Origin of the sequence: Mycolicibacterium sediminis (assembly GCF_010731735.1) — a bacterium.
In the GTDB taxonomy this organism is placed as follows: Bacteria; Actinomycetota; Actinomycetes; order Mycobacteriales; family Mycobacteriaceae; genus Mycobacterium; species Mycobacterium sediminis.
The window spans coordinates 4,904,332-4,962,002 of sequence record NZ_AP022588.1 but is presented as its reverse complement, the minus strand read 5'-3'; the positions used below and the strand labels follow the sequence as shown (position 1 = coordinate 4,962,002).

Here is a 57,671-nt window from a genome sequence, read left to right as displayed (position 1 = left end):
TCACCGTCTCCGTGATCAACGTGTTGTTCACGCCGATGAACAGCCCGGCGACCACCACGCAGACGGCCAGCAGGGCCTTCGAGTCGGTGCCCAGCGCCATCACGACCAGCGTGGCGCTGAAGAACAGCAGGTTGACGATGAGTACGCGGATGGTGCCGAACCGGTGCTGCAGGCGCGGCGCGACCACCACGGAGGTGAACGCCAACGCGACACCCCACCCGAAGAAGATGAGCCCGATCTGATGGGCGTTCATGTCGAGCGGGAACGGCGTGAAGGCCAGGAGGGTGAAGAAGCCGAAGTTGTACAGCAGCGCGGTCAGTCCAACGCCGAACAGGCCGCGGTGCCGCAGCGCGCGGAACGGGTCGGCCAGCGTGGTGGCGCGTTGCGGCCGGGGAGTCGACGGCAGGAGGAACGCGGTGATGACGAGCGCGACGGCCATCAGGACGGAGACGCCGAAGAACGGGCCGCGCCAGGAGATCGACCCGAGTACGCCGCCGACCAGTGGTCCGACGGCGATGCCCAGCCCCAGCGCCGCCTCGTACAGGATGATCGCCTGCGCGACCGACCCCTTGGCCGAGTTGACGATCGTGGCCAGCGCGGTGGCGATGAACAGCGCGTTGCCGAGACCCCACAGGGCCCGCCAGCCGACGATGTCCATGACCGATCCACTCATCCCGGCAAGTCCGGCGCCGGCGATGATGACGACCAACCCGACCAGCAGGGTGCGCTTCGGTCCGATCCTGCTGGAGACGACGCCGGTGACGAGCATGGCGACGCCCATGACGGCCATGTAGCTGGTGAACAGCAGCGACACCTGCGACGGCGACGCGTCGAGGTTGTCGGCGATCGGCTTCAGGATCGGGTCGACGAGTCCGATGCCCATGAAGGCCACGACGGACGCGAAGGCGACGGCCCAGACGGCCTTGGGTTGACGCCACATCGGGCGGGTCCTCCTCGGTGTTCGGAATCAGATGATGTCGATTGTATAGGGTAACTATGTATAGCGTCAGCGGGGTGCTCGGGAGCATCTCCGCGAGAGGTCAGTGCAGCTGCGCGTCGTCGAGCAGCCTGCGCATGACCCGAACGGCGTCCACGAGCGTCTGCCGGTCGGCGTCGTCGAGGCGCGCCAGATAGGGGTCGATCACCGCGCCGCGATCGGCGCGCACCTTCGCCAAAGCCTCGACGCCGTCGGGGGTGATGCTGATCAGCACCGCACGGGCATCGGCCGGATCGGTGGCCCGTGACACCAGGCCGGCGTCCTCCAGGCGGCGGACCTGCGTCGTCATGGTGGGCTGCGAGCAGTGGTCGAGCGCGGCGAGGTCGGAGATCCGTGCGGCGCCCTGATCCTCGATCGCTGCGAGCAGCCGCGCCTGAGCGAACGGAAGTGCCAGCCGAACGCGCTGGTTCGCCAGCCGATTGATCCGCGCGACCGCGGAGAGCAGGTCGGACGACAGCGTGGCGCCGGCCGAGACGGATGAGGTCATGGCGCCATCTTACATAGGTTGACTATGCGAATGGTCTGCTTCGGGTGTCCATGGTCACACACCGCAGGCGAAGTTCTCCGTGGGCGGCTGGCAGTATTGAGAAATGGCTGTGACCGGGGCACGCGACGTTCGTCGTCCCGGTGCGATCCAACCGGCCGAACTCGCGCACGCGGCGGTCATGGCGGCGCTGTGCGCCGCAACGGCGATCATCGCGGTCGTCGTGCCCTTCGCCGCCGGGCTGTCGATGCTGGGCACCGTCCCGATGGGCCTGCTCGCCTACCGCTATCGCCTCCGAGTGCTGCTGACCGCGACCGTCGCGGGTGCCGTCATTGCCTTCCTCATCGCGGGCATGGGCGGATTCATGACCGTGGTCAACTGCGCCTACATCGGTGGGCTCACCGGCGTCGTGAAGCGGCGCGGCCGCGGCACGCCGACGGTGTTCGTCGCCGCGCTGATCGCAGGTGCGGCCTTCGGTGCTGCGGCGGTCGTCGCGCTCGCGGTGCTCTCGCGCCTGCGCAACCTGATCTTCGACAGCGTCACCGCCAACGTGACGGGTACGGCACACGTGCTCGAACGGATCCCCGGCTTCGAGCCCCTCGCGCAGCAGATGCGCGACGGCCTGGACACCCTTCTCGCGTACTGGCCGCTGCTGATCCTGGCGTCGGGGATCTGGAGCATCCTCTTCGTCACGATGGTCGGCTGGTGGGCGCTGTCCCGCGTCCTGGGCCGCCTGTTCGGCGTCCCGGACGTGCACAAGCTCGACAGCCCGCCGACCGACGCCGCCGCCGGGCCCGTGCCGGTTCGCCTGCGCGACGTCACCTTCCGCTACCCGGACACCGACCACGATGCGCTGGGGCCGGTGTCGCTCGAGGTGGAGTCCGGCGAGCACGTGGCCATCACCGGCGCGAACGGATCGGGCAAGACCACCCTGATGCTGGTGCTCGCGGGCCGCGAACCGAGGACCGGCACGGTCGACCGGCCCGGGGGTATCGGGCTCGGCCGCGTCGGTGGAACCGCCGTGGTCATGCAGCACCCCGAGAGCCAGGTGCTGGGGACGCGGGTGTCCGACGACGTCGTCTGGGGTCTGCCCGTGGGCGCGCGCGTCGACGTCGACCGGCTGCTGTCCGAGGTCGGGCTCGACGGGCTGGCCGAACGCGACACCGGTGGACTCTCCGGCGGTGAGCTGCAACGGCTCTCGGTGGCCGCGGCGCTGGCACGCGAACCGAGACTGCTGATCGCCGACGAGGTCACCAGCATGGTCGACCAACGTGGCCGTGACGCGCTGATCGGCGTCCTCGCCGGACTGACCGAACGCCACCGGATGGCGCTGGTGCACATCACGCACTACAACGCCGAGGCAGAATCCGCCGACCGGACGATCAACCTCACCGGCAGTTCCGCGGACAACCTCGAGATGGTCCCCACCGCACCGGTTCCCGATGCCATCGCCGCCGCCCATCCGTCGGGCACCCCGCTGCTGGAGCTGCGCGGCGTCGGGCACGAGTACGGCAGTGGCACGCCGTGGGCGTCGACGGCGCTGCGCGACATCGACTTCGTGGTCAACGAGGGCGACGGCCTGCTCATCCACGGCCTCAACGGGTCCGGCAAGTCCACGCTTGCGTGGATTCTGGCCGGACTTCAGGTCCCCACGACCGGCGAGTGCCTGCTCGACGGCACGCCGGTGTCGGATCAGGTGGGTGCGGTCGCCATCTCGTTCCAGGCCGCGCGGCTACAGCTCATGCGGGGTCGCGTCGACCTCGAGATCGCTGCCAGCGCCGGATTCGACTATCACGACCACCGCAAGGTCGAACGGGCGCTGGCGATGGTCGGCCTCGACCGCTCGTTGGGGTTGCGCCGCATCGACCAGCTCAGCGGCGGCCAGATGCGTCGCGTCGTCCTCGCCGGGCTGCTCGCCCGCTCGCCGCGCGCGATCATCCTCGACGAGCCGCTCGCCGGGCTCGACGCCGAGAGCCAACGGGGTCTGCTGTCGGTCCTCGAGGACCTGCGTCGCAACAACGGGCTCACCGTCGTGGTCATCTCGCACGACTTCTCCGGCCTCGAGGGGCTGTGCCCGCGCACGCTGCACCTGGCCGACGGCGCACTGGCGCAGGCACCGACGACGACGGGAACCGTGACGTGAGCCCGCGCACCAACCGCCAACGCCGGCCCGTCGTGCTGCTGCGACCGGTTCCCGGCACGTCGGTGATCCACGACATGTGGGCCGGCACGAAGCTGCTCGTCGTGGCGGGCGTGGGCGTCCTACTCACCTTCTACCCGGGGTGGATCCCGATCGGTCTGGTGGCCCTGCTGGTCCTCGGCACAGCCTGGCTGGCGCACATCCCGCGCGGCGCACTGCCGTCGATCCCGACCTTCCTGTGGTTCCTCATCGTGCTCGGCGGGGTGACCGCGACCTTCGCGGGCGGCTCGCCCGAGGTGACGGTCGGCTCGGTCACCGTGGGCCTGGGCGGATTACTGAACTTCCTCCGCCTGACGGTGCTGTCGATCGTCCTGCTCGGGCTGGGTGCGCTGGTGTCGTGGACGACGAACGTGGCCGAGATCGCGCCGGCCGTCGCCAAGCTGGGCCGGCCGCTCAAGGCACTGCGCGTCCCGATCGACGACTGGGCAGTGGCCATCGCCCTTGCGCTGCGCGCCTTTCCGATGCTGATCGACGAGTTCCGCGTCCTGTTCGCCGCGCGCAAGCTACGGCCCCGGGAGCAGATCGAGGGTGGCCGGGCGCACCGGTGGGGCGCCGAGGTCGTCGACCTGCTGGCCGCGGCGATCACCGTCGCGCTGCGCCGCGCCGACGAGATGGGCGACGCGATCACCGCGCGCGGCGGTACCGGTCAGATCTCCGCGTTGCCCGCGGGCCCCAAGCTCCGCGACACCGTCGCGATGGCCGTCGTCCTCGTGCTCTGCCTGCTGTCCGTGTACGTCGAGGTCCTGACGCCTCTGGCGACGAGCAAGACCTAGCGCTCACTCGCCTCGTTCGCCGCCGCCTGCGCCTCGGCCAGGGTCGTGGCCACGGGACGTCGGCCCAGGAACATCTCGTCGAAGTACGGCGTGAGCGCCTGGAATCCCGCGGCGAAGCCCGCACCGCCGGGCGCCGCGATCCGCGGTCCGTCGAGGACGCGGAAGAACGCGCTGGTGTCGACGCCACGATCCGCCCAGTACCGGAAGTACACCGGCTGCGCGGCGAGCGCCGCCGGAACCGCCGCACCACCCGCCCCGAGAAACCCGTTGCCCTCGGCACCGCCCAGCCACGTGAGCACCTCGCGGACCGCCTCGGGGTGCCGGGTCGCGGAATTGGCGGCGACGGCGATGCCGTTGGTGACGCTGACCCGTCCGGCCGGACCGCTCGGCAGCATCGCGACGCCCCAGCGGAAGCGCGCCCCATCGGCGATGGCGGCCAGGTTGTAGGTGCCGGACTGGAACAGCGCCATCCGGCCGGCCAGGAACTGGTTGCGCGAGAAGTCGCCGTTGCCGTTGGTGTCGGAGGCGGGCGGGGAGACGTGCTCGCGGTTGATCAGGTCGACGACGTAGGTGAACGCCCGCTCTGCGGCGGGATCGTCGAAGGCGAACCGGTCGCCCTCGGAGAAGACGCCGCCCGCGGAGCCGACGAAGTTCAGGTAGATGCCCTGCAGGTCGTTGGCCGCGTCATAGCCCCACTGGCGCACGCGATCGGGGTCGAATCCGGGAGTCCCGGCGCGGTCGCCCTCGGCGTCGACGGTGAGCCGCCGCAGCAGGGGAAGCAGGGTGTCGCCCGCGTCTGCGCCGGGCCGCCATTCGAGGTCCGCCAGTTCGCCCGGGTCGACGCCGGCCTCGCCGAGCAGATCGGCGTTGTAGTACACCGCGATTCCGCCGTCGGTCAGTTGCGGTACGCCCCAGAGCGTCCCGCCGCGGGTGAACTGTGCGACCACCGACGGATCCCAGGCCTCCGCGGAGTCCGGACCCAGGACCTTCGTGACGTCGAGCAGCCTGCCGGTGTCGGCGTAGCCGGCGAAGTACGCGTTGGACAACCAGAACAGGTCGTCGGCGCCGCCACCGGCGACGTCGGTCCGCAGCGTGTCGAAGTACGACGAGTAGGCGACCACGTTGGTGCGCACCTCGACGTCGGGATGCCGGCGTTCGAACTCCGTGAACGAGGCCCGGTAGGCCTGCGCCACCTGCTCGTCCCACAGTCGGATGGTCACGACGGTCCGGCCGCCGGAACCGGTGCGGTCGGCCAGCAGCAGCGAGGTGCACATCAGGGCGGCGAGGAGCAGCGCGATGCCCGCCGCGATCAGGGTCGACGTCCTGGGCCGCAGGCGCGTTCGGGGACCGGTCACTTCAGTCCCGTGACGACGATCGACCGGGTGACGAGCCGCCCCAGCGCAACGAACAACACGATCAACGGGACGATCGCCACGGTCGTCGCCGCCATCACCAGGGTCCACTGCGCGTCGTAGCGCGACTGCAGGCCGGCGGTCGCCACCGTCAGCACGCGCCAGGTGTCGCCGCTGGTGATCACCAGCGGCCACATGAAGTTGTTCCACTGGGACACCACGGTGATGAGGGCCAGCGTGACCAGGATGGGCTTGCTGGCGGGCACGACGACGTGCACCAGGACGTCCAGGGTGTTCGCACCGTCCATCCGGGCGGCCCGGATGAGGTCGCCGGGGATGGCGCGCATGTACTCCCGCAGCAGGAAGATCGCGTACGGCGAGCCGAACATGAACGGCAGCACCAGCGCCCAGAAGGTGTTCCGCAGACCGGCCTCGGCCATCATCAGGTAGAGCGGCACCACGGTGACCGTCGCAGGCACCATCAGCGTGGCCACGTACACCCAGAACAGCGCGTCGCGGCCCGGGAACTCGAGGCGGGCGAACGCGTACGCGGCCAGTACCGAGAACGTCAACTGGCCGACCAGGATGACGGCCGTGGTCAGTGCCGTCACGACGATCGCGCGGCCGAAGCCGTTGTCGCCGAGTGCCGCGTAGTTGGCGACGGTCGGGGGACTGGGCAGGCTCAGCGGCGAACCGGTGGCGAACTGCTCGGCCGGGGTGATCGAGGTGAGCAGTCCGAGGGCGAAGGGTGCGAGCACGAGGATCGCCCCGAGCAGCAGTGCCGGGTAGATGGCCGCGCGGGATGCGACCCTGCGCAGTCGCGCCCTAGACGAGGTCATGGGTGATCCTGCGACGGAAGTAGCGCTGTTGGACGACGATGACGCCGACGAGCAGGCCGAACAGCACCATCGCCATCACCGACGCCCGTCCGATGGAGGCTGCCTCGAAGGCCTCGGCGTAGATGCGGTGGGCGAGCAGGTCGGTACGATTCCCGGGCCCACCGCCGGTCAGTGCGTACACCGTGTCGAAGACCTGTGCGGCGCTGACCAATCCGGTCACCAGCACGAAGAACAGCGTCGGGCGAAGCAGGGGCCACGTGATCCACCGGAACCGCTGCCACGACGTCGCCCCGTCCACCCGGGCCGCGTTCTGGACGTCGCCCGGGATGTTGAGGATGCCGGCGAGGAAGAACAGCGTGACGTAGCCGACGTTCGTCCACACCGTCACCGCCGCCACCACCGGGAGGGCGAGGACGGGGTCGGTCAACCACTCGATGCGCGTGCCCAGCGCCGTGCTGACGGCGCCGTCGGTGGGCGCGAGGATCCATCGCCACAGCACCGCGATGGCCAAGGGCGAGCAGATCCACGGCAGCACGTACAACGTCCGCAGGAATCCGGTGCCGGGCAGACCGCGGGCGAGCATCGACGCGGCGAACAATCCGAGTGCGGTCTGCACCGGGATCACCATGGCGACGAACGCCGCCGTGGCGAGCAGTGAGACGCCGAACGTCGGGTCGGTGAGCACCGATCGCCAATTGCCCAGTCCGACAAAGGTGATGGGCCCGAGCAGATCCCAGCGGTGCAGGCTCAGCCACGCCACCACCAGCATCGGCAGGAGCAGGAACGTCACCACCCCGAACAGGCTCGGGGCCAGCAGGGCGTAGGCCCGCACCGTCGCCGCCACCCGCCCGCGTCTCACCGGGTCATTAAAGCCTCCCCGGCCGGCGTGCCACTACGGTGGAGGCGTGACAGCGGACCGCCGTGTCGATGCCGACTTCCTCGCACTGCCCCGTACGCAGCTGGCCGACGCCGCGCTCACCGCGGCCCTGGCCGCCGGCGCGAGCTACGCGGACCTGCGCATCCACCGCATCACCACCGAGATCGTGCAGCTCCGCGACGGAGAGCTGGAGACCTCGGTCCTGACTCGCGAGATCGGGCTCGCCGTCCGCGTCATCGTCGACGGGACCTGGGGGTTCGCCTCCCATGCGGAACTGGCCGTCGACGTCGCCTCCGACACCGCACGACGGGCCGTCCAGGTCGCCAGGACGCTCGCGCCGCTGAACGCCGAGCCCATCGAGTTGGCCGTGGAACCCGTCTACGACGACGCGAGCTGGGTGTCCGACTACCGGATCGACCCGTTCGAGGTCCCCGCAGCCGAGAAGATCGGGGTGCTCGACGAGTACTCCGGGCGCCTGCTCGCCGCGGACGGCGTCGACCACGTGTCGGCGAGTCTGTACGCCGCCAAGGAGCAGGTCTTCTACGCGGACACGTTCGGATCCTCGATCACCCAGCAGCGGGTCCGGGTACAGCCGACCGTCGAGGCGGTGTCGGTGGACTCGGCGGCGGGCAGCTTCGAGTCAATGCGGTCGCTGGCACCGCCCACGGCGCGGGGCTGGGAGGCCGTCGCAGGCGACGACGTGTGGGACTGGACGGGCGAGCTGGCCGAACTGCCATCGTTGCTCGCCGAGAAGATCAAGGCGCCCAGCGTGGTCGCCGGGCCGACGGACCTCGTGATCGACCCGTCGAACCTGTGGCTCACCATTCACGAATCCATCGGCCACGCCACCGAATACGACCGGGCGATCGGGTACGAGGCGGCCTACGCGGGCACGTCGTTCGCCACCCCGGACAAGCTGGGCACGATGCGCTACGGGTCGTCGGTGATGAACGTGACCGCCGACCGCACCGTCGACCACGGCTTGGCGAGCATCGGATACGACGACGAGGGCGTGCGTGCGCAGCAGTGGGACCTGGTGCGCGACGGCGTCTTCGTCGGGTATCAACTCGACCGGGTGTTCGCGCCGCGGCTCGGCGAGGCCCGGTCCAACGGCTGCTCGTACGCCGATTCGCCGCACCACGTGCCGATCCAGCGGATGGCCAACGTCTCGTTGCAGCCCGCCGCCGAGGACGTGACGACCGCGGATCTGATCGCCCGGGTGGCCGACGGAATCTACGTCGTCGGCGACAAGTCGTGGTCGATCGACATGCAGCGCTACAACTTCCAGTTCACCGGGCAGCGGTTCTTCCGCATCCGCGACGGCCGGCTCGACGGCCAGCTCCGCGACGTCGCCTACCAGGCGGTGACGACCGACTTCTGGGGTGCGATGGAGGCGGTCGGCGGTCCGTCGACGTGGCGCCTCGGCGGCGCCTTCAACTGCGGCAAGGCCCAACCGGGTCAGGTCGCCGCGGTCAGCCACGGCTGCCCGTCGGCGCTGTTTCGGGGGATCAACGTGTTGAACACGCGCGAGGAGTCGGGCAGATGATGAGCGCTTGCGCGAAGAACGAGTCGGCATGATCAGCGCACCCGAGGTCGTCGAACTCGTCCTGGCGGAGGCCGCGCGGCTGGGCGGGGCGGACGAGACCATCGTGCTGGTCACCGAACGGTCCACCACCGCCCTGCGGTGGGCGGGCAATTCGATGACCACCAACGGCGACTCCTTCGGCCGGGACACCACGGTCGTGTCGATCCGCCGCAGCGGCGACGAGGCATTCGTCGGTTCGGTCCAGTCGAGCGAGGTGGACCCGACGGCCATCACCGCTCTCGTCGCCGCCTCGCAGCGGGCCGCGGCGTCGGCGCCCGCCGCACGCGACGCCGCGCCGCCCCTGGCGGCGACCACCGTCCCCCCGGACTGGGACGGCCCGATACCGACCACGGGTGCCGACGTGTTCGGAAGCGTCGCAACCAGTCTCGCGCGGGGGTTCTCCGGCACCGACACGCTGTACGGCTTCGCCCGGCACGAACTGGACACCACGTTCGTCGCGACGTCGAACGGCCTTCGGCGGCGCTACACCCAGCCGACCGGCACCGTGGAGATCAACGCCAAGCGCGACGGGGCGAGCGCGTGGGCGGGGGTCAGCAGCCCCGACTTCGTCGACGTGCCCACCGATTCGATGCTCGCGGATCTGTCGACGAGGCTCGACTGGGCTCGGCGTCCGATCGAGCTGCCGGCGGGTCGCTACGAGACGTTGATGCCGCCGTCGACGGTGGCCGACATCATGATCTATCTGACCTGGAGCATGGACGGGCGCGGAGCGCAGGAGGGCCGCACGGCCCTGTCGGCGCCGGGCGGCACACGGGTGGGCGAACGCCTGACCGATCTGGGCCTCAACCTGTACTCCGATCCCGGCGCCTCCGGGCTGGAGTGTGCGCCGTTCGTGACGGCGACGAGTTCCTCGGAACGGTCGTCGGTGTTCGACAACGGCATGGACGTCGGACGCGTGGACTGGATCCGCGACGGTGCGGTGAACGCGCTCGCCTATCCGCGTGCCGCGGCCGCGGAGTTCGACGTGCCGGTGACCGTGGCGGCCGACAACCTGCTGATGACCGGCGGCGACGCCAGCCTGGCGGACATGGTGGCGGCGACCGAACGCGGACTGCTGCTGACCACGCTCTGGTACATCCGCGAGGTCGACCCGACCGTCCTGCTGCTGACGGGGCTGACGCGCGACGGCGTCTACCTGATCGAGGACGGTGAGGTGACCGGCGAGGTCAACAACTTCCGGTTCAACGAGAGTCCGCTGGATCTGCTCCGGCGCGCCTCGCAGGCCGGCGTCAGCGAGGTGACGCTGCCGCGCGAGTGGGGCGACTGGGCGACCCGGGCGGCGATGCCGTCGCTCCGGATTCCGGACTTCCACATGTCGTCGGTGAGCCAGGCCCGATAATCGCGGCATGGACGCGCCCTACGAGCTGCTGACCCGTCTGACCGCGCTCTCGCCGCACGGCCTCGGCGAAGTCAACGCGCTGGTGCGCGCGACGTGCGCCGCATCGACCGGGCTGACACCGCTGGCCGCCGAGGGGGCGGCCGCGGACGACCCGGCGGTGCGCGACTTCGCCGAGCAGTTCGCGACCGACGTCGCCTCCGTCAGCGCGGCCCAGCGCGAGGCGTTCCTGGCGAGTGCGGGCAAGGACGCGTTCGCGATCACGGTGCTGACGTTCGTGGCCGACTTCGTGCCGCGCGTCCAGGCCGGCCTGGACGTGCTGGGGCTGCCGCCGATCCCAGACGCCGACGGCTGGGACCACGACACCGATCCGATCGACCTCGTGCTCAACCAGTTCGCGCCGACGGTCGGGGCGATGCGGGCCCTGGACCCGGTGACGACCGAGGTGGTGCGCCTGCGCGGCGCGGTGCAGCACGACTGCCGGCTGTGCCGCTCGCTGCGGGAGGGCACCGCCCTGGACGCCGGAGGCACCGAGTCGATGTACGACGACATCGAGCGCTACGAGACCTCGACGCAACTCGACGACGGGCACAGGGCGGCGCTGCGCTACGTCGACGCCCTGATCTGGACCCCGGCCGACATCGACGCGAGCCTGGCCGCTGGGCTCAGGTCCCACTTCACCGAACCGGAGGCGTTCGAGCTGACCCTCGACGTGATGCGCAACGCCGCCAACAAGATCGCCGTGTCACTGGGTGCGGACGCGCCGCGAGTCACCGAGGGCACCGAGCGCTACCTGCTGGGCGTCGACGGGCAACCGGTCTACGGCTGATCCTCGGCCCCCGCAGGCGTATGCGAACATTGTGGCCGCGCGTCGCGCGCTGGGGGCGGTAGCTCAGTTGGTTAGAGCCGGGGACTCATAATCCCTTGGTCGCGGGTTCGAGCCCCGCCCGCCCCACTCAGGAGTGTGTCGGTGATCGGCCGGCGAGCAACGCGTCGATCTCCGACGACGTCGGTGCCGTCGCGGGCCCGCGCTTCGTCACGGCCAGTGCTGCCGCGGCGTTGGCGCGCACGACGGCATCGGCGAGCGCCACGCCGCGGGCCAGCGCCGCAGCGAGGACGCCGCCGTGCGCGTCGCCCGCACCGTTCGTGTCGACGGCATCGACGGGGAAGCCGTCGATCAGAACAGGAGCGTCCGCGGTGCTCGCGGCGGTCAGCCAGCATCCTCGGGCGCCGTCGCGGACGAGGACGGCCCCGTTGTTTCTGATTCGGGGCGCGAGGTGGATCGCTGCCGCGGCGAGATCATCGGCACCGGTGGCGATCCTGGCTTCTCGGGCGTTGGCGCTCAGCACGTCGGTCCGTTCTAGCACCCGTGCGAGGACGGTCTCGTCGAGATCGGCGATCAGCGGAGACGGATCGGTGATGACGACGACGTTCGACGGTAGGTCCTCGAGCCATCCCACCAGGGCGACCGCGTTCCTCGGGTGGGCAAGACCGTAGCCGGAGACGTACACGATGTCGTCGTCGGACACCGCGATTCGATCCAGGTCGGCCCGGTCGAGCCGACTCTCGGCGCCGACCGACGTCACGAACGTCCGCTCCGCGGACGCATCCACCAGAGCCACGCAGTAGCCGCTGTCGACGGTGTCGATTCCGGTCTGTGCCAGGTCGAAGCCGCTCGACTCCAGCGCGGCTCGAACGACGTCGCCGAACGGCCCGGTTCCGTACTGGCCCGCGTAGAGGACGTGCAGTCCGTCACGCTGGGCCGCCACCATCACGTTGTACCCACCGCCCGCGGTGATCTGAGAGTGCGAGGCAATCACGTCGCCGCCCGCTTCGGGCACGGCGTCGACGGACATCACGATGTCGACGATGACGTTCCCGGTGTAGATGAGGCGTGGGCCGGTCACGTGTCAGCCCCTGTCGAGCGTGGCAGCCGGCCGGCTCGGTTCGGTCAGCACGCCCCGCGCGCCCCCGAGCACCGCGTAGCCGACTGCCGCGACGATGAACGTCACGATCCAGCCGAGACCACTCAAACCCGTTGCCAGGAACGTATATCCGACTGCGATGGCGACGGCCCAGCTGGCCAGTGCACGCCATTCGACTCCACCCCGGTACCAGTACGCGCCGCCCGCGGTCATGTCGAGGAGGGCGACGGGGTCGTAGTAGGTCCGCTTGATCATGTCGACCAGGAAGACACCGAGCCACGCGGTGATCGGTATGGCCAGCAGCGAGATGAACGCGATGAACGGACCGTAGAAGCTGTCCGCGATCAGCATGAAGTAGATCGACCCGATGAAGGTCACGGTCACGTCGACGGCGACGGCGTAGACGCGCTTGATGCGGATGCCGAGCGTCAACGTGGTCAATCCTGCCGAGTACACCGAGAGGTGGTTCGAGAGGAGGAGCCCGCCGAACGCTGCGATCAGATACGGGATCGCCATCCACGGTGGCAGGAGTTCGCGAATGGCGCCCACCGGATCACTCGCGGACGCAAGGGAATCGTCGCCGGCGGTCAGCAGGGCACCGAGCCCGATCAGGAGCACCAGGGGGATTCCGGCCCCGGCGGCACTGGCTGCGATGAGGCGGCCGGCCCTGACGGCCGGCTGCTGGTAGCGGGCCATGTCGGCTCCCGCGTTCGCCCAGCCGATGCCGGTGCCACCTGCGATCACGCCGATGCCGACCAGAACGGCACTGAAGGGGCCCGCCGGCATCGCCGCGACCGCCGACCAGTCGACGGTCGCCACGAGGAACGCGCCGACGAAGACGTTGAGCGCCCCGAAGATCCACGTGGCCCACTTCTGGATGACGAGGATCGCGGCGTGCCCCAGCCCGGAGACGAGCAGGGTGCACAGTTCGAAGATCGAGATCGCCACCAGCGTGAGTACGGGGACCATCTTCGCGTCGCTGGCGGTACCGAAGACGATCGTGAAGAGCGAGATCAGCACGAAGGCACCGGTGGTGGTGTTCACGGTCTCCCAGCCGAGGCGCGACAGCAGCGACACGCACGTCGGGCCGAAGTTGCCCCTGCTGCCGAACGTGGCGCGCGACAACGTCATGCTGGGCGCCGCGCCGCGGCGACCGGCGACCGACACCACCCCGACGATGGCGAATGACCCCGCGGCGCCGACGACCGCGACCAGGAGCGACTGCCACACGTTGAGGAACTGCAGGGCAACCAGCGTTGCTCCCAGCGGCAGTCCGAGGATCGAGATGTTGGCCGCGAACCATACCCAGAAGAGCTGGAGCGGGTTTCCGTTGCGTTCGGAGTCCGGGACGGGCTCGATGCCACGCTGTTCGACGGCGGTGATGGATCCCGTTGTGCGCGCGTGCATGTGGTGCCTCCAGCATCGTTGATGGATCGGGTGGTCGGCGTTCGGGGAAGGGTCAGGCTCGGAGGGCGAGGAGATCGTGCGCCAGGGAGCTGAAGTGGAGATCGTTGATGGTCTCGAGGGCGTGCACCTCTGCCGGCGGCCATGCCGCGGACCCCGTCGTCGCCCCCAGGACGGCGCCGGCGATGGCGGCGACGGTGTCGGTGTCGCCCCCGAGGCTCGCGGCCTGGCAGATCCCCCGCCACGGATCGTCGGAGACCGCAGCGAGTGCGAGCGCCGCGACGACGGATTCCTGTGCGGCGACCGAGGTTCCGATCACCTCGGCCAGTGCGCGATCGCGGTCGTCCGCCGGCACGTCGGCCAGGTAGGGGATCGCCCATCGCAGTCGGCCGGCGATGGTCCCGCCGGCAACCCAGTGCCCGCGTCCCTCGCCGTCGACTGCTGCCGAGATCGCTACGTCGATGGCCGCCGGCATCGACGCGCCTCCCACGCCGGCACTGACGGCGGCACCGACCGCGGCGGCACTCGCGATGCCGAGCGAGGTGTTGTGGGTGACCTCGCTCGCCGCGACGACCGCGTCGACGAAGGTTCGGACGTCCGACACGTCGTTCGCGATGCCGATCGGGGTGACGCGCATGGCCGCGCCATTGGTCGCGCCCCGGCTGCCCGCCTCCCCGGCGGGGACGCCGTCGTTGAGCTGTTCCAGCGCGAACTTCGTGGAGGGGCCGAGGAGATCGAGCGAGCCCTTGGCCTTCATCTTCCGCTCCCACGCCAGCAACCTGGTGGCGAACGTCGAGGTGTCGACGGTGCCTGCTCCCTCGATGAGGAGTTCGGCCAGGAGGACCGCCTGTTCGGTGTCGTCGGTGATCGAGGCCGCGGGCATTCCCGCCGCGATCCGCTGGCGGGGACCGGCATCGACGAAACCCGTGATGGGTCCGTAGTCCTCGAGGATCGTTTCACGGGAGAGTGATTGGGTGGGCATGCCGAGTGCGTCGCCGAGGGCGAGCCCGCGAAGTGCGGCCAGTGCACGGTCGTGGAGGGTCATGCCGATCAGCCCCCGAATCGCACGTGCAGACGGAACCGTTCGGGATCGAGCCAGCTGACCACCTTCTCGACGAATCCTCCGTCGGCGTCTCTCGCCAGTCGGACCGCCGTCAGGAACACGGTTCCGCGTTCCCGGCCGAGCAGACGAGCGTCCTCGGCGTTGAGGGGTGCGACCGCGATCCACTGATCGCCCGAGGCGGCCACCACTCCCGCGGCGTTCATCGTGGCCGTCAGCGAGTCGTCGACGAGTCCATCCTCGGGAACGCGCGCGAGCACCCCGGTGGCGGGAACTCTGCTGCGCTCCAGGGAGATCGCGCGTCCATCGCTTAGTCGTCGGATCCGATCGAGCGCGAGGAACTCGAGGGACGCCGACGTGACCTCGGCGGCGAGTTCGGGGTCGACGACGGTCTCCGCCCGAATGATCTCGACGTCGGCGTCTACGCCGCCCATCGCGAGGGCGAGGCCCCAGCCGGGCACCTGATCGAGGCTGGCTCCGTCGAACGTCACGAAGGAACCGATCCCCGTTCGGGTGGCTATCAGGTTGTCCGCCGCAAGGCCCTCGAGTGCACCGCGGATGGTGCTGCGGCTGACCGAGAACTTCTCGGCGAGCACGTTCTCGCCGGGAAGGAGGGTTCCGTCGGCGTAGGCACCGGTCATGATCGCTTCGCGGATCTCGGCGGCGACGTACTGGTGCTTCAACCGCGGACCCCGGCGGTTGCCGGTGGTGTGACCTACCATACAAGTACCGTACAGGTATGAAATAGGTCGCGTCTAGGTGTGCCGCGAACGAACCGGTTCCCCGAACCGCGGGGGCACGACCTTCCCGCCGCGTAGGGTCACTTCCCGTGAAGGCTCTCGACGAGTCCGTCGACGTCCTGGTCGTCGGTTCCGGCGGTGGCGTCGCAGGGGCGTACACCGCTGCGCGGGAAGGTCTTTCGGTCGCGCTGATCGAGGCGACCGACCGGTTCGGCGGGACCACCGCCTACTCCGGCGGGGGCGGCATGTGGTTCCCGTGCAACCCGGTGCTGGTGCGGGCCGGGTCCGACGACACCATCGAGGCGGCCCTGGCCTACTTCCGCGCCGTCGTCGGCGACCGGACCCCGGCCGCGCTGCAGGAGACCTACGTCCGGGGCGGTGCGGCCCTCATCGAGTACCTTGAGGCCGACGAGCGCTTCGCCTTCAAGATCCTGCCCTGGCCGGACTACTACGGGACGGTGGACGGCGCGCGGGCCGACGGCATGCGGCACATCGTCTCCCGCGCGATCCCGGACGATCGACTCGGCCGATTTCAGGGCCTGGTGCGCGGTCCGCTGGACCACGAGCGCCTCGGTGCGCCGACCCCCGATCTGCTCACCGGCGGACGCGCACTCGTCGGCCGCTTCCTCGCCGCGATGGCCGGCGAGTCGAACGTCGCCGCACACCTGAGCACGCGACTGGTCGAACTCCTCGTCGACGACGGGCGGGTGATCGGCGCCGTCGTGGAACACCAGGGTGAGCGTCAGGTGATCCGGGCGCGCAGGGGAGTCCTGCTCGCGGCGGGCGGCTTCGAGCAGAACGCCGCGATGCGCGCCGAATACGGCGTCCCCGGGGCCACGTCCGACACGATGGGTTCGCCGGCGAACGTCGGGTTGGCGCACCGTGCCGCGATCGCCGTCGGTGCCGCGACCGACCTGATGGACCAGGCGTGGTGGTCGCCGGGTCTCATCCACCCGGACGGCCGGGCCGCGTTCGCGCTCGGCATCACCGGCGGCATGTTCGTCGACCGCGCCGGCCGCCGCTTCGTCAACGAGTCCGCCGCCTACGACCGTTCGGGCCGCGAGATCCTGCGCGCCATGGCCGAGGGACGCGTCGGGACGCCCTTCTGGCTCGTCTACGACAGTCGCGCGGGCGAGCAGCCACCCGTCCTCGCGACCAACGTGTCGTACGCGCCCACCGACGAGTACCGATCCGCCGGGCTTTGGCGGGAGGCGGCCACCCTCGTCGAACTCGCCGAGGTGATCGAGGTGCCCGAGGACGGCCTCGCCAAGACGGTGCGTCGGTTCAACGACCTCGTCGCTCGCGGCGTCGACGAGGACTTCGGACGCGGCGGCGAGCCGTTCGACCTCGCGTTCACCGGCGGTGCGGCCCCGATGACCGCCATCGACACGCCCCCGTACCGGGCGGCGGCCTTCGGGGTGTCCGACCTCGGAACCAAGGGCGGCCTGCGCACCGACGCGCACGCCCGGGTGCTCGACGTCTCCGGTGACCCGATCCCCGGGCTGTACGCCGCGGGCAACACCATGGCCGCGGTGTCGGGGGAGGCCTACCCGGGTGGTGGCAACCCGATCGGGGCCTCCCTGCTGTTCAGCCACCTCGCGGCGCTGCACATGGCGGGCGGCTAGCCCCCGCGAACGTCGACTTGTCGTCGGACAAATCCTGAATTCACGACGGAAAGTCGACGTTGGGCGCACCGGGGTCGGGCGTCCGCGAGGTCGTCGACCGTCCCCGCCACGCCCGCCACCCGCGGTGGGCGGCGAACGCGCCGATCACGGCGGTCAGGCACCACACCGCGATGGCGGTGTACGCCAGCGGTGCCGACAGGTCGCCGATCGACGCGCCGAGCGCGGTGTAGACGAACGCCCGCGGCGCCGACCCGATGAAGGCGCCGACCGCCATCTGCCACAACGGAACTCCGAAGGCGCCGAACGCGTAGGACGCCAGCGCGTCCGACACGCCGGGCACGAACCGCTGCCCGACGACCGCCCACAGGCCACGCCGCTGGATCTGGGCGTCGAGGCGGTCGGCACGGTCGGACCCGAGCAGACCCCGCGCGCTCTCCCGGCCGGCGCGGCGGCCGACCAGGCTGGTGATGGTCGCGGTGCCCACCGTGGAACCCAGCGTCACGAACGTCCCGAGCAGCGGACCGAACAGCACGCCGCTGCCCGCCGCGAGGATCGGCCCCGGGACGAAGATCGCACCGAGGCACGCCGACAGCACGACGTAGGTCAGCGGCGCGGCGGGGCCGGTCGCGGCGACGGCGCCTCGGACGTCGTCGACGTCGACGACGCGGGTGACCGCGACGACCCAGAACAGTCCGAGCAGGAAGGCCGCGAACAACGCCAGCCGCACCACGTGGGACCTGCGGGAGCGAGTCGGCGGACCATCGGTGTCGGTCATTCTGGGAAGGATTGTGCCGCAACCGGCGGTACGGTGGCCGACGCGAGGGGGTGATGCACGTGACGGCGCCGCAACGCGACATCGTGGTGACCGACGAGTTCGTCGAGGCGCTGACGCTGCTGAGCGGTGGCAGCCACGTGTTCCTCACCGGCAAGGCCGGCACCGGCAAGTCCACGTTGATCCGACACTTCATGGCCGACACCGATCGCAACGTCGTGGTCGTCGCGCCGACGGGGATCGCCGCGCTCAACGTGGACGGCTACACGATCCACCGGCTGTTCAGCTTCTCGCCCACCACCACGGTCGACGAGGTACGCACCGGCCGGTACTACCCGGGCCGCTTCGCGAAGACGCTTGCCACGCTCGACACGCTGATCGTCGACGAGGCCTCGATGGTGCGCGCCGACCTCTTCGACCAGGTGGCCGCGGCACTCGAGCGGTTCGGGCCGGTGCCGGGCACCCCGTTCGGCGGCGTGCAGATCGTGCTGGTCGGTGACCTCTACCAGTTGCCGCCGGTGGTGCACGACAACGAAGCCGCCCACCTCGCCGCACGCTATGACACTCCGTACTTCTTCTCCTCGGATGCCTTCCGCGCCGCGGCGTTCCCGACGGTCGCGCTGACGACGGTGTTCCGGCAGCTCGGCGACGACCGAATGACCGCCATCCTGAACGAGATTCGTGAAGGCGTGCTGGTCGGACACGCACGCGACGAGCTGAACGCGCGCACCGATCCGGACTTTGAACCACCCGACGACGAGTTCTGGCTCACCCTGGCGCCGACGAACCGGCTGGTGACCGCGCGCAACCGGCAACGCCTGGAACGCTTGTTCGGCAACGGTATCGAGCACCACACGCGGCGGTCCGGTGACCTGAGCCTGTTCGACCCGCCGGTCGAGGAGGTCCTGCACTTCAAGGTCGGCGCGCAGATCATGATGCTGACCAACGACCCGTCCGACCGCTGGGTCAACGGCACGCTCGGGCGGGTGATCGCGGCGACCGACGGTGGCCGCCGGGTGGTGGTCGAGTTCACCAGCGGCGAGGCCGCCGAGGTCACACCGTTCACCTGGGAGGCCACCCGGCCGGTGGTCGACGGTGGGTCGCTCCGCCGCGAGGTCGTCGGCACCTACACGCAGCTGCCGTTCAAGCTGGCCTGGGCGATCACCATCCACAAGAGTCAGGGGCAGACCCTCGAGCGGATGATCGTCGACCTCAGCGGAGGCACCTTCTCCTCGGGGCAGCTGTACGTGGCACTCAGCAGGTGCACGTCGATGCGAGGGCTCGTCCTCAAGCGGCCCGTGCTGCCCAAAGACCTCAAGACCGACCGCCGGGTCGCCCGGTTCCTGCGCTCGTCGGTCGCCGTCGACAACGCGCGGCGGCACTGCGCCATCGGCATCCTCACCGTCGGCGACGAGGGCCGCATGTCACGACCGCGGCCGGTCGAACTCGCGGTCGCCTTCGACGACGGCACGGCGGTCACCACGATCGTCAACCCGCAGCGCGACCTCGCCGACGCCCGGCAGGCCTATGCGATCTTCGTCGACGACGTCCTGCTGGCCCCGACGCTGGCCGAGGCGTGGACGCTGCTGGCGCCGATGCTGGAGGGGTGCACACCCGTCGGTGTCGGCGTCGACGACGTGCTCGGCCTGCTCGACTTCGAACTGAAGCGGTTGGGACACGTCGTCGCCATGCCACTGGGCGTGGACGTCCCCGGCTCGGCGCTACGACCCGAGCACCGCCGCGGACTGGTCGCGGCCACCGCGCTCGAGCGGGCCCGCGCCGAGCTGGACGCCTTCCGCGACGCCGACCCCGACCGGGCGGGGACCACGCCGTTCGGCGAGCCGGCGGACGACGGAACACCGTCGGGCCACCTGGTCAGCCGCGACCACGACACCCCCACGCCCGCCTCGGTGCACCTGCCCGCCCTCTCGGCGATCCTCGACACCAGCCGGGACGTCGGGGCGGCCCTGCTCGGTCGCACGCCCGTTCCGTCACTCGACGCCGACACGAGCTGGGCGGCCGCGGCGCGGCGGTCCATCGCCGATCAGCTGCACGCCGCCGCGTGCCGCACCCCGCTGACCGCAGAGGTGCTGGACCGACTCCGGTCGGCCGAACGCGTGCTCGGCCACGTCATCGTCGACGCCGCCGTCGAGTCGGCGCACGGCACCCACGACGCGGACACGGTCCTGGTTCCGGGCGCGCGCGTGTGCTTCACCGGCACGGCCACCGACGCCGACGGCGAGGCCATCCCCCGGGACACGATGCAGCGGATGGCCGCCTCCGCCGGTCTGGTGCCGGTGGCGTCGGTGACCAAGACGCGGTGCGAGGTGCTCGTCACCGCGGAGCCCGGCACGCAGTCGGGAAAGGCGAAGAAGGCCCGCGAGTTCGGCAAGGCGGTGTTCTCCGTCGAGGAGTTCCTGGCCTGGATCGGCGACCGCCGACCATAGACTCGGCTCCATGCGGACAGTGGTCATCGAAGCCCCCGGGGTCATCAGCGTCGTCGAGACTCCCGACGCCACCCTGCCCGGACCCGACGGCGCCGTCGTCGCGATCACCGCCACGGCCATCTGCGGCTCGGACCTGCACTTCTACGAGGGCGACTACCCGCTGGTGCAACCCGTCCCGCTCGGGCACGAGGCCGTCGGCACGGTCGTCGAGGTGGGCCCCGACGTCCGCACCGTGTCGGTCGGCGACCACGTCCTGGTGTCCTCGGTGGCGGGCTGCGGCAGCTGCGCCGGGTGCGCGACGATGGATCCGGTGACCTGCGTGTCGGGGCCCCGGATCTTCGGGTCGGGCGCGCTCGGCGGCGCACAGTCGGAACTGCTGGCGGTGCCGGCCGCCGACTTCCAGCTGATGGTCGTCCCGGAGGACCTCGACACCGAGGAGGCGCTGCTCCTCACCGACAACCTCGCCACCGGCTGGGCCGGCGCACAGCGCGCCGACATCACGCCCGGGTCCACCGTCGTCGTCTTCGGACTCGGTGCGGTCGGGCTGTGCGCCGTACGCTCCGCCGTCGCGCAGGGCGCGGGCACCGTCTACGCCGTCGACCCCGTCGAGGGCCGCCGCGACCGCGCGGCTGCGTCCGGTGCCACCCCGCTGGCGCCGGCCGACGTCGGCGAGGTGCACGAGACCACCCGTGGACGCGGAGCGGCGTCGGTGATCGACGCCGTGGGCAACGACACCACGATGACCGCGGCGCTGACCTGCGTGCGCGCCGGAGGCACGGTGTCGGTGGTGGGCGTTCACGACCTGAACCCCTTTCCGTTCCCCGCGCTGATGAGCCTCGTCCGCAGCGTGACCCTGCGGATGACGACCGCGCCGGTGCAGCGGACATGGCCGGAGCTGATCCCGCTGCTGCAGGCCGGCCGGCTCGACGTCAGCGGAATCTTCACCGACACATACGCATTGGGCGACGCCGCTGCGGCGTACGCAGCCGTCGCATCCCGCTCGGGGGATTGCATCAAGGTGTCGCTCACCGTCTGAGGGTCCGCCGTCGAGGGAAAATCGGTTGCACCCGTGGCGTCGTGGCGCCTTCAATCGACGCATGGGAGAACAGCGGAGGGCGAGCGGGCGGGACTGGAGGCGACTCTGGCGCATCCCGCGGATGGCGCGCGACATGCGGCCGGCCGAAGACTGGGATCGGCTGGAGATCAACGCCATCGGATCGATGTGGGGTCGCGGCGACGTTCGCAGGTGACTACCGGCCAGCCGGTAGCGGACATGGGTGCCTGCGTCGATGTCCGAGGCGCGGGGATCGACGAATCTGGATTCATGCCCGATGCGGGCCCGTGAACTCGACTCAGGAGATGGACGTCATGACCTTCCAACCCACCCTCATCCTCACCGGACTGGCCGCAGGCGCGATCGCCGCGGGAATCGCGTTGGCGCCGAATGCCTCCGCGGCCCTCGGCTCGCCGTCCTGCCAGGACGGCGCTCAGTCGTCGACCATCTGCCAGTCCCCGGGGAACTACCAGGGAACATTCGGACCCACCACCCAGGCACCGTCGCAATTCGGGTACCCCTTCGGTTTCCTGCAGGGGTTCTGAGCGGCCTAGCCGCGCAGTAGTGGCTGAACGTGACCGGCGACTGCACGAATGAAGTCCGTGGCACCCGGTCCGACGGGCGGTTGCAGCACGACCGTGTCGGCGCCGGCGTCCACCCACCGGCGCACACCGGCCGCGATCCGGTCGGGGGTGCCGTGGACGACGAGATCATCGGCGTCGGAACCGATCTCCGCCCGGGTGCGGGCCAGCGCGTCGTCGTCCAGCGCGCACGCCACGTAGGAGACCACCCGGTGGGGCCTGCCGGCGGACGCCCGCCGAAGGATCGCCGTCGCGTCCCGGGTGGCGGCGGGTGAGGTGTGCCCGGTGAGGACGGTGCCCGCGGCCAGCTCACCGCTCAGGTGCAGGGTGCGCGGACCGGTCGCGGCGAACAGCAGCTCGACCGCCGTGGTGGGCGGCCACTGGAGCCCGACCCCCGACAGCCGCACGTACCTGCCGTCGACGGTCACGGTGTCGCCGCGCAGCAGCGCCGTCAGCGCGGTGCCGTACTCGCGCAGCAGCGTCAGCGGCGAGCCGACGCGTTCACCCACCTGCGCCATCCAGTCCTGCACGCCGTGGCCGATGCCGATCCGGAGGCGGCCGGGATAGGTGCGTTCGAGCGCGGCGATCTCCATGGCGACCAGTGCGACGTTGCGCAGCGGCACGGGCAGGACGCCGACTCCGACGGTCAGCCGACTGCTGTTCGCCAGCGCGATCGCCGCGGCGGACAGGCCGCCGTGGAGGAAGCAGTCCTCCCACAGCCACAGTTCGTCGAGGCCGACCTCGTCGGCGGTGCGCGCCGCAGCGACGAGTTCCTCGGGCGGGTTCTCGGGGCGGAACACGCACCCCACCCGCGTCACCGGCGGACCGATCCGGCCAGCGGCTCGCCGCCGCCGGACTGCAGGAGGCAGATCACCGTGCTGGGCAACGGGATTGCGCCGGTGCGGTCCTGCTTGGAATCGATGAGGTAGGTCACGGAGAGCCCGGCGCGGGTGCCGGCGTAGTCGGCGACGCCCGCGGCGCACGCTGCGTCGGCGACCCCGGTGATGGCCGCGTCGACCGCGACCGGAGCGAGCAGGTAGACCTCGGCGCGGTGCGGTGTCGAGCAGTCGACGACGGTGACGGTCGCCTCGCCCACGTCCACGGCGGGGACATCGGCGATGCACTCGCCCTCGGTGAGGTCCACCCACTGCTTGGTGGCCACCCCTGGCGGCGTCGATACCGGTGCCGCTGTCGACGACGTCGATGGCGCAGGAGGGGCTGCCCGGGACGAGGCGCCGGCCGACTCCGGCGTCGCGTCGTCGACGGGCGTCGGGTTCGATGAACACGCCACGAGCGCCGAGAAGGCAAGTGCGGCAACGGACACGTGCGTCACCGGGCGGACCATGCCGCCAGTCTAGGCCGTCGGGTCATCGGTCAGGTCGCGATGCGGTCCTCGGCGACCGGATCGCGACCGGCCAACCGGTTCTCCCACACCGCGAGGACGCCGGGGGGCGTCCGCGCCGTGAGCAGGCTGCCCACCACGTAGGCGACGAGGCTCGCGGCCAGGCCGAAGTAGATCGGCTTGTTGGCCAGCACGTCACCGACGGCCACCATGGTGCCGAGCGTGACGACGGTGCCGGCGATCATCGACCACAGGGCGCCGATGCCCGTCGCGCGCTTCCACAGGAAGCCGCCGAGGATCGACACCAGCAGGCCGCCCACCAGGATGTCGTACGCCACGGTCAGCGCGGCGACGACGTCGTTCAGCAGTGCGGCGATCACGATGACGACGATGCCCAGGACCACCACGTAGAGGCGGTCCGAATGCAGGTCGGTGGCGTGGCCGTCGCGATCGGACCGTTCGGCGTCGTCGGTACTGCGGTTGACGAGCCTCGCCAGCAGGGGCTTCACGTCCGTGCGGGCCACCGTGGCGGTCGCGATCAGGGCGCCGGACGCGGTGGACATCATGGCGGCGACCGCTGCGGCCAGCACGATGCCGCTGATGCCGACCGGCAGGATCGACTCGGCGATCTGGGCGTACACGTCGTCACTGGCCTCCACGTCGGGAAGGAACGTCGACGCGGCGGTGCCGATCAGGGCGCCCGCCACGCCGTAGAGCAGGCAGTAGACGGCCGCGGCCGTACCACCCCACTTCGCGACCTTCGGCGAGCGGGCGGTGAACACGCGCTGCCAGATGTCCTGGCCGATCAGCATGCCGAAGCTGTAGACCACGAAGAAGGTGATGATCGTGTCGGCGCCGATCGCGCCGAGGTCGAAGGCCGCGTCGCCGGCTCGCTCGCGGATGCCGTCGAGGCCGCCGGCCCTACTCCACGTGAACGGCAGCAGCAGGGCGAAGATGCCGATGGTCTTGAGGATGAACTGCACCATGTCGGTCAGCGTGATCGACCACATGCCGCCGATCGAGGAGTAGAGCATGACGATCGCTCCGCCGATGACGACCGACACCGTGCGGTCGGTGCCGAACAGCACGTTGAAGACCGTGGCGTAGGCGATGGTCGACGTCACCGACAGCATCAGCGTGTAGGCGACCATGACGATGCCCGAGGTGGACGTGGCGTCGACGCCGTAGCGCAGCTTGAGCATCTGGGCGACGGTGTAGACCCGCAGCCGCTGGATGCGCCCGGCGAACGCCACCGACAGCAGCAGCAGACCGACCGCGATCGCCACGACCAGCCACATGCCCGAGAGGCCGTACCGGTAGCCGAGTCCGACGCCGCCGACCGTCGACGCGCCGCCGAGCACGACGGCCGCCATGGTGCCGGTGTACAGCGCGGGGCCGAGCCGTCGGCCCGCCACGAGGAAGTCCGCGGAGTCCTTCGTGCGCGACTTGCCCCAGAATCCGAACGCCAGCATGGCGGCGAGGTAGACGACGACGATCGCGACGTCGAGTGGCTTGCCCATGGTGCGCTCCTGACTGGGTGGGTGAATTAGGTGAGTGAGAACATCCGCAGGACGGCGGGGAGGACGACGACCGCGGGGCCCGGGGTGGTGAACGTGTCCGCGACGACGTCGCCGACGTCCTCGAGTGTTGCTGCGTGGGCCGGGACGCCGAAACTGCCTGCCAGCGCGACGAAGTCGGGCCGGGCCAGTTCGGTCGCGGTGGCCTGGCCGAACGCATCGGTCATGTACTCGCGCAGAATGCCGTACCCGCCGTCGTCCACGATCAGCCAGGTGACGTCGGCGTCGTGCTGACGTGCGGTGGCCAGTTCGGCGATCGAGTACATCGCGCCACCGTCCCCGGAGACCGCGAACGTCCGCGTCCCCGAGCCCATGGCCGCCGCGATGGCGGCGGGGTAGGCGAAGCCGAGACCGCCCGCGCCCTGCGCGGAGTGGAACTCGCCGTCCTGCGGATCCCAGGCCGACCACGCCCAGTACCCGGCGATCGTCATGTCCCAGAACGTGTGTGCCGACGACGGGACGGAGCGGCGGAGATCGCGCAGCAGTCCGAGTTCGGTGCCGAGGTCCTGGCCGGCGAGCCTTTCCTCGACCGACCGCCGGAGGTCCGCGGCGATGCGTGCGCCGTCACCCGGTTCGCGGCGTCGAACCCGCTCCGCGATGGCGCGCAGGGCCGGGGCGGCGTCGGCGTGGATCGCCAGCGCGGGGTGGTTGGCCTCCAGCACGCGGGGTTCGGCGTCTACGTGGACGAGCCGGCCACGCGGGGCGAACGTGAAGTAGTTGCTCGTCACCTCGCCCATGGCGGTGCCGACCGCGAGCAGGACGTCGGCGTCGGCGAGCAGGTCGGTGGTGTGGCGGTCCTCGATCCACGACGCGGCCGACAGCGGGTGGTCGAAGGCGATCGCACCCTTGCCGCCGACGGTCGACACCACCGGTGCGTCGAGACGCTCGGCCAGCGCCACCAGCGCCTCGGGTCCACCGGGCGAGCGGCGCACGCCACCACCGGCGAGGATCACCGGCCGTCGAGCACCATCGAGCAGTTCGGCTGCGGCCGCGACCAGTTCGTCACGCGGCGGGCGTCCGGCGACGGCCGTCACCACCGAGGTGACCGGCGGTAGCTGGACGGGCTCGAGCAGCACGTCCTGCGGGATCTCCACCCAGGTCGGCCCCGCGGGCGCGGAGCGGGCGAGGCTCCAGGCGTCGGCGAGGGCGCTGGGGATCTCCGCGGCGTGGCGCACCACGGCGGTGCTCTTGGTGACGTTCGCGGCGCTGCGCTGCTGATCGTCGAGTTGGTGGAGCATGCCGCGGCGCAGGCCGAGTCCGTCACGCGGGACCTGGCTGGTGATGACGAGCAGCGGCACCCCGCTGGCGTAGGCCTCCTGCAGGGCGCCGAGCGCGGTCAGCGCACCGGGTCCGGTGGACAGGAACAGCACCCCCACCTCACCGGTGGCCCTGGCGTACCCGTCGGCGCCGAACGCCGAGTTGTTCTCGACCCGGGAGCTGACGAACCGCAGGTCGCTGCGGCGGATGGCGTCGAACAACCCCAGCGCGTGCTGACCGGGAATGCCGAAGACGTGCGAAACACCGAGTGCGGTCAGCGTTTCGACGACGACGTCGCCTCCGTTGCGGCTCATGACGTCGGACCGCCGAACTCGACCCCGCAACCGCGACGACGGTTGTCGACGCTGAGGTGGAAGACGTCGGGGCGCGTGTACGCCGGATTGCACGTCAGCCAGGTCTCGGGGAAGACGACCAACGACGCACCCTTGCGCGCTGCTTCGGTGACGTAGTGGGATGCAAGCGACAGTGAAGCGGCCAAATCGAGTACGGCCGAGGGCTGTTGGATGATGGCGACCGTGGTGGTGGGCATGCTCAGGAGGCCCGTTCGGGATCGTTCGCCGGCGCGGACGTGGCGTGGCGGCGCTCCGCCGTCACGTCGACACCGCGGGACAGGGCTAAATACAGCGCCCCCGACACGACGAGCCCGACGACGAATGACAGGTCGCCGCCGTCCAGGAGTTCGGCGACCGGCCCTACGTAGAAGCTGAGCGAGAAGAACGGGATCATGGCGAGGAACCCCAGTGTGTAGGCGAGCAATCCCCGCCACGACCACCGACCGTAGATGCCATCGGCCTTGACGATGTCGGCGATGGCGTAGCGGCCGCGCCGAACGAGGTAGAAGTCGACGAGATTCACGGCCGTCCAGGGGATCAGGAAGTAGAGCATCAAGAGCACGAAGCTGTTGAAGCTGCCCAGGTAGTGCTCGGGGATGAGCAACGCGACGAGCAGCGAGACCAGCCCCACGATGACGAGTCCCGCTACGCGGAGACGCCGGGTCGGCGTGACCCCCCGGAATGCGTCGACGGCCGTCGCACCGGTGAGCATCGCCCCGTAGGCGTTGACGCCCATGATCGAGAGCAGGGCCAAGACGGCGACGAGGACGGCGAACGTGCCGAAACCGGGGAACACCAGGTTGCCGCTGAACCTGATCGCCTCGATGGGATCGGCGTCGGCGATGTTGGCCGACAGGACGGCGCCGAGGGCCATCAACCAGACGGCGGAGAAGGCTGCGCCGCTGTACACCGCGGCGATCAGCTTCGGTGCCGATACGTTCGCGGGAAGGTAGCGCGTGTAGTCGGACACGTAGACCGCGTAACTGATGTTGTATCCGGCTGCCAGCGAGAAGACGGCGAGGAAGGCCGGTGCATTCCAGCCCAGCATGGGACCGTCCTCGGCGGGCACCGGCGTCGACAGGCCGAAGTGGCCCACCGCGGCGATGGTGACCACCGCGAAGACGACGACGAGCAGGATGGTCAGCCAGCGTTGCACGACGTGCAACAGGTCGTGGCCGATGACCGCGATGACGATGGAGACCGCGATGAGGAGCGGGTACCAGAGCAACGTCGCCTCGGGGTACAGGCCGATGCCCTGCGCGGCGAGTATGACGTCGAAGACGAGGAATCCGACGTACACGAAGACCGTTGCCGCGAAGGGGACGATCGCGCCGCGACTGCCGAACTGTGCACGCGACTGGATCATCTGGGGCAGACCCATCCGGGGCCCCTGGTTGGCGTGGAACGCCATGAAGAACGTTCCGACGCACACTCCGAGCGTGGAGGCCAGGATGCAGTAGCTCACACTCAAGCCCAGGCTCGGACCGATGAAACCCGTGACCATCGTGGGCAGGACGAAGTTTCCCGCGAACCAGAACGGACCCTGGTGCCAGACCTTGCCGTGACGTTCGGACTCCGGGACGAAGTCGATGGAGTGTGCTTCGATCACGCTGCCGGTGGGGGAGGGCTGGACGGAGTCAGGCACGGGGCGCTCCCTGGGCGTGGTCGTCCTCGTGCCGCATGGCCAACAGTGACACCAGGTCGTAGGCGACGTGTGACGCTGCGACGCCGGTGATCTCGGCCTGGTCGTAGGCGGGGGAGACCTCGACGACGTCGGCGCCGATGAGGTTGAGGCCGCGGAACCCGCGCAGGATCTCGAGCAGTTCGCGGCTGGTCATGCCGCCCGCCTCGGGCGTGCCGGTGCCGGGTGCGTGGGCGGGGTCGAGGACGTCGATGTCGACCGACACGTAGACGGGCCGATTGCCGAGACGGTCGCGCAGCTTGTCGACGACCTCGCGCACGCCCTGGTAGTAGACGTCCGACGACGTGACGATGCCGAAGCCGAAGCGGCGGTCGTCCTCGAGGTCCTTCTTGCCGTACAGCGGTCCGCGCGTACCGACGTGCGACAGCGCCTCGGTGTCGACGATGCCCTCCTCCACCGCCCGGCGGAACGGCGTGCCGTGGGTGTACTCCGCGCCGAAGTAGGTGTCCCACGTGTCGAGGTGAGCGTCGAAGTGCACCAGCGCGACCGGGCCGTGCTGGGCGGCGGCGGCACGCAGCAGCGGCAATGCGATGGTGTGGTCGCCGCCGATCGTGACGAGCCTGGTGCCGTCCCTGGTCAGGTCGGTCGCAGCACCCTCGATGGTCTCGATCGCCTCGTTGATGTTGAAGGGGTTGACGGCGATGTCACCGGCGTCGACGACCTGCGCGACGTCGAAGGGCGACACGTCGAGTGCCGGGTTGTACGGCCGCAGCAGCCGCGACGACTCGCGGACGTGGGTCGGGCCGAAACGCGCCCCCGGGCGGTAGGACACCCCGGAGTCGAACGGCACGCCGACGACGGCCACGTCGGCGCGCGCCACCTGGTCGAGGCGAGGGAGCCGAGCGAACGTCGCCGGCCCTGCGAACCTCGGGACCTTCGACGCGTCGATCGGTCCGATGGGCTGATTCACGAAACCTCCTGTGTTGCGGTGTCGTCGATGGACGTGATCGGGATGTCGGCCGACGGACCCATGGGGACGAAGCGCGCGCCGTCGGGACCGTAGGCATCCCTGGGCTCCGGGAACGCAAACAGCAGAACGGGATACAGGACCGCGGTCAGGCCGAGCCCGACCGGGATCGACAGGTCGATGCCGGCGGCGAGGTCGCCGAGGGGGCCGACGAACTGGCCGGGGGAGTTGACGAAGCAGATGCTGAGCGTCGCCGACACCAGCCACGCGCCGAGGCCGCGCCAGTTCCAGCCGTGGTAGAACCAGTACCGGCCGCCGCGTTGACGGCGGTTGAATACCTGCAGCGCGTCGGAGTCGTACCACCCGCGCCGGACCAGCCATCCGATCATCATGACGACCATCCACGGGGCGGTGCAGGTGACGATGAGGACCGCGAACGTCGAGATGCTCTGCACCACGTTGAACGCGAACTTGCCGACGAAGATGAAGGCGATCGCGATCGCGCCGATCAACACGGTCGCCTGGACGCGGCTGAAGCGGGGGAAGACGCTGGAGAAGTCGAGGCCGGTGCCGTACAGCGCGGTGGTGCCCGTGGACATTCCGCCGATCAGCGCGATGAGGCACACCGGCAGGAAGTACCACCCGGGCGACACCGCGAGCAGGCCGCCGACGTAGTTGCCCTCCTCGATGAACGCCGGCGCGGCCGAGGCCACGACCGTGGCGGTCACCAGACCGAACAGGAAGGGCACCAGCGTGGCGATCTGGGCACCGAACGCCGCCGCCATCGACCTCCACGGCGGGGTGTCGCGGGGGATGTAGCGGGCCCAATCACCCAGGAACGCACCGAAGCTCACCGGGTTCGACATCACGATGAGCGCCGCCCCCACGAAGGACGGCCAGTACAGGGCGTTGGTCGCCGCGTCGGCGTCCGGCCCGAAGATGCCGGCGTAGCTCGGGTCGAACGTGCCGCCGAACGCGATGATGCCCAAGAGGAACAGCACCGTGGCGGCGACCACGGCCACCTTGTTCACCAGCAGCATGAACCGGAATCCGTAGATGCACACCACCAGGACGAGCAGCGCGAAGACCCCGTAGGCCACGGCGATGGCGACGCCGTTGGGCGCTGCGTCGGGTGCGCCACCCATGGCGCGGGCGGCGCCGCCCACCAGGACGTCGCCGGACGTCCAGACCGAGATCGAGAAGAACGCGACCGCCGTCAGCAGGGACAGGAAGGAGCCGACGACGCGGCCGTGCACCCCGAGGTGGGCCGACGACGACACGGCGTTGTTGGTGCCGTTGCGAGGACCGAACAGCGCCATCGGGGCCAGGATCGCCGCACCCAGCACGAGCCCGAGGAGCGTGGCGAGCAGGCCGTCGCGGAAGGACAGGCCGAACACGATGGGGAAGGTGCCCAGCACGACCGTCGCAATGGTGTTGGCCCCGCCGAAGACGAGGCGGAAGAGGTCCAGCGGCGTGGCGGTTCGTTCCGCGTCGGGAATGGGTTCGACACCGTGGATTTCGACGTCGGTGACCCGCGGCGGCGGGGCGACGAGGCCATCGCCGGCGGTCACGCGTCCACCGCAGCCGGCGCGGTGGACAGGTGTTCGTGCACGGCGAGGAGGCGGTCGTCGCGCAGCGCGAAGACGATGGTCTCGCGTTCCCGGGTCTCGGACCGATCGCCGTCGACCTCGACGACGGTGTCGACGGTGTGGGTCAGCACCGCCACGTCGCCGAACGTCTGCACCATCCGGTCGCTGCTGACGCACGACACCACGCGCCACCCGCTCGTCAGCCACCCGGCCCACACGGTCTCGTAGGCGGCGCGGTCGTTCAGGCGCGCGGGCTCGGGGTGGAACACGAAGGTCGCGTCGTCGGCGAAGCACCCGAAGTACGCGTCGGTGTCGGTCGCCGCGAACGCCGCCACCAGCTCGTCGGTCGCGGCCAAGACTCGATCGCTGGTCAGCGTCGCCATGCGGGGGCTCCGGTCCGTGGTCTAGGTGGGGTGCGGGTCGTGTGGTGCAGGTCGTCGTGTGGTGCAGGTCACTGTAGGACTCGGTGAAGGTGGCTGCAAGCAGTTCGTTCGTTACGACGGTGTTGCGGATCACGATGTGTCAGTTCACCCCGAACGATCACCACTCTTCGGGTTCAATGACGGCAGATTCGCGCACGATGTGCCGCACGGGACGGGCGCAAAGATTTCGGATCGATTCCCAAGGAAAGGGCGGGCGTGGACCAGATCGACGAGGCCATCGTGGCGCTGCTCGAGGTGGACGGCCGGCTCACGCACCGTGAGATCGCACGCCGGGTGGGACTGTCGCGGTCCACGGCCGCCATGCGCGTCCAGCGGCTCATCTCGAGTGGGCAGGTGGTGGTGCGAGGTGTCGTACACCCGGCGGTGATCGGTCGCGGTGCGCTCGCCCACGTCGGCCTCACCGTCACCGGGCCGGCCGCGCCGATCGCGGCGACCATCGCACGTCGCCCGGACGTACCCTTCCTCTCGCTGACCAGCGGCCCGCACGGTCTGGTCGCGGAGGTGCGCGCGGCGTCGACGGCCGAGATCGACCGCACCATCGCCGCCCTGCGGGGGCTGACGGGTGTGGTCGGCGTGGACACCCTCACCTACGTCGAACTGGTCCGCGACGTGGTCGGGCCGGTGGGAACGGTCGGCATCGAGGTCGACGACGTCGACGTCGCGCTGCTCCGCGGGCTGCAGGAGGACGGCCGCGCGTCCTACGTGGAACTGGCTGCAGGGGTGGGTCTCTCGGCCGCAGGTGCTCGTCGGCGGGTGGTCCGCCTACTCGATGCCCGCGTGGTGCGCATCGGCGCCGTCGTCCGGCACTCGGGTCAGGATCGCCAGAGCGCCATGGGTTTCGGCATCCGGCTGGCCGGCGGCCACCACGAGGTCGTCACGGCGCTGGCCGCCATGCCGTCCGTCATCTTCGTGGCCAGGACGCTCGGCCGGTTCGACGTCCTCGTCACCGTGCGCGCCTTCTCCGCCGCGCAACTGGTCGGTCTGCTCGACACGGTGCGCGCCCTGCCGGGCGTGAGTTCGCTGGAGAGCTGGGCGCACCTCGAGGTCGTCAAGGAGTCCTACGCCTCGGGTCTCGACACTCCGGCGTGACCGTGCGCCGGAGGTGTTCTCCGGCGGCCGAATGGGTAACCGACCCGGATGCGCTGGTCGGGGAGCGTCGTCATGCTGGTGGTCGCGCTTCTGCTGACGGCGTCGTGCGCACCCGCTCAGCGGGTCGACCTCGGGGATTCGTCGGGCAATCTGATCGCCGCGATCGCCGGTGAGCCCGACCAACTCGACCCGCAGAAGACCAGTTCCTACTTCTCGTTCGAGGTGCTCGAGAACGTCTTCGACACGATCGTCGAGCCCGACGAGAACCTCGAGATGCGACCGGCGCTCGCCGAGTCGTGGACGGTGTCGCCGGACCAGTTGACGTGGACCTTCCGGCTGCGCGGCGGCGTGACCTTCCACGACGGCAGCCCCTTCACCGCCGACGACGTCGTCTACTCCTACCGTCGCATCATCGACGAGAAGCTCTCGAACGTCGACAAGTTCAGCGCCATCACCGACGTGACGGCCCCCGACGACCGCACCGTCGTCATCACTGTCGCCCGGCCCACGCCCAACCTGCTGACCAACCTGGGTGGCTTCAAGGGCATGGCCATCGTGTCCCGTGCGAACGTCGAGAGCGGCGAGATCGCCACGCACCCCGTGGGAACCGGGCCGTTCGCTTTCGTCTCGCAGCGCAGCGGCGACTCGATCGTCCTGACCGCCAACCGCACCTACTGGGGAGGTCGGCCGAAGATCCCGGGCGTGACCTACCAGTTCATCTCCGAGCCGTCGACCGCGCTGTCGGCGCTACAGGCCGGCGAGGTCGACTGGACGGACGCCGTTCCGCCGCAACGCGTCACGCAGCTCGAGGAGGACGACTCCGTCCACCTCGCGGTGACCCCGAGCAACGACTACTGGTACCTGGCGCTGAACGAGGCGCGTGCGCCGTGGAACGACGTCCGGGTACGCCGGGCCATCGCGTTCGGCATCGACCGGGACGCCATCGTGCAGGCGACGAGTTACGGCACCGCCGCCGCCAATCAGCTGGCGATCCCCAAGGGCAACCCGTGGTACATCGGCTACGACCGGTACCGCTACGACATCGGGGAGGCCAAGCGACTCCTCGCCGAGGCAGGCGCGGCGCCGACCACCATGGACATGCTCGTCACCAACGAGTATCCCGAGACGGTGACCGCCGCCCAGGTGATCGCCGACAACCTCGCGCCGCTCGGCATCGAGGTGAAGATCCGGACGGTCGACATGGCCACGTGGCTCGACGAGCAGAACACGGGCAACTTCGACATGCTGATGATGGGCTGGCTGGGCAACATCGATCCCGACGACTTCTACTACGCCCAGCACCACACCAACGGCGCCAACAACGCCCAGAAGTTCTCCGACCCGCAGGTGGACCGCCTGCTCGACGCCGGCCGCGTGCAGACCGCACGGGACGCCCGCGCCGACGACTACGCCAAGGCGGCCACCCTGATCGCCGACGGGGTCAGCTACGTGTATCTGTACAACCCGTCGGTCATCCAGGCCTGGAACCCCCGTCTCACCGGCTACGACGCCCGGCGTGACGGCGCGATCAGGTTCCGATCGGCGGCACTCGACGGGACGGACGGCCGGTGACCGACACGAAGTCCCTTCCCACGTTCATGACCCACCCGGTGACGAGGTTCCTGGCCCGCCGCGTCGCCTACTCGCTGGTGGTGCTCGTCGGCGTGCTGGTCGTGGTGTTCGCGCTGGTGCAACTCGTCCCCGGTGATCCCGTTCGCATCGCGCTCGGGACGCGCTACACGCCCGAGGCGTACGAGGCGCTGCGGTCGGCCAGCGGTCTGGACCGGCCCCTGGTGGCGCAGTTCTTCGGTTACCTGACCGGAGCGGTCCGCGGTGACCTCGGCGTCAGCTTCCGCAACGGAGATCCCGTGTGGGGCATCCTGATCGAGCGACTCCCCGCGACGGTGTCGCTGGCGGCGGTCGGCATCGTCGTCGCGCTGCTGATCGCCCTGCCCGCCGGGATCTGGTCGGCGCTGCGCGAAGGCCGCCTCAGCGACGCCGTCGTGCGCGTGACGACGCAGTTCGGCGTGTCGATCCCCGACTTCTGGATGGGCATTCTGCTCATCGCCCTGTTCTCGACCACATTGGGCTGGCTCCCCACGTCGGGGTACCGGCCGCTCTTCGGCGACCCCGTCGGGTGGCTGTCGCACATCCTGCTGCCGGGGCTGACGGTGGGTCTGGTGGCCGGTGCCATCCTGACCCGCTACGTACGTTCGGCCGTATTGGACGTGGCCGCATCGGGATACGTCCGCACCGCCCGATCGAAGGGGCTGTCGCCCAAGGTGGTGACCTTCCGCCACACCGTGCGCAACGCCCTGGTGCCCATCCTCACCATCACCGGCATCCAGCTCGCCACGATCCTCGGTGGCGTGATCGTCGTCGAGGTGGTGTTCGCCTGGCCGGGGCTGGGCCGTCTGGTCTACAACGCCGTCGCGTCGCGCGACTACCCGGTGATCCAGGGTGCCGTGCTGCTGATCGCGGTGCTGTTCCTGCTCATCAACCTGATCGTGGACCTGCTGTACGCGGTCGTCGACCCCCGGATCCGGCTGTCATGACCGAATCGACGCCCGACCGCACTCGCGTCTCGTCGTGGCGGCTGCTGCTCGGCAACCCCGTCACGGTGGTGAGCGCCGTCCTGCTGCTCGTCGTGGCCATCGTCGCCCTGGCGGCGGAATGGTTGGTGCCCTACGGCATCAACGACGTCGACGTGCCGAACGCACTGCAGGGCCCCAGCGGAGCGCACTGGTTCGGCACCGACGAACTGGGTCGCGACGTCCTGTCCCGCGTCCTCGTCGCCGTGCAGGCCTCCATGCAGGTGGCGGTGGCGAGCGTCGCGTTCGCGGTGATCGTCGGCGTGTCGATCGGCGTCGTCGCCGGGTATCGCGGCGGGTGGACCGACGCGATCGTCATGCGGGTCGTCGACGTCATGTTCGCGTTCCCGGTGCTGCTGCTGGCACTCGCCATCGTCGCGATCCTGGGCCCCGGCGTCACGACCACGATGCTGGCCATCGGCGTCGTCTACACCCCGATCTTCGCCAGGGTGGCGCGCGCCAGCACGCTGTCGGTCCGCGTCGAACCGTACGTCGCGGTCTCGCGAGCGATGGGCACCGGACACGGCTACATCCTGGCCCGCCACGTATTGCCCAACATCGCGGGACCGCTGATCGTCCAGACGTCGCTGTCGCTGGCGTTCGCGATCCTGTCCGAGGCCGCGCTGTCGTTCCTCGGCCTCGGCATCCAACCGCCCGAGCCGTCGCTGGGCCGGATGATCTTCGACTCGCAGGGCTTCGTGACGCTCGCCTGGTGGATGGCGGTCTTTCCCGGTGCCGCGATCTTCCTGATCGTGGTGGCGTTCAATCTGTTCGGCGACGGGCTGCGCGACGTCCTCGATCCCAAGCAGCGCACGATGGCCGAAGCGCGGAGGCAGCAGTGAGTGATCCGGTGCTGGCCGTCGACGACCTGCGGGTGCGGATCGGTCGGCACGACATCGTCCGCGGCGTCTCGTTGAGCGTCGAGCGCGAGCAGACCGTGGGCATCGTCGGCGAATCGGGTTCCGGCAAGTCGATGACGGTCCTCGCGGCGACGGGCCTGCTCGACGCGCCGGCCGCCGCGGTCAGCGGATCGAGTCTGCTCTCAGGGCGGGACGGCGCGGCGTCGACGCAGCTCGTCGGTGCGTCGGTACGAGCGCTGCGCCGCGTCCACGGCGACCGCATCGGCTTCGTGTTCCAGGACCCCGGCACGTCGCTGAATCCGATGCTGACCGTGGAGCGTCAGATCACCGAATCACTGGAGGCGCACCGACGGAGCACCCGGCGCGAGGCCCGCACCAGGGCGCTGGAACTGCTCGACGCCGTCGGACTGCCGGACCCCGAGAGCCGGCTGCACTCCTACCCGCACCAGCTGTCGGGCGGCCAGCGGCAGCGGGTGATGGTCGCCATCGCCCTGTCCTGCGATCCCGAACTCCTCGTCGCCGACGAACCGACGACGTCGCTCGACGTGACCACCCAGGCCCAGATCATCGACCTGGTGCGCACTTTGCAGCGCGACTTCGGCACCGCGGTGATCTGGATCAGCCACGACCTGGGCGTCATCGGGCAGGTCGCCGACGAGGTTACCGTCCTGCGCGCCGGCGAGACCGTCGAGCAGGCGCCGATCCTCGACGTGTTCGACCGGCCGCGGCACGACTACACCCGCGAACTCCTCGCCGCCCGACCGGTTCTCGGCGCGGTGACGCCCGAGCCGGCGGCCGCCGACGCGCCGGTCCTGCTGGACGTCGCGGGCCTCGACGTCCGGTTCCCCGTGACGACCCCCACCGGTCGCTCGACCGTGCACGCGGTGTCGGACCTGTCCTTCACGGTCCGAAGGGGCACCACACTCGGAGTGGTGGGCGAATCCGGCTCGGGCAAGTCGACGGTCGCGGCCGCGCTGACCGGGCTGGTGACACCGGACGCGGGCACGGCCACCCTCGACGGTGCCGACCTGCTGGCCCGTCGCGTCGACAGGTCGCTGCGAAGACGGGTCGGGCTGGTGTTCCAGGATCCGTTCTCGTCGCTGGACCCCAGGACGCCCGTCGGCACCGCCATCGGCGAACCGCTGCGCGTGCACCGCCTCGCCGGCGACCGCTCGCAGCGACGTACCCGCATCGCCGAACTCCTCGACCTCGTCGGACTGCCCGCCGACTTCGCCTCGCGCTACCCACACGAGCTGTCCGGGGGGCAGCGTCAGCGGGTCAGCATCGCCCGGGCACTGGCGATGGAACCCGACCTGCTGATCCTCGACGAGTCGACGGCGTCGCTGGACGTGTCCGTGCAGGCGCGCGTCCTCGACCTGCTCGCCGACCTGCAGCAGCGGCTGACACTGACCTACCTGTTCATCGGCCACGACCTCGCGGTCATCCAGCGGATGAGCCACGACGTCCTGGTGATGCGCGGCGGCCGCGCCGTCGAGTACCGGCCCGCGGCCGAACTGTTCGCCGAACCCGACGACGACTACACGTGCCGACTCCTCGCCGCCGTCCCGCCCGCGCGTCCCCGGGTGTAACGAATCCCGCGAATCCGCGATTGATCGGGTAGAGGTACCGATGTGTGGGCTCGACCGCTGTCAGGGCGGTCGAGCAGTAGTGAGATGGGCGCTACGGGATCAGGGTCCCGTGTTGGGGGAGTTGGCTGCGCGTGGCAGCCGTGGCGGAGACGTCACGCTCCTGGAATCGAAGGAGTCGATGCACGATGGGTGCACGAGAAGTGTTCGAGCAGAGGCGGATTGCCGCAACGATGGCCACGGGAGTGGTCGTGTCGATGACCGCGCTGGTGGCCGGCGTCGCGCCCGCCCTCGCGCAGCCCGGCACCGGCCCGTCCGGTCCGACGACCACCGTCGCGGTTCCCGAGCCCGCGGCCGAACCGACGGAGCAGCCGACTGCCGTGCGGGAGGCGCCCGCCGCCCCGCCCGTGACGCAGGCCCCGGTCGAGGCCCCAGTGACGCAGGCCCCCGTGACGCAGGCCCCGGCCCCGCAGGCCCCCGCCACCCGTGCCCCCGTGACCGAGGCGCCGGTGGTCGAGGCTCCCGTCACGCAGGCGCCGGTGGTCGAGGCCCCGCCCGCCACCCGGGCGCCCGCGGTGGTCGAGCCCACGCCGGAGACACCGGCCCCCCGACCCAGGACCACGCCTCCGGCGCCGGCACCCTCCACCACACCGGCGCCGGCACCGGCACCGAGTTCGGCACCGGCGTCACCCGAGGCCCGTCAGCCGGAATCGCCGACGCCGTCGTCCACGCCTGCACCCAGGTCCGAGACCGCCGCACCGGGGGAGACGACGCCCGCCGCGGCGCCGACCACCACGCCCACCCAGCCGACCGACCCGTCCGAGACCACCGGACCGTCGGAGGCCCAGGAGAGCCCGACGTCCGGTAGTCCGACCTCGGAGAACCGGTCGACCGAGACGTCCGAGTCCGCCGAGCAGACGGCCACGTCGAGCGTCTCCCAGGCGGCGCGCGTCATCGAGACCGCCGAGCCGGAGACGCTCGTCGCACCGAAGGACGACGTGGCGGTCGCGAAGACCGCCAAGGTGGTCGAGCTGCCCGACCCACTGCCCGCGCCCAAGGAGGAGGTCGACTCCATCGCACGGCTGATCGACCTGCCGAACGTGCCGCGGGACCTCCCGGGCCTGGACCGGGTTCGGGACGCCGGCCGCGTCGACGACCTGGCCCGCCGGCCCGGCGCCTGGGATCGCAACGTCCGGCAGTGGCGCCCGGACTGGGTGGAGTACGACGACTACTACCGTCCGGTGCTCAGCAATCCCTACCGCGATCCCGTCCGCATCGTCTACGTCTACGAGAACCGGCCCCGGATCGCGTACATCCCGCCACTGTCGCGGATCGTCCTCGAGGTGGCCCAGTACGCGGCGTACAGCTTCACCGCCGTGGTTCAGGGCGCCGTCGACACCGTCGCGAACGTGGCCGTCGGCAGCTTCTTCGGCGGCGGGTACTTCCCCGGGATCGGTCTGCCGCTGCCTCCGCCCCCGCCGCCGCTGCTGCGCTACGACAACGTCCCGGTCTTCGTGAACTACTCACAGGCCCGGTACGAGCCCTTCCGCGTCCAGCGCATCATCGACGTCGGTGACGATGCTCGATTCGGCGAGCGCAAGGTGCTGCTCGACGGCGTCACGCCGGCCTGGGGTCAGTGGCGGCAGGGCGCAGGCGGTGAGCGACAGTTCGAAGTGCACCGCACCCAGCAGTTCCCCGGCCTCGACCAGCCGAGTGAGGCGCCGCTGCCGGGTGACTACCAGCTCCGGTTGCTGTCGGACGAGGCACCGTCGTCGGGTATGAACCGGCGTGACGTCTACCTGATGTCGGCCGCCGGTCTCTGCGCGGTGCTGAGCGTCGGTGCGGTTCTGGTGGCCATGGCGATGGGACGGCGTCGCAACGTCTAGTGGTCGCGCCGCCCGTGCGGTGTCTCGCGGGGTCGTGGCGGTCGTGACGTCGGTCGCGGCCGCCACGGTCGTCGCGGCGTGCGCCACGACGGTGCCGGAGCAGCCGCCGTCGTCGCAAGCGTCCACGGCGCGGTCGTCGACTACCACCTCGGCGACTCCGAACGACGTTGGTGCCGTTGTGCATCCGGTGAGTACGGCCGAACTGGGGGAGACCTGGCGGCCGGGGTGTCCGGTGCCCGCGGAGCAGTTGCGCAGGGTGAACCTCGCCTACCTCGGCTTCGACGGACGCACGCATCGCGGTGACCTGGTGGTCGCGCAGGACCTGGTGGCCGACGTCGTCGACGTGTTCGCCGAGCTGTACCGCCAGCGGTACCCGATCGCGAGGATGCAGACGGTCGACCGCTATCCCGGCGCCGTCGACGAGGCGTCGATGCGCGACAACAACACGTCGGCCTTCAACTGTCGGCCACTGCCCAGCGGCCGGTGGTCGCTGCACGCCCTCGGGCGGGCCGTCGACGTCAACCCGCTGCTCAACCCGTACGTGTCGGGTCGGGATCTGCAACCGGCGACCGCCGGCGCCTACCTCGACCGCAGCCGCCGCGAGCCGGGCATGCTGCACGCCGGCGACGCGAGCGTGGACGCGTTCGTCACCCGCGGCTGGCGGTGGGGCGGCGACTGGCGCCTACCGAAGGACTACCAGCACTTCGAGAAGCGGTGAGCCGCAACCGTTACGGCGTGACCGGCCAGGCCCACACGGACATGTCGCCGCGCGGGTAGTTCATGCAGACGTCGGTGGCCTTGGCGACGACGCCCTTGTTGTTGAAGAAGACCTTGGCCCAGTTGCCCCAGCGGGTGGCCACCTGCTCGTAGTAGACGTTGGTGGCGGTGTCCTCGGAGTACTGCCGCCGTGCGGCGGGGCTCAGCGAGTAGAACCAGTGGATCCGGTCGACGGCCGACTGCTGTACGTCCGCGGGGCGGTTGTTCTTGTCGATGATGTAGCGCTCGAAGTACACCGGGCTGGTGTCGCGGGCGGCGGCGAGGTACTGCTCGGCGTCGCACTGGGTCTCGATCTGACGCCTCGGGATCGGGAAGTCGTCGGTCGAGTCGGCGGAGGCGGGCACGGCGAACGTCGTCGCCGCGATGCCGAAGGCGGCGGCGACGAGGCTGCCGCGGAGCGTGAGGTTGCGCATGCTCTTCATGATGCTCCTACGTTGTCAGGCGGTGGGGACGGGTTGGTCGACCTTGGCGGTCGGCGGTGGTGGTGTCGGCCAGGCCGACGGCAGGGGCCGGGTCCGGACGTTGCGGGGCCACCAGAACCAGCGGCCGAGGAGCGCCGCGATCGACGGCATCATCAGCGATCGCACGATGAGGGTGTCGAACAGCAGACCGAGGCCGATCGTCGTGCCCACCTGGCCGATGACGGTGAGTTCGCTGACCGCCATCGACATCATCGTGAACGCGAAGACCAGCCCCGCCGAGGTGACCACCGACCCGGTACCGCCCATCGAGCGGATGATGCCGGTGTTCAGCCCGGCGTGGATCTCCTCCTTGAAGCGCGCGACGAGGAGCAGGTTGTAGTCCGCGCCCACCGCGAGCAGGATGATCACCGCCATCGCCATGACCATCCAGTGCAGCTCGATGCCCAGGATGTGCTGCCAGATGAGCACCGACAGACCGAACGAGGCGCCCAGCGACAGGACCACCGTCCCGACGATGACGGCCGACGCGACGACGCTGCGCGTGATCAGCAGCATGATGATGAAGATGAGTGCCAGCGCGGAGATGCCGGCGATCAGCAGGTCGTAGTCGTTGCCGTCGGACATGTCCTTGAACACCGCGGCGGTGCCGCCGAGGTAGACCTTCGACCCCTCCAGCGGAGTGCCCTTGATGGCCTCCTTGGCGGCGTCCTTGATGGCGTCGATCCGGGCGATGCCCTCCGAGGACATCGGGTCGCCCTCGTGGGCGATGATGAACCGCACCGACTTCCCGTCGGGAGAGATGAAGTTCTTCATGCCGCGCTTGAAGTCCTCGTTGTCGAAGATCTCGGGTGGCAGATAGAACGAGTCGTCGTTCATCGACGCGTCGAAGGCCTCGCCCATCGCCTCGGCGTTCTCCGAACCCGCGGTCTGCTGGTCCTGCATGCCCTTCTGCGTGGCGTACTGGGTGAGCAGCATGGTCTTCATGGTCTGCATCGTCGAGATCATCTGCGGCATCAGCGCGGTGAGCTGCGGCAGCAACGAGTCGAGACGCTCCAGCTCGGGCAGCAGTGCCTGGATGTCCTCGGTGAGCGTGTTGACCCCGTCGAGGGTGTCGAACACCGACCGGATCGCCCAGCAGACCGGGATGTCGTAGCAGTGCGGTTCCCAGTAGAAGTAGCTGCGGATCGGGCGGAAGAAGTCGTCGAAGTTCGCGATGCTGTCCCGCAGTTCCGCGGTGTGGACCGCGGTGGTCTTGAACTTCTCGACCATCGAGTGCGTGACGTCGGCCATCTGCTCGGTCAGGCCCGACATCTTGGTCAGCGAGTCGATGGTCGTCTGCATGTCGTCGGCCTGCTTGCGCAGGTTGACCATCATGTCCTGCATGTACTTCTCGTTCAGCTTCTGGGTGGTGCCCTGCATGCTGATCAGGAACGGGATGGAGGTGTGCTCGATCGGCTTGCCCTCGGGGCGCGTGATCGTCTGGACGCGGGCGATGCCCTCGGTCCGGAAGACGGCCTTCGCGATCTTGTCGATGACGAGGAAGTCCGCCGAGTTGCGCAGGTCGTGGTCGCTCTCGACCATCAGCAGCTCGGGGTTCATCCGGGACTGCGAGAAGTGCCGGTCGGCGGCCGCGTAGCCCGCGTTGGCGGGCAGGTCTGCGGGCAGGTAGTTGCGGTCGTTGTAGTTGGTCTTGTACCCGGGCAGCGTCAGCAGACCGACGAGGGCGAGTGCCACCGTGCCGATCAGGATGGGTCCGGGCCAGCGCACCACGGCCGCGCCGACCTTGCGCCAGCCCCGGGTCCGCAGCGCCCGCTTGGGCTCGAGCAGCCCGAACCTGCTGGCGACGGTGACGATCGCCGATCCCAGCGAGAGGGCCGTCAACACGCAGACGACCATGCCGATGGCAAGCGGGACGCCCAGGGTCTGGAAGTACGGCAGCCGCGTGAAGGACAGGCAGAACGTGGCGCCGGCGATGGTGAGCCCGGAGCCGAGCACGACGTGCGCGGTCCCGCCGAACATCGTGTAGTAGGCCCGTTCCCGGTCCTCGCCGACGCTGCGCGCCTCCTGATACCGACCGATCAGGAAGATCGCGTAGTCGGTGGCGGCGGCGATGGCGAGCGTCACGAGCAGGTTGGTCGCGAACGTGGAGAGCCCGATGATCTCGTGGTAGCCGAGGAAGGCCACCACGCCGCGTGACGCCGACAGCGACAGCACCACCATGACGAGGACGATCAGGATGGTGGCGATCGACCGGTAGACCAGCAGCAGCATCACGATGATGACGCTGAAGGTCGCGATCTCGATCATCGTCATGCTGCGGTCGCTGGCGATGTGCTGGTCGGCGGCCAGGGCCGCGGGACCGGTGACGTAGGCCTTGACGCCGTCGGGCGCCTGGACGCTGTCGACGATGTCCTGCACCGCTTCGATCGACTCGTTGGCGAGCGTCTCACCCTGATTGCCGGCGGTCTTGACCTGCACGTAGGCGGCCTTGCCGTCGGAACTCTGCGAGCCCGTCGCGGTGAGCGGATCGCTCCAGAAGTCCTGAATGGACTGGACGTGCTCCGGGTCGGCCCGCAGCTTCTCGATCAGCTTGTCGTAGTAGTCGTGCGCCTCGTCGCCCAGCGGCTGCTCGCCCTCGAGGACGATCATCGCGGAGCTGTCGGAGTCACCCTCCTGGAACACCTGCCCGACGCGCTTCATCGCGATCATCGACGGGGCATCGGCGGGGCTCATGGACACCGCGCGCATCTGGCCGACGGTCTCGAGCTGCGGCGTCACCGCGGGAGTGTTCAGGATGGCGATGACGACGATCCAGCCGAGGATCACCGGGAGCGCGAAGGTGCGGATGATCCGCGGGACGAACGGTCGTGCGTACTGCGAGGTGGCCGGGAACGCGTCGGTGTCCGCGTCCGAGGTCGGGGAACTCATGCAGATTTCACCAGGCAGAACGTCTGGGCGGCGACGCCGGTGGACGTGCGTTCGTCCTTCACCTCGTCGTCCACGGTGACGCGGCACGTGATCGAGGTGCCGTCGCCCTGCGCGACGATGTTGGGTTGCGCGGCCGGCGCGGTGGTGCTCAGCGTCAGCGACCACGGCAGCATGGCGCCGTCGACCCGCTGCGGCTTGGCGTCGAGGTCGAGGTAGTTGATGTCGGCGTAGGCGCCGGGATCGCCGAAGATCTCGTACTTGACGATCTTGGGGTCGAACGGCTCCGGGTCGTCCGCGAACTGCACCGGCGTGACGGTGATGCCCTCGGCGCCGAAGAAGGTACGGATGCGCGACACCGTGAACCCCGCGATCAGCACCACCACGAGGATCAGGATCGGGATCCACGTCTTCTTCAGCACGCCGGTCACGGCGACACCCCATTCATCGTGTGTGCAGTCACTTTTCTCATCGCCGTCACAGGTTAGCTAATGTAACTGATAGATTAGCCTGGTTAAGTTATTCATGGCGACCCCCACTCTCGCCGCCATCGTGTGACGGGGACCACTGCCACCGAAGGGCTGGTCACGGGGTTGCGAGACAAGTCAATCACGTCGGTCGTCGGATAGGGTAAGTCCTCAAATGGGTACACACGGAAACCGCTGGATGCGTGCGGGCATCCTCGCGACGCTGGGAGCAGCGACCATCACCTTCGCGGCACCGGCGAACGCCGACGTCGACACCGACTTCACCAACCAGCTGCACACCTACGGGATCTACGGCGGCAAGGACTACAACGCCTGGATCGGCAAGATCGTGTGCAAGCGCATGCGCACCGGCCTCGACGCCAACGCCTACGAGGCGGCGACCTTCCTCAAGCTGAACCTGGACAAGGACAGCACCGAGGCGCAGGTCTACCAGTTCCTCGGTGGCGCCATCCAGTTCTACTGCCCCGATCAGCGACCGGTGCTCGAGCGGCTCGCCGGTCAGCCCGCCGCCACGGCCCCCGTCGACGAGGCCGATCCCGGCCCCGCGGGGCCGCCGCTGCCGTCGGAGCGCTGACTCACACCCTCGCGGGCATCCGGTCCCAGCCGCGCACGGCGGCGGTCGCGACCAGCGTCGCGTCGGTCAGGTCGACATCCCACTCGGGGAACCGCTGGAGGATCTCGTCGAGCGCGATCCGCCCCTCCAGCCGCGCGAGCGCCGACCCGAGGCAGTAGTGCGCGCCCACGCCGAACGCGAGGTGGGCCCGCGCCTCCCGGTGAATGTCGAAGACGTCGCCGTCGGGCGGGAACTGCCGGTGGTCGCGGTTGGCGGCACCGGTGAGCAGCAGCATCGCGCTTCCGGCCGGCACCGTCGCGCCGTGGTACCCGACGTCTCGGGTGACGTATCTGCCGACGTTCTGCGCGGGCGGTTCGAATCTGAGCAACTCCTCGATGGTCTGCGGTATCAGTGACCGGTCCGCCGCCACCTGGCTGCGCTGGTCGGGATGCTCGGCGAGCACCTTGCCCGCGAAGCCGATGAGTCGCGTGGACGTCTCGTTGCCCGCGGTGGCCACCACGTTGAGGTACATCAGGAGTTCGTCGCGGGTGAGCCTGCGGGTCACCCCGTGCTCGTCGGTGAACTCGACGGTCAACAGGTCGGTCATGATGTCGTCGGAGGGGTGCTTGGCGCGCCACTCGACGTAGTCGGCGAACATCTGGCCGACGTCGAGGCCGTCGGCGGCCAACTTCATCGGCGCACCGGACTCGGTCTTCATCTGCTCGTTGCCGTGGTCGCGGATCGACTCCTGATCGGACTCCGGGATGCCCAGCAGCAGGCCGATGGTCTTCATCGGCATCTGCGCGCCGAGGTCGGTCACGAAGTCGAACCGCCCCGAACCGATCAGCGGATCGAGGCTCTGCGCGCAGAACGCCCGGATGCGGGCCTCGAGTTCGGCGACCTTGCGGGGGGTGAACATCCGCGCCACCAGCTTGCGGTGGATGTCGTGCACGGGCGGATCCTCGAACACCAATGTGCCCGGCGGGATCTCGATGTCGGCCTTGATGAGTTCGAGGATCACCCCGCGTGCCGAACTGAACGTGCGATGGTCGACGAGTGCCTTCGCGACGTCCTCGAACCGGGTCAGCGCGTAGAAGTCGTACTGCTCGTCGTAGTAGAGCGGCGCCTCCTCCCGCAGTCGCCGCAGCATCGGGTAGGGATCGGCGTTGAGTTCCTGGTCGTACGGGTCGTAGTGCAGTTCCTCGGAGGACGTGACCGACATGGGGAGAGTTCTCGCTTCCGGTGGCTGACGCTGCACTGACAACTGTCAGTGCAGCGCTGACGAATGTCAATGGTGCGCTGACGAACGTCAGGCACACTTGACCGCGCGGTGCGCACGGGTGTGACAATGACCGGGTGACGCGATCGGTGCCCACGGGCGGCCTCCGGCCCAGGGCCGCCGAGGTGCAGCGCCGCCAGACGTACGAGCGCGTCTTCGCTGCGGCCATCGCCGAGTTCAAGCGGGCGGGCATGGCCGACGCCGACATCGGTGCGATCGTCACCGCGGCGGGCGTCGCGCGGGGCACCTTCTACTTCCACTTCCCGTCCAAGGAGCACGTGCTCCTCGAACTCGAACGCCGCGAGGAGAAGCGGATCGCCGCCGAGATGACGCGGTTCACCCGAACGTCCGAGGTGCTGCCGGACATGCTCGCCGAGGTGGTCCGGGTGGTGGTGGCGGCGGAACGCCGGCTGGGACCCCGGTTGTTCAAGGACGTTCTGGCCGTGCACTTCTCGCCGTCGAGACCGCCCGACGACGAGTGGAGCGACCACGAGATCATCGTCGTGCTCGTCGATCGGATCGAGGCCGCCCGCGATCGCGGCGAGGTGGACCCCTCGGTCGAGGCGAGCCTGTCCGCGATGTTCTTCCTCCTCGGCCTGTACGCACTGCTCACCACGACGCAACGCTCGAGCAGGGTGCGCGCGTTCATGCTCGACGCCTTCGTGGCCCAGTTCTGGCGCGGCATCGAGGCCCGGTGACCGCCGCACCCGACGTCGGCGTCTACGTCCCGCAGATCGGCCTCACCTACGACGACCTGCTGCACCGCGCGACGCGATGTGAGGAACTCGGCATCGGGTCGCTGTGGCTCTACGACCACATGTACGGACCGGGGGCGCCCGACGTCCCGTCGCTGGAGGCCTGGACGCTCGCCACGGCGCTGCTCGCGAAGACGAGCCGGCTGCGGGTAGGACACATGGTGCTGTGCAACCAGTTCCGGCATCCCGCGGTACTCGCCAAGATGGTCACGACACTCGATCAGATCTCCGGAGGTCGGCTCGCCATCGGCCTCGGCAGCGGGTCGATCGCCGACGAGCACGACCGGATGGGCCTGCCGTGGGGCACGTTGCGCGAACGGTCCGAACGACTCGGCGAGACGCTGGAGATCCTGACCCGCGCGTTCGCCGACGGGGTCGTCGACTTCGAGGGCCGGCATCACCGCGTGCGGGACCTGCCCATCGTGCCCGGCCCGGTGCAGACGCCGAGGCCGCCCATCGTCGTCGGCGGGGTGGGCGAGAAGTACACCCTGCCGCTGGTCGCGCGCTACGCCGACGTGTGGAACGTCCCCACCTACGCGCTCGACGACCTCGAACGTCGGGTCGACCTCCTCCGGTCGGCGTGTGCGGACGTCGGCCGCGACGCAGGTGAGATCGTGCTCTCGGTCGAGGCCGTCATGGCGCTCGCACCCGACGACGCCGCGCTCCCCGGAGTGCGCGCCCTCGCCGAGAAACGCTTCGGTGGACCGGGATTCGGTCTGCGGGACGGCGGCCTGGTGGGCACGCCGAACCTGGTCGTGGACCGCATCCGCGAACTGGCGGCGATGGGCTTCGGGCAGATCGTGCTGTTCACCCACGACCGGGCGTCGGACCGGACGCTGGACCTCCTGGCAGCCGAGGTGATCGGCGCGCTCTAGTCGTCGACCGTCACCGTCACGGGACCGACGTTCCAGATGTCGTCGCAGTACTCGGTGATCGCACGGTCGGAGGAGAACTTGCCGCTGCGTGCGGTGTTGAGGATCGACATCCGGGACCAGGCGTCGGGGTCCTGCCATGCCGCCGCCACCCTGTCCTGGCACTCCACGTAGGCGGCGTAGTCGGCCATGACCAGGAACGGATCGTCGCGGGTGAGGTTGTCCACCAGGGGTCGGAACACCTCGACGTCACCGTGGGAGAACTGCCCCGAGGAGATCAGTCCCAGCACGGCCTTCAGTTCCTCGTCGGCGTCCACGTAGTCCGCCGGACGGTAACCGTCGCGCTTGACCTGCTCCACCTCCGACTCGGTCAGGCCGAAGAGGAAGAAGTTCTCGGCGCCGGCCTCCTCGCGGATCTCGACGTTCGCGCCGTCGAGCGTGCCGATCGTCAAGGCGCCGTTGAGCATGAACTTCATGTTTCCGGTACCCGAGGCCTCCTTGCCCGCGGTCGAGATCTGCTCGCTCAGGTTGGCCGCCGGGTAGATGAGGTGTGCGCTCTGCACGTTGAAGTTCGGCACGAACACGATCTTCATGAGCCGGTTGACCTCGGGATCGCCGTTGACCGTCTCGCCGACCGCGTTGATCAGCTTGATGATCCGCTTGGCCATGAAGTAGCCGGGCGCGGCCTTGCCGCCGAACACGTACGCCCGGGGCGCGAGGTCGATGCCGGGGTTCTGCTTGATGCGCAGGTACTGGCGGATGATGTGCAGGACCGACAGGTGCTGACGCTTGTACTCGTGGATGCGCTTGACCTGGATGTCGAACATCCACGTCGGGTCCAACTCGACGCCCACCGTCGAATTCAGGTAATCGGACAGGCGGGACTTGTTGGCGCGCTTGACCGCTCGCCACTCGCTGCGGAAATCGGGGTCGTCGACGAACGCCTCCAGGCCACGCAGCCGGTCGAGGTGGGTCAGCCAACCGTCCCCGATCGTGCGGTCGAGCAGCGACCGCAGACCGGGGTTCGACAGCGCCAGGAAGCGACGCGGCGTGACGCCATTGGTCTTGTTGGAGAACCGCTCCGGCCACAGCTCGAAGAAGTCCTTGAGCACACTGGCCTTGAGCAGGTCGGAGTGCAGTGCCGCCACGCCGTTGATCGCATGGCTGCCGACCGTCGCGAGATGCGCCATCCGCACCGTCTGGCCGTTCTCCTCGCCGATCAGCGACATGCGTCGCACGCGCTCGACGTCACCCGGGAAGTGGGCCCGCACCTCGTCGAGGAAGCGGCGGTTGATCTCGTAGATGATCTCCAGGTGGCGCGGCAGTGACTCCCGGAACAGGTTCAGGGACCACTTCTCCAGTGCCTCCGGGAGCAGCGTGTGATTGGTGTAGCCGAACGTCGCGACCGTGATGCGCCACGCGTCGTCCCAGTCCAGACGGCGCTCGTCGACGAGGATGCGCATCAACTCGGCGACACCGATCGACGGATGGGTGTCGTTGAGCTGCAGGGCGAATCGGTCGGGCAGGTCGTGCAGGGAGGCGTCGGCCAGGTCGTCCATGATGTGGACGACGTGCTGCAGCGAGCACGACACGAAGAAGTACTGCTGCAGCAGGCGCAGCCGCTTGCCTGCCTCGGGTTCGTCGTTGGGGTAGAGCACCTTCGTGACCGTCTCGGAGGTGACCTCCTCCTCCACGGCCTTGTAGTAGTCGCCGGTGTTGAACGCGTCGAGCGCGAACGACTCGACGGCCCGCGCACTCCACAGCGTCAACACGTTGCAGGTGTGCACGCCGTAGCCCTGGATCGGGGTGTCGTACGCGACGCCTTTGATGACCTGCTTGGGCCACCATCGCACGCGGACCTGGCCGTGGTCGTCGACGTACTGCTCGGTGTGGCCGCCCCAGTTGACGAGGTAGTTGACGTCGGGTTTGGCGATCTCCCAGGGGTTTCCGTTCGCCAGCCAGTTGTCGGTGAGTTCCACCTGCCAGCCGTCGGAGAACTCCTGGCGGAAGATGCCGAACTCGTAGCGGATGCCGTAGCCGATCGCCGGCCGCTCGAGGGTGGCCAACGAGTCGAGGTAGCACGCGGCGAGCCTGCCGAGGCCGCCGTTGCCCAGCCCCGGCTCGGGCTCGCAGGCCAGCACCTCCTCGAGTTCCTGACCGAGCGACGAGAGCGCGGTGGCCGCCGCGGCCTCGATGCCGAGGTTCAGCAGGTTGTTGCCCAGCTGCGGGCCCATCAGGAACTCCGCCGACAGGTAGCAGGTCACCTTCTTGCCGAGGTCCAGCGACGTCTGGGTGGACGCCACCCGGTTGTCCTGCATGCGGTCGCGAACCGCGAGCGCGAGCGCGCGGTAGTAGTGCTCGGGCTTCAGGGCCGCCGCGGGCCGGCCGATCGAGTACCGCAGGTGGTCGGTGATCGCCTCCCGCAGGTCGTCGGCGTCCAACCCGGATCGCAGGTGCGAGGCTTCGGAGGCAGCTGTGTTCACTACGTCGGCGGTCACCGCGCGATTGTGGCAGTGATCCGTGCACTCGGCAGGCCGAACAGGCGACGGCGAGGTGAACTCGAAGGTCAGCCCGCGCCCTTGCCGTTGTCCACGCGGTACACCGCGCCGTGCACGGCCGCCGCGTCGTCGCTGGCGAGGAAGGCGATGGTCTTGGCGACGTCGATCGTCGCCATGAAGCCGCGCGGCGAGGCGATCCGCATGATGAGGTCCCAGTCGGCGTCCTCGGGAGCGGCGAACTCGGTGGTCTGGGCCGTCGGCATGCCGCCCGGACACACGGCGTTGACCCGCAGCTGGGTCTTGGTGAACTCCACGGCCAGCGCGCGCGTCAACCCCACCAGGCCGTGCTTGGCCGAGCAGTACCCGGCCGAGTACACCTCGCCCTCGACGCCGGCGATGGAGCTGACGTTGACGATGTTGCCGGCGGTCTCCAGGAGGTGGGGCAGTGCGGCACGGCACAGGAAGAACGGGCCGTTGAGGTTCACCGCGAGGTCGCGCTCCCAGTCCTCGTCGGTCGTCGACGGGGTGTGTCGCATCTGATGGAAGCCCGCGACGTTCACCAGGACGTCGAGCCGGCCGAACGCGTCGACGCAGTCGCGAACGGCCCGCCTGCACGCGGCGGAGGAGGTCACGTCGACGGAGGCGAACCGGCCCTGCGGGATGTCGGCGAACACGTCGGCCATCCGGTCGGCGTCGCGGGCGATGCCGAAGACCGACGCGCCGCGCTCGGCGAACAGCGCCGCGGTCGCGGCACCCAGTCCGGCCGAGGCGCCGGTGATCAGGGCGACCTTGCCCTCGAGTGCAGTCATGACCGAACCATCTCACGAAATGAAACCGCAGACGCTGCCCGACATCGCTGCGATACTGCAACGCATGTCGATCACCCGTGCCCTGGCCGTGGCCGCCACCGCCGTCTGCGCCACGGCGACCGCGACACTCGGGTTCGCGGGACCTGCCCAGGCCGACCAGGTGATGCAGGGCGTCTACGGCTACACCCAGGGCGACGTCACCGCGGAGTGGACCATCTACCCGAGTTGCGTCCCCACCGTCGGCGACCTGCGCGCCAACCTCGAACTGCCGGTGGCCTGCCGCCTGCACGTGGCGCCCAGCAACACCTACGTCGCGGGCGGCGACGCCCGGTTGACGAACAACGTCTGGCAGTTCTCGACGACCAAGAAGAACGGCATGACCTGCCCGGACGGCGTCACCAAGGCGCCCATCATGGAGACCTACGAGTTCGACGACATCACGATGACCGGCACGCGATCGGTGTCCTATGCCGACGCCTGCAACGGTGAGGTCCTCGGCAACCTCGTCACCTATCCCTTCACGCTCGCCTACAAGGGCCCGCTGTCCATCCCGGTCGACCGGTACCCGCTCTACTGCGAGCCCGGCGGCCTCAAGAGGTGCTTCTGAGCGCCGAACCGATCGTCTGTCAGCACTGCGGTGGACCGACCGAGTTCCGCCGCTGGGGTGACCCCGTGGAGTTCAGCGGCGACGACGTGCTCGTGACATACCGCGCGACGTGCACGGCGAGGTGCCCGGGCTTCCAGCAGACCGCCGAGGCGACCGTCGAACCCGACGGCGAGTACTCCGTCTGGGAGTCCCGGTACTGAGGCGCATCCGGTTTAAGGTCGGCCGGTGACGTCTTCGGTCGCCGAACCCACCCGGCTCTCGCGCTACCAGAGCAGAACCGAGTGGTGGCTCGCCGTCATGGCATTGGCGTTCATGGCGCTGTACTCCGTCGACGTCCTCGCCAGACCGGGCGGCAGCGCCGGCGCCTGGCTCGACCGGTCGATGATCGTCATCTGGGCCTGCTTCGGGGCGGACTTCCTCGTCCGACTGTCCCTCGCATCGCCACGGGGGAGGTGGCTGCTGTGGCACCTGCCCGAGGTGGTGATCCTCGTCCTGCCCGTGCTGCGCCCCCTGCGACTGCTGAGCCTGACGATCGTCATCGGCTACCTGCAGCGCGCGATCGGTCACACCATCCGCGGCCGGGTCACCGTGTTCACCTCGTGCGGGGCGGTGCTGCTCATCTACGCCGCGGCGCTGGCGATGCTGGACGCAGAACGGGACCACAACGATCACATCAACAACTTCGGCGACGCGCTGTGGTGGTCGTTCACCACGGTGACGACCGTCGGATACGGGGACACCGTGCCCGTCACGGTGGCCGGCCGTCTCATCGCAGTAGCCCTCATGGTGGCCGGTGTCAGCCTGCTGGCGGTCGTCACCGCGACGCTGGCGTCGTGGATCGTCGAACGCGTCGCCGAGGAGGACACCGCCAGCCAGGCCGTGACTGCGGCGCACATCGCCGAACTGCGCGACGAGATCCGGCGTCTCACCGACGCCGTTTCGCGTTCGGCGCCGACCGCCCCCTCCTATGGTGAACCCGATGATCGACGGCCGACGAAGGGTGACTGACGAGCGATGACCAAGCGAGTCGTGGTGTGGGGAACGGGTTTCGTGGGCAAGATGGTGATCGCCGAGATCGTGCGACACCCCGTCTTCGAACTCGTCGGGGTGGGCGTCAGCAATCCGGAGAAGGTCGGCAGGGACGTCGGCGAGATCTGTGGTCTCGACCCGGTGGGCCTCGCGGCCACCGACGACGTCGACGCCCTGATCGCGCTCAAGCCCGACGCGCTCGTCCACTACGGCCCCACGGCCGCGCAGGCCGACGACAACATCTCGCTCATCACGCGGTTCCTGCGCGCGGGCATCGACGTGTGCTCGACATCGATGACCCCGTGGGTGTGGCCCGCGATGTCGCTGAACCCACCGAACTGGATCGAACCGGTCACGCAGGCCTGTGAGGCCGGCCAGTCGTCGTGCTTCACCACCGGCATCGACCCCGGGTTCGCCAACGACCTGTTCCCGATGACGCTGATGGGGCTGTGCGGCGAGGTGCGCAGCGTGCGCGCGTCGGAGTTGCTCGACTACACCAACTACGAGGGCGACTACGAATTCGAGATGGGGATCGGCAAGCCCCCCGAGCACCGACCACTGCTGGAGAACCCCGACATCCTGGTCTTCGCCTGGGGCGCGACGGTCCCCATGATCGCGCACGCCGCCGGCATCGAACTCGACGAGATCACCACCACCTGGGACAAGTGGGTGACCCCGGTCGAGATCACGACCGCCAAGGGCGTGATCCCACCGGGCAACGTCGCCGCCGTGCGCTTCACCATCAACGGGGTGTTCCAGGGCGAGCCGAGGATCGTGCTCGAGCACGTGAACCGGGTCGGCGTGGGGTCCGCCCCGGACTGGCCGACGGGCAACGACGACGACGTCTACCGGGTGGACGTCGAGGGCAGCCCGAGCATCTCCCAGGAGACGAAGTTCCGGTTCACCGACGGCTCCGGGCGTGACGCCGCAGCCGCCGGTTGCCTCGCCACCGGGCTGCGCGCACTGAACGCCGTCCCCGCCGTCAACGACCTGCCCCCGGGCTGGGTGACGGCACTGGATCTGCCCCTCATCGCGGGAGCGGGCACAATTCGTTGACGTGACGGACGGACGAGGGCTATCGGTAGGCGCCGGCTTCCTGACGGCCGTGTCCGTCGGTCGCGCGGCCGTCCGCCGGACCGCCGTCCTGACGTCCTACGGACACCGGCCGTCCGAGGTCGGCGTGCCGTCGGAGAATCCGAGGCTCGTCGAACGCGGACTGGTGCTCACCGACTTCGTGGACAGGGTCGGCGACCCGGTCGCCCTCGTGGCGTCCGACGGGTCCTCCCACCGCGCCGAGGTCGTGCTGGCGGACGCCCTGCGCGCGATGCTGCTCGCGCTGGGACCGTCCGGCGCGCCCGTCGGCATCGCCTACCCGGCGCACTGGCGGCCGACTGCGGTCGAGGCGCTGCGAGGGGCGGTGTCCGCGGTGCCCGAGTTCCGCGCGCCGGTGCAGCTGATCCCGGACGCGAGGGCAGCGCTGGTCGCCGTCCGGCAGGACCCCGGCGTCCCGACCCGCGGCGTCATCGCGCTGTGCGACCTCGGCGGCACCGGCACCGGCATCACGCTGGTCGACGCGGCGGCCGACTTCACCCCGATCGCCCCGACCACGCGCCATCTAGACCTCTCGGGCGACCTCGTCGATCAGGCCCTGCTGCGCCACGTGATCGCGGAGCTGTCCTCGGCCCCCGACCTGACCGGCACGTCGGCCATCGGCTCGCTGGCACGCCTGCGCGCCGAATGCCGCTCGGCCCGGGAGCGTCTGTCGGCGAACGCCGTGACCTCGCTTCCCGGTCCCGGTGGCGAGATCCGTCTCACGCGCCCCGAACTCGACGAGACCATGCGGGGACCCCTCGCCGGCTTCGCCGCCGAGCTGGGTGACGTGTTGGCGCGCAACGGCGTTCGTGGCGCCGACCTCGCCGCGGTCGTGACCGTCGGCGGTCTGGCCCGCACCCCGCTGGTCACGACGACTCTCTCCGAGCACTTCCGGGTCCCCATCGTCGTGGCTCGCCACCCGGAGTTGTCGGCCGCCATCGGGGCGGGCACGAGCGCCGCGAGGGCGACGGTCGTCGACGGTCCCACGTCGGTGGCACCCGCCGCAGCCGTGGTGGCGGCGGCGTCCGCACCGACCGGCCTGGCACCTGCGGCGGCGGCCGCTCCCACGGTCGGCGGCTCGGCACCGGCACTCGCCTGGTCGGAGGCCGACGACGACATCCCGGACGTGATACCCGGGCCCGACTACGACCCCGAGGCCGAGGCCGGCGACGCGCGGCCCCAGGTGGCGTTCGCCGAACCCGAGCCCGTCGAGCGCCGGCCGGTGCCCTGGCACCGCAGCCCCGTCGTCGCGATGGCGGCAGGGCTCGCCGTGGTCCTGGCGGTCATCGCCGTGGCGCTCGTCGTCGTCCTCGGTGACGACGACGAGTCGACCGCCCCCACCGAGACCACCGTTCCCGCCACGTCGTCCGCCCCGGGAAACGAGCCCTCTCAACCGGCACCCGCGCCCGAACCCGCGCCGGGAACGGTCGAGGCCCCCGCGCCGGCACCGCCGGCGATCGTGACCGAGCAGGCACCGCCGCCCCCGGTGCCGACCCAGGCCCCGCCGCCGTCCACCGAGGCGCCCCCGCCGCCGCCCGCGACCACCGAGGCGCCCCCGCCACCGGCGACGACCACCGACGCACCCCCGCCGTCGTCCAGCACCCGGCCGCCGGTCATCCCGACCCTGCCCTACCAGACCATTCCCGGCCTGCCGTTCGTTCCGTCACCGTTCCAGCCGCAGCAGCCCTAGTCTCGGAGCCATGACCGCCGCACCGCAGACCGACGGGTTGCTCTTCAACCCCAACACCTACGACCCCAGCGAGTTCGACGCCGAGACCCGCCGCCTGCTGCGGGCCACGATCGACTTCTTCGAGGGCCAGGGCAAGAAGCGCATCCTCGACGACGACCTCAAGGCGCAGTGGCCGGCCGACTTCGTCGAGTTCGTCAAGCGGGAGAAGCTGTTCGCGACCTTCCTGACCCCGTCGGAGTTCGCCGACGGCAACCCCGACAAGCGGTGGGACGGCGCCCGCAACGCCGCACTCGCGGAGATCCTCGGCTTCTACGGCCTGACCTACTGGTACACCGAGCAGGTCACGATCCTCGGGCTCGGACCGGTGTGGCAGAGCGAGAACAAGGACGCCAAACTGCGCGCCGCCGACGACCTCGAAGCCGGTGAGGTGATGGCGTTCGGACTGAGCGAGCGCGAGCACGGCGCCGACGTCTACAGCACCGACATGATCCTCACGCCCGCCAGTGAGGAGGATCGGGCCGACGGCATCCTGTACCGGGCGTCGGGGGAGAAGTACTACATCGGCAACGGCAACGTGGCGAGCCTGGTGTCGGTGTTCGGCAGGCGCGGCGACGTGGAGGGCCAGGACGGGTACGTCTTCTTCGCCGCCGACAGCCGCCACGAGGGCTACCACCTGATCGACAACGTCGTGCACATGCAGATCTACGTCAGCACGTTCCGGCTGGAGAACTACCCCGTGCGCGCGGAGGACATCCTGCACACCGGCGTCGAGGCGTTCAGCGCCGCGCTGAACACGGTCAACGTCGGCAAGTTCAACCTGTGCTCGTCGTCGATCGGCATGACCGAACACGCCTTCTACGAGGCCATCACGCACGCGCAGAACCGGATTCTGTACGGCAACCCGGTCACCGACTTCGGCCACGTCCGGGTGAACTTCGTCGACGCCTACGCCCGCATGGTGGCGATGAAGGCGTTCAGCAGGCGTGCGGTCGACTACTTCCGCAGCGCCAGCCTGCAGGACCGGCGGTACCTCCTGTTCAACCCCATGACCAAGGCCAAGGTCACCATGGAGGGCGAGACGGTGATGCGGTCACTGCACGACGTGATCGCCGCGAAGGGCTACGAGAAGAACACCATGTTCCGCGAGGTGGCCCAGCTCATCGGCTGCCTGCCGCGCCTGGAGGGCACCGTCCACGTCAACGTCGGTCTGGTGCTGAAGTTCATGCCGAACTACATGCTCAATCCCCGTGAGTACCCGGCGATCCCGACCCGCAACGAGGCCGCCGACGACACGTTCTTCTGGCAGCAGGGCCCCACCCGCGGTGCCGGTCAGGTTCAGTTCGCCGACTGGACACCGGCATACGAGGCGCACGCCCACGTCCCGAACGTCGCCGTCTTCTACGACCAGGCCACCGCCTTCCGCGAGTTGCTCGTCACCGCGGCACCCGATGCGGCACAGGTCAAGGACCTCGACTTCATGCTCGACGTCGGGCATCTGTTCTCCCTCATCGTGTACGGGCAGCTGATCCTGGAGCAGGCGGAGCTGACTGGCCTCGACGACGACATCGTCGATGCGATCTTCGACTTCCAGGTCCGCGACTTCAGCGCGTATGCCGTTGCGCTGCAGGGCAAGCCGACCTCGACGCCCGCGCAGCAGGAGTGGGCACTGGGCGCCATCCGCAAGCCCGTACCGGATCCGGAACGGTTCGATCGGGTGTGGCAGCGGGTGCGCGCGTACGACGGCGCCTACGAGATGCGGCCCTGACGGGTTCTCAGTCGCGCGGCTGCTTCTTCTCGATCACGACCAGCGCCAACGGGATCCGAACCCCGGCAGGCGCGGCCGCCAGCCGTGCCGCGACACCCGCCTCCAGGGCGTGCGAGAACGCGTCGGCGGGGCGGTTGGGCGTCAGTTGACCGGCGAGGGTCGGGGAGAGGGCGGCGCGGACGAACGCCGCCCACTGGGCGCCGAAGGCGTCGGCCTTGCCGTCGCTGCGGTACTGCTTGAAGAACCGGTCCTCGCCGTCGAAGAGGTCCATGCCGGTGATGGACAACTTCTCGAAGGTTCCCGACGGCGCAAAGGGCGATTCGAAGTCCTTGGCCGTGCGGCCCACGATCGGGATCGACATCCCCGCGTACTCGTCGGCGGTGATCACGTCGCGCGCGACGAGTTCCTCGAGCGTCTCGGAGATGGCCGCGACCAACGGCCCGAACCCGAGTTGGCCGTCCTCGTCGACACCCATCGTCATGACCACCATCCGGCCGCCCGGACACAGCTCGCGGCCCCGGAACGCGACGAACTCGTGCCAGTCGAAGGCCGCCTGCCTGGCGTACGCCGCACGCACCGCCGGATCGCGGGTGTACGCCGCGAGCAGGTGGTCGCTCACCGGCATCGGCACCCGGGCCAGCCAGTGCAGCGCCCACGCCGACCACGCGAGGTTCACGCTGTTCGACGGCAGGATCTGCTTGTAGTACGACCGGCCGACCGCCGAGGCGAACGACGCGTCGTCGCGCTTCAGATAGCTGTCCGGGTCGTGACTCAACGTGCGGAACAGCGCGGTGAAGTCGTTGTCCGGCGCGTCGGTGTGCGTCACCAGGATGGAGTGCTCGGGCTGAGTGCGCTT

General features: G+C 69.7%; 52 protein-coding genes and 1 tRNA gene (2 of these 53 only partly in view). 27 read left to right on the top strand and 26 right to left on the bottom strand.

The features are described from left to right. Both G6N64_RS23720 and G6N64_RS23715 read right to left on the bottom strand, forming a co-directional pair. Positions 1-940 carry the 5' portion of an MFS transporter gene (locus G6N64_RS23720; RefSeq protein WP_163800285.1) on the bottom strand. It extends 272 nt beyond the left edge of the window, so the window shows 940 of its 1,212 coding nt (coding positions 1-940); the start codon lies at positions 938-940; the stop codon falls past the left edge of the window. 100 nt (positions 941-1,040) lie between these two features. After that, on the bottom strand, positions 1,041-1,484 hold the full coding sequence (locus tag G6N64_RS23715) for a MarR family winged helix-turn-helix transcriptional regulator (protein ID WP_163800284.1): 444 nt from the start codon (positions 1,482-1,484) through the stop codon (positions 1,041-1,043). A gap of 103 nt (positions 1,485-1,587) precedes the next feature. Here G6N64_RS23715 and G6N64_RS23710 point away from each other — a divergent pair, with 103 nt between their 5' ends. Both G6N64_RS23710 and G6N64_RS23705 read left to right on the top strand, forming a co-directional pair. Further along, complete coding sequence (locus G6N64_RS23710; RefSeq protein WP_163800283.1) at positions 1,588-3,624, top strand: ABC transporter ATP-binding protein; 2,037 nt, start codon at positions 1,588-1,590, stop codon at positions 3,622-3,624. After that, positions 3,621-4,454, top strand: a complete 834-nt coding sequence (locus tag G6N64_RS23705) for an energy-coupling factor transporter transmembrane component T family protein (RefSeq protein WP_163800282.1) — start codon at positions 3,621-3,623, stop codon at positions 4,452-4,454. Before G6N64_RS23710 ends, G6N64_RS23705 begins: the two co-directional genes overlap by 4 nt. On the opposite strand, the gene G6N64_RS23700 is transcribed toward G6N64_RS23705, so the two are convergent. The 3 genes from G6N64_RS23700 to G6N64_RS23690 form a co-directional block, all read right to left on the bottom strand. After that, a complete protein-coding gene (locus G6N64_RS23700) occupies positions 4,451-5,728 on the bottom strand; it encodes an ABC transporter substrate-binding protein (protein WP_163802074.1) in 1,278 nt (425 codons plus the stop codon). The two genes, G6N64_RS23705 and G6N64_RS23700, sit on opposite strands and share 4 nt — an antisense overlap. A gap of 77 nt (positions 5,729-5,805) precedes the next feature. Further along, positions 5,806-6,645: a carbohydrate ABC transporter permease gene (locus tag G6N64_RS23695; protein WP_163800281.1), complete on the bottom strand. Its 840-nt coding sequence runs from the start codon at positions 6,643-6,645 to the stop codon at positions 5,806-5,808. Further along, a complete protein-coding gene (locus tag G6N64_RS23690) occupies positions 6,632-7,504 on the bottom strand; it encodes a carbohydrate ABC transporter permease (RefSeq protein WP_246230778.1) in 873 nt (290 codons plus the stop codon). The genes G6N64_RS23695 and G6N64_RS23690 overlap by 14 nt, the downstream gene beginning before the upstream one ends. 46 nt (positions 7,505-7,550) lie before the next feature. On the opposite strand from G6N64_RS23690, the gene G6N64_RS23685 reads away from it, so the two are divergent. The 4 genes from G6N64_RS23685 to G6N64_RS23670 all read left to right on the top strand — a co-directional run bounded on the left by G6N64_RS23685 (position 7,551) and on the right by G6N64_RS23670 (position 11,419). Further along, positions 7,551-9,068, top strand: a complete 1,518-nt coding sequence (locus G6N64_RS23685) for a TldD/PmbA family protein (RefSeq protein WP_163800280.1) — start codon at positions 7,551-7,553, stop codon at positions 9,066-9,068. Positions 9,069-9,096: 28 nt separating this feature from the next. Continuing rightward, positions 9,097-10,467 carry a metallopeptidase TldD-related protein gene (locus tag G6N64_RS23680; RefSeq protein WP_163800279.1) on the top strand — a complete coding sequence of 457 codons (1,371 nt, stop codon included), beginning with the start codon at positions 9,097-9,099 and terminating at the stop codon, positions 10,465-10,467. Positions 10,468-10,474: 7 nt separating this feature from the next. Then, on the top strand, positions 10,475-11,293 hold the full coding sequence (locus G6N64_RS23675) for a carboxymuconolactone decarboxylase family protein (RefSeq protein ID WP_163800278.1): 819 nt from the start codon (positions 10,475-10,477) through the stop codon (positions 11,291-11,293). Positions 11,294-11,345: 52 nt separating this feature from the next. Further along, positions 11,346-11,419, top strand: a tRNA-Ile gene (locus G6N64_RS23670). Position 11,420: 1 nt separating this feature from the next. Here G6N64_RS23670 and G6N64_RS23665 read toward each other — a convergent pair. Genes G6N64_RS23665 through G6N64_RS23650 form a run of 4 tightly spaced genes read right to left on the bottom strand, consistent with a single transcriptional unit; the run spans position 11,421 to position 15,575 of the window. Further along, complete coding sequence (locus G6N64_RS23665) at positions 11,421-12,371, bottom strand: PfkB family carbohydrate kinase (RefSeq protein ID WP_163800277.1); 951 nt, start codon at positions 12,369-12,371, stop codon at positions 11,421-11,423. A 3-nt stretch (positions 12,372-12,374) separates the two neighbouring features. Then, the gene (locus G6N64_RS23660) at positions 12,375-13,796 is read right to left on the bottom strand and encodes a purine-cytosine permease family protein (RefSeq protein WP_163800276.1); all 1,422 of its coding nucleotides are present in this window, start codon (positions 13,794-13,796) and stop codon (positions 12,375-12,377) included. A 52-nt stretch (positions 13,797-13,848) separates the two neighbouring features. Then, complete coding sequence (locus G6N64_RS23655) at positions 13,849-14,838, bottom strand: ADP-ribosylglycohydrolase family protein (protein ID WP_163800275.1); 990 nt, start codon at positions 14,836-14,838, stop codon at positions 13,849-13,851. Positions 14,839-14,843: 5 nt separating this feature from the next. Beyond that, a complete protein-coding gene (locus G6N64_RS23650; protein WP_163800274.1) occupies positions 14,844-15,575 on the bottom strand; it encodes a GntR family transcriptional regulator in 732 nt (243 codons plus the stop codon). A 107-nt stretch (positions 15,576-15,682) separates the two neighbouring features. Between G6N64_RS23650 and G6N64_RS23645 the strand changes: the two genes are divergently transcribed. Then, entirely contained in the window at positions 15,683-17,218 is a 1,536-nt protein-coding gene (locus G6N64_RS23645) for an FAD-binding protein (protein WP_163800273.1), read from the top strand. A gap of 40 nt (positions 17,219-17,258) precedes the next feature. On the opposite strand, the gene G6N64_RS23640 is transcribed toward G6N64_RS23645, so the two are convergent. Next, on the bottom strand, positions 17,259-17,993 hold the full coding sequence (locus tag G6N64_RS23640) for a TVP38/TMEM64 family protein (protein ID WP_163800272.1): 735 nt from the start codon (positions 17,991-17,993) through the stop codon (positions 17,259-17,261). 59 nt (positions 17,994-18,052) lie between these two features. Between G6N64_RS23640 and G6N64_RS23635 the strand changes: the two genes are divergently transcribed. The 4 genes from G6N64_RS23635 to G6N64_RS23620 all read left to right on the top strand — a co-directional run bounded on the left by G6N64_RS23635 (position 18,053) and on the right by G6N64_RS23620 (position 22,036). Beyond that, a complete protein-coding gene (locus G6N64_RS23635; protein WP_246230777.1) occupies positions 18,053-20,437 on the top strand; it encodes an AAA family ATPase in 2,385 nt (794 codons plus the stop codon). Between the two features lie 10 nt (positions 20,438-20,447). Beyond that, on the top strand, positions 20,448-21,473 hold the full coding sequence (locus tag G6N64_RS23630; protein ID WP_163800271.1) for a zinc-binding dehydrogenase: 1,026 nt from the start codon (positions 20,448-20,450) through the stop codon (positions 21,471-21,473). A 61-nt stretch (positions 21,474-21,534) separates the two neighbouring features. Further along, a complete protein-coding gene (locus G6N64_RS23625) occupies positions 21,535-21,687 on the top strand; it encodes a hypothetical protein (protein WP_163800270.1) in 153 nt (50 codons plus the stop codon). A gap of 118 nt (positions 21,688-21,805) precedes the next feature. After that, on the top strand, positions 21,806-22,036 hold the full coding sequence (locus G6N64_RS23620; protein WP_163800269.1) for a hypothetical protein: 231 nt from the start codon (positions 21,806-21,808) through the stop codon (positions 22,034-22,036). Positions 22,037-22,041: 5 nt separating this feature from the next. Here G6N64_RS23620 and G6N64_RS23615 read toward each other — a convergent pair whose 3' ends face one another. Genes G6N64_RS23615 through G6N64_RS23575 form a run of 9 tightly spaced genes read right to left on the bottom strand, consistent with a single transcriptional unit; the run spans position 22,042 to position 31,182 of the window. Next, entirely contained in the window at positions 22,042-22,872 is an 831-nt protein-coding gene (locus G6N64_RS23615) for an LLM class flavin-dependent oxidoreductase (protein ID WP_246230776.1), read from the bottom strand. Between the two features lie 14 nt (positions 22,873-22,886). Further along, the gene (locus tag G6N64_RS23610; RefSeq protein ID WP_163800267.1) at positions 22,887-23,417 is read right to left on the bottom strand and encodes a hypothetical protein; all 531 of its coding nucleotides are present in this window, start codon (positions 23,415-23,417) and stop codon (positions 22,887-22,889) included. Between the two features lie 29 nt (positions 23,418-23,446). After that, on the bottom strand, positions 23,447-24,934 hold the full coding sequence (locus tag G6N64_RS23605) for a sodium:solute symporter family protein (protein WP_163800266.1): 1,488 nt from the start codon (positions 24,932-24,934) through the stop codon (positions 23,447-23,449). Between the two features lie 26 nt (positions 24,935-24,960). Next, positions 24,961-26,562, bottom strand: a complete 1,602-nt coding sequence (locus tag G6N64_RS23600) for a thiamine pyrophosphate-binding protein (protein WP_163800265.1) — start codon at positions 26,560-26,562, stop codon at positions 24,961-24,963. Beyond that, on the bottom strand, positions 26,559-26,798 hold the full coding sequence (locus tag G6N64_RS23595; protein ID WP_163800264.1) for a nitrilase-related carbon-nitrogen hydrolase: 240 nt from the start codon (positions 26,796-26,798) through the stop codon (positions 26,559-26,561). Before G6N64_RS23595 ends, G6N64_RS23600 begins: the two co-directional genes overlap by 4 nt. Positions 26,799-26,800: 2 nt before the next feature. Further along, entirely contained in the window at positions 26,801-28,246 is a 1,446-nt protein-coding gene (locus tag G6N64_RS23590; protein ID WP_246230775.1) for a purine-cytosine permease family protein, read from the bottom strand. After that, positions 28,239-29,213: an agmatinase gene (gene speB / locus G6N64_RS23585; RefSeq protein ID WP_163800263.1), complete on the bottom strand. Its 975-nt coding sequence runs from the start codon at positions 29,211-29,213 to the stop codon at positions 28,239-28,241. The genes G6N64_RS23590 and speB overlap by 8 nt, the downstream gene beginning before the upstream one ends. Next, positions 29,210-30,781 (bottom strand): purine-cytosine permease family protein, encoded by a 1,572-nt coding sequence (locus tag G6N64_RS23580; protein ID WP_163800262.1) that lies wholly within the window; start codon positions 30,779-30,781, stop codon positions 29,210-29,212. The genes speB and G6N64_RS23580 overlap by 4 nt, the downstream gene beginning before the upstream one ends. After that, entirely contained in the window at positions 30,778-31,182 is a 405-nt protein-coding gene (locus tag G6N64_RS23575) for a nuclear transport factor 2 family protein (protein WP_163800261.1), read from the bottom strand. The genes G6N64_RS23580 and G6N64_RS23575 overlap by 4 nt, the downstream gene beginning before the upstream one ends. Before the next feature lie 255 nt (positions 31,183-31,437). On the opposite strand from G6N64_RS23575, the gene G6N64_RS23570 reads away from it, so the two are divergent. The 7 genes from G6N64_RS23570 (at position 31,438) to G6N64_RS23540 (ending at position 39,972) form a co-directional block, all read left to right on the top strand. Beyond that, positions 31,438-32,331 carry an Lrp/AsnC family transcriptional regulator gene (locus G6N64_RS23570; protein ID WP_163800260.1) on the top strand — a complete coding sequence of 298 codons (894 nt, stop codon included), beginning with the start codon at positions 31,438-31,440 and terminating at the stop codon, positions 32,329-32,331. A gap of 72 nt (positions 32,332-32,403) precedes the next feature. Further along, entirely contained in the window at positions 32,404-33,903 is a 1,500-nt protein-coding gene (locus G6N64_RS23565; RefSeq protein ID WP_246231312.1) for an ABC transporter substrate-binding protein, read from the top strand. 26 nt (positions 33,904-33,929) lie between these two features. Next, a complete protein-coding gene (locus G6N64_RS23560) occupies positions 33,930-34,886 on the top strand; it encodes an ABC transporter permease (protein WP_163802070.1) in 957 nt (318 codons plus the stop codon). Next, positions 34,883-35,764: an ABC transporter permease gene (locus tag G6N64_RS23555; protein WP_163800258.1), complete on the top strand. Its 882-nt coding sequence runs from the start codon at positions 34,883-34,885 to the stop codon at positions 35,762-35,764. The genes G6N64_RS23560 and G6N64_RS23555 overlap by 4 nt, the downstream gene beginning before the upstream one ends. Continuing rightward, positions 35,761-37,371, top strand: a complete 1,611-nt coding sequence (locus tag G6N64_RS23550; RefSeq protein WP_163800257.1) for a dipeptide ABC transporter ATP-binding protein — start codon at positions 35,761-35,763, stop codon at positions 37,369-37,371. Before G6N64_RS23555 ends, G6N64_RS23550 begins: the two co-directional genes overlap by 4 nt. 185 nt (positions 37,372-37,556) lie before the next feature. Further along, positions 37,557-39,254 (top strand): hypothetical protein, encoded by a 1,698-nt coding sequence (locus G6N64_RS23545; RefSeq protein ID WP_163800256.1) that lies wholly within the window; start codon positions 37,557-37,559, stop codon positions 39,252-39,254. Positions 39,255-39,441: 187 nt separating this feature from the next. Further along, positions 39,442-39,972, top strand: coding sequence for a M15 family metallopeptidase (locus tag G6N64_RS23540; RefSeq protein ID WP_409370779.1), 531 nt, complete (start codon positions 39,442-39,444; stop codon positions 39,970-39,972). Between the two features lie 10 nt (positions 39,973-39,982). On the opposite strand, the gene G6N64_RS23535 is transcribed toward G6N64_RS23540, so the two are convergent. Genes G6N64_RS23535 through G6N64_RS23525 form a run of 3 tightly spaced genes read right to left on the bottom strand, consistent with a single transcriptional unit; the run spans position 39,983 to position 43,809 of the window. After that, the gene (locus tag G6N64_RS23535; RefSeq protein WP_163800254.1) at positions 39,983-40,453 is read right to left on the bottom strand and encodes a DUF5078 domain-containing protein; all 471 of its coding nucleotides are present in this window, start codon (positions 40,451-40,453) and stop codon (positions 39,983-39,985) included. Positions 40,454-40,468: 15 nt separating this feature from the next. Continuing rightward, positions 40,469-43,381, bottom strand: a complete 2,913-nt coding sequence (locus tag G6N64_RS23530) for an MMPL/RND family transporter (protein WP_163800253.1) — start codon at positions 43,379-43,381, stop codon at positions 40,469-40,471. After that, complete coding sequence (locus G6N64_RS23525; RefSeq protein WP_163800252.1) at positions 43,378-43,809, bottom strand: MmpS family transport accessory protein; 432 nt, start codon at positions 43,807-43,809, stop codon at positions 43,378-43,380. The genes G6N64_RS23530 and G6N64_RS23525 overlap by 4 nt, the downstream gene beginning before the upstream one ends. 211 nt (positions 43,810-44,020) lie before the next feature. On the opposite strand from G6N64_RS23525, the gene G6N64_RS23520 reads away from it, so the two are divergent. Then, a complete protein-coding gene (locus G6N64_RS23520; RefSeq protein WP_308206626.1) occupies positions 44,021-44,440 on the top strand; it encodes a DUF732 domain-containing protein in 420 nt (139 codons plus the stop codon). Between the two features lies 1 nt (position 44,441). Here G6N64_RS23520 and G6N64_RS23515 read toward each other — a convergent pair whose 3' ends face one another. Continuing rightward, on the bottom strand, positions 44,442-45,641 hold the full coding sequence (locus G6N64_RS23515) for a cytochrome P450 (RefSeq protein ID WP_163800251.1): 1,200 nt from the start codon (positions 45,639-45,641) through the stop codon (positions 44,442-44,444). Between the two features lie 134 nt (positions 45,642-45,775). On the opposite strand from G6N64_RS23515, the gene G6N64_RS23510 reads away from it, so the two are divergent. Both G6N64_RS23510 and G6N64_RS23505 read left to right on the top strand, forming a co-directional pair. Beyond that, positions 45,776-46,396: a TetR/AcrR family transcriptional regulator gene (locus G6N64_RS23510; RefSeq protein ID WP_246230774.1), complete on the top strand. Its 621-nt coding sequence runs from the start codon at positions 45,776-45,778 to the stop codon at positions 46,394-46,396. After that, a complete protein-coding gene (locus G6N64_RS23505; protein WP_163800250.1) occupies positions 46,393-47,328 on the top strand; it encodes an LLM class flavin-dependent oxidoreductase in 936 nt (311 codons plus the stop codon). Before G6N64_RS23510 ends, G6N64_RS23505 begins: the two co-directional genes overlap by 4 nt. Here the strand turns inward: G6N64_RS23505 and G6N64_RS23500 are convergent. Both G6N64_RS23500 and G6N64_RS23495 read right to left on the bottom strand, forming a co-directional pair. Beyond that, positions 47,325-49,808, bottom strand: coding sequence for a glycogen/starch/alpha-glucan phosphorylase (locus tag G6N64_RS23500; protein WP_163802067.1), 2,484 nt, complete (start codon positions 49,806-49,808; stop codon positions 47,325-47,327). The two genes, G6N64_RS23505 and G6N64_RS23500, sit on opposite strands and share 4 nt — an antisense overlap. An 83-nt stretch (positions 49,809-49,891) precedes the next feature. Beyond that, positions 49,892-50,632 carry an SDR family NAD(P)-dependent oxidoreductase gene (locus G6N64_RS23495; RefSeq protein ID WP_163800249.1) on the bottom strand — a complete coding sequence of 247 codons (741 nt, stop codon included), beginning with the start codon at positions 50,630-50,632 and terminating at the stop codon, positions 49,892-49,894. Here G6N64_RS23495 and G6N64_RS23490 point away from each other — a divergent pair. The 6 genes from G6N64_RS23490 to G6N64_RS23465 are packed head-to-tail and all read left to right on the top strand — an operon-like array spanning position 50,631 to position 56,815. Further along, a complete protein-coding gene (locus G6N64_RS23490; protein ID WP_409370778.1) occupies positions 50,631-51,239 on the top strand; it encodes a hypothetical protein in 609 nt (202 codons plus the stop codon). The two genes, G6N64_RS23495 and G6N64_RS23490, sit on opposite strands and share 2 nt — an antisense overlap. Further along, positions 51,230-51,439, top strand: coding sequence for a hypothetical protein (locus tag G6N64_RS23485; protein WP_163800248.1), 210 nt, complete (start codon positions 51,230-51,232; stop codon positions 51,437-51,439). The genes G6N64_RS23490 and G6N64_RS23485 overlap by 10 nt, the downstream gene beginning before the upstream one ends. A gap of 25 nt (positions 51,440-51,464) precedes the next feature. Beyond that, on the top strand, positions 51,465-52,247 hold the full coding sequence (locus G6N64_RS23480; RefSeq protein ID WP_308206625.1) for a potassium channel family protein: 783 nt from the start codon (positions 51,465-51,467) through the stop codon (positions 52,245-52,247). 6 nt (positions 52,248-52,253) lie between these two features. Beyond that, entirely contained in the window at positions 52,254-53,324 is a 1,071-nt protein-coding gene (locus tag G6N64_RS23475; protein WP_163800247.1) for an NAD(P)H-dependent amine dehydrogenase family protein, read from the top strand. 1 nt (position 53,325) lies between these two features. Next, positions 53,326-55,050 carry an Hsp70 family protein gene (locus G6N64_RS23470; protein ID WP_163800246.1) on the top strand — a complete coding sequence of 575 codons (1,725 nt, stop codon included), beginning with the start codon at positions 53,326-53,328 and terminating at the stop codon, positions 55,048-55,050. A gap of 10 nt (positions 55,051-55,060) precedes the next feature. Further along, a complete protein-coding gene (locus G6N64_RS23465; protein ID WP_163800245.1) occupies positions 55,061-56,815 on the top strand; it encodes an acyl-CoA dehydrogenase family protein in 1,755 nt (584 codons plus the stop codon). A gap of 7 nt (positions 56,816-56,822) precedes the next feature. Here G6N64_RS23465 and G6N64_RS23460 read toward each other — a convergent pair whose 3' ends face one another. Further along, positions 56,823-57,671: the 3' portion of a class I SAM-dependent methyltransferase gene (locus G6N64_RS23460; RefSeq protein WP_163800244.1), read on the bottom strand. The gene runs 231 nt beyond the window's last position; only the last 849 of its 1,080 coding nucleotides appear in the window; its start codon lies beyond the right edge, outside the window — the gene reads right to left on this strand; it ends in the stop codon at positions 56,823-56,825.

What these genes read in the sequence shown, in the direction of transcription:
- G6N64_RS23680 (WP_163800279.1), top strand. Translation starts at nt 9,097, where the DNA reads ATGATCAGCGCACCCGAGGTCGTCGAACTCGTCCTGGCGGAGGCCGCG.
- G6N64_RS23715 (WP_163800284.1), bottom strand. Translation starts at nt 1,484, where the DNA reads ATGACCTCATCCGTCTCGGCCGGCGCCACGCTGTCGTCCGACCTGCTC.
- G6N64_RS23660 (WP_163800276.1), bottom strand. Translation starts at nt 13,796, where the DNA reads ATGCACGCGCGCACAACGGGATCCATCACCGCCGTCGAACAGCGTGGC.
- G6N64_RS23605 (WP_163800266.1), bottom strand. Translation starts at nt 24,934, where the DNA reads ATGGGCAAGCCACTCGACGTCGCGATCGTCGTCGTCTACCTCGCCGCC.
- G6N64_RS23565 (WP_246231312.1), top strand. Translation starts at nt 32,404, where the DNA reads ATGCTGGTGGTCGCGCTTCTGCTGACGGCGTCGTGCGCACCCGCTCAG.
- G6N64_RS23710 (WP_163800283.1), top strand. Translation starts at nt 1,588, where the DNA reads ATGGCTGTGACCGGGGCACGCGACGTTCGTCGTCCCGGTGCGATCCAA.
- G6N64_RS23625 (WP_163800270.1), top strand. Translation starts at nt 21,535, where the DNA reads ATGGGAGAACAGCGGAGGGCGAGCGGGCGGGACTGGAGGCGACTCTGG.
- G6N64_RS23515 (WP_163800251.1), bottom strand. Translation starts at nt 45,641, where the DNA reads ATGTCGGTCACGTCCTCCGAGGAACTGCACTACGACCCGTACGACCAG.
- G6N64_RS23545 (WP_163800256.1), top strand. Translation starts at nt 37,557, where the DNA reads ATGGGTGCACGAGAAGTGTTCGAGCAGAGGCGGATTGCCGCAACGATG.
- G6N64_RS23555 (WP_163800258.1), top strand. Translation starts at nt 34,883, where the DNA reads ATGACCGAATCGACGCCCGACCGCACTCGCGTCTCGTCGTGGCGGCTG.
- G6N64_RS23560 (WP_163802070.1), top strand. Translation starts at nt 33,930, where the DNA reads ATGACCCACCCGGTGACGAGGTTCCTGGCCCGCCGCGTCGCCTACTCG.
- G6N64_RS23535 (WP_163800254.1), bottom strand. Translation starts at nt 40,453, where the DNA reads ATGAAGAGCATGCGCAACCTCACGCTCCGCGGCAGCCTCGTCGCCGCC.
- G6N64_RS23650 (WP_163800274.1), bottom strand. Translation starts at nt 15,575, where the DNA reads ATGGTAGGTCACACCACCGGCAACCGCCGGGGTCCGCGGTTGAAGCAC.
- G6N64_RS23465 (WP_163800245.1), top strand. Translation starts at nt 55,061, where the DNA reads ATGACCGCCGCACCGCAGACCGACGGGTTGCTCTTCAACCCCAACACC.
- G6N64_RS23575 (WP_163800261.1), bottom strand. Translation starts at nt 31,182, where the DNA reads ATGGCGACGCTGACCAGCGATCGAGTCTTGGCCGCGACCGACGAGCTG.
- G6N64_RS23640 (WP_163800272.1), bottom strand. Translation starts at nt 17,993, where the DNA reads ATGACCGACACCGATGGTCCGCCGACTCGCTCCCGCAGGTCCCACGTG.
- G6N64_RS23600 (WP_163800265.1), bottom strand. Translation starts at nt 26,562, where the DNA reads ATGAGCCGCAACGGAGGCGACGTCGTCGTCGAAACGCTGACCGCACTC.
- G6N64_RS23475 (WP_163800247.1), top strand. Translation starts at nt 52,254, where the DNA reads ATGACCAAGCGAGTCGTGGTGTGGGGAACGGGTTTCGTGGGCAAGATG.
- G6N64_RS23655 (WP_163800275.1), bottom strand. Translation starts at nt 14,838, where the DNA reads ATGACCCTCCACGACCGTGCACTGGCCGCACTTCGCGGGCTCGCCCTC.
- G6N64_RS23695 (WP_163800281.1), bottom strand. Translation starts at nt 6,645, where the DNA reads ATGACCTCGTCTAGGGCGCGACTGCGCAGGGTCGCATCCCGCGCGGCC.
- G6N64_RS23700 (WP_163802074.1), bottom strand. Translation starts at nt 5,728, where the DNA reads ATGTGCACCTCGCTGCTGCTGGCCGACCGCACCGGTTCCGGCGGCCGG.
- G6N64_RS23630 (WP_163800271.1), top strand. Translation starts at nt 20,448, where the DNA reads ATGCGGACAGTGGTCATCGAAGCCCCCGGGGTCATCAGCGTCGTCGAG.
- G6N64_RS23595 (WP_163800264.1), bottom strand. Translation starts at nt 26,798, where the DNA reads ATGCCCACCACCACGGTCGCCATCATCCAACAGCCCTCGGCCGTACTC.
- G6N64_RS23530 (WP_163800253.1), bottom strand. Translation starts at nt 43,381, where the DNA reads ATGAGTTCCCCGACCTCGGACGCGGACACCGACGCGTTCCCGGCCACC.
- G6N64_RS23495 (WP_163800249.1), bottom strand. Translation starts at nt 50,632, where the DNA reads ATGACTGCACTCGAGGGCAAGGTCGCCCTGATCACCGGCGCCTCGGCC.
- G6N64_RS23610 (WP_163800267.1), bottom strand. Translation starts at nt 23,417, where the DNA reads ATGGTCCGCCCGGTGACGCACGTGTCCGTTGCCGCACTTGCCTTCTCG.
- G6N64_RS23490 (WP_409370778.1), top strand. Translation starts at nt 50,631, where the DNA reads ATGACCGAACCATCTCACGAAATGAAACCGCAGACGCTGCCCGACATC.
- G6N64_RS23620 (WP_163800269.1), top strand. Translation starts at nt 21,806, where the DNA reads ATGACCTTCCAACCCACCCTCATCCTCACCGGACTGGCCGCAGGCGCG.
- G6N64_RS23520 (WP_308206626.1), top strand. Translation starts at nt 44,021, where the DNA reads ATGGGTACACACGGAAACCGCTGGATGCGTGCGGGCATCCTCGCGACG.
- G6N64_RS23675 (WP_163800278.1), top strand. Translation starts at nt 10,475, where the DNA reads ATGGACGCGCCCTACGAGCTGCTGACCCGTCTGACCGCGCTCTCGCCG.